The organism is Limnohabitans sp. (genome assembly GCF_030158565.1).
Lineage (GTDB): Bacteria > Pseudomonadota > Gammaproteobacteria > Burkholderiales > Burkholderiaceae_C > Limnohabitans_A.
On record NZ_JAOASQ010000017.1, the window covers coordinates 1 to 56,230 of the forward strand.

At 61.0% G+C, this 56,230-nt stretch carries 56 protein-coding genes and 1 pseudogene (1 of these 57 cut by a window edge); 17 read left to right on the plus strand and 40 right to left on the minus strand.

Features of this window, described 5'->3' with window-relative positions; genetic code table 11:
- From rplF to glpK, 7 genes are all read right to left on the minus strand, one after another.
- Window positions 1–461: 50S ribosomal protein L6 (gene rplF, locus Q1W40_RS02500; protein ID WP_300708540.1), on the minus strand; the 461-nt coding region annotated here is incomplete at its 3' end.
- Between the two features lie 16 nt (window positions 462–477).
- Window positions 478–873, minus strand: coding sequence for a 30S ribosomal protein S8 (gene rpsH / locus Q1W40_RS02505; protein ID WP_108324090.1), 396 nt, complete (start codon window positions 871–873; stop codon window positions 478–480).
- A gap of 19 nt (window positions 874–892) precedes the next feature.
- Window positions 893–1,198: a 30S ribosomal protein S14 gene (gene rpsN, locus Q1W40_RS02510; RefSeq protein WP_108324089.1), complete on the minus strand. Its 306-nt coding sequence runs from the start codon at window positions 1,196–1,198 to the stop codon at window positions 893–895.
- A gap of 8 nt (window positions 1,199–1,206) precedes the next feature.
- Window positions 1,207–1,746, minus strand: a complete 540-nt coding sequence (gene rplE / locus Q1W40_RS02515) for a 50S ribosomal protein L5 (protein WP_300708546.1) — start codon at window positions 1,744–1,746, stop codon at window positions 1,207–1,209.
- Window positions 1,747–1,748: 2 nt separating this feature from the next.
- Window positions 1,749–2,069 (minus strand): 50S ribosomal protein L24, encoded by a 321-nt coding sequence (gene rplX / locus Q1W40_RS02520; RefSeq protein ID WP_108324088.1) that lies wholly within the window; start codon window positions 2,067–2,069, stop codon window positions 1,749–1,751.
- A 9-nt stretch (window positions 2,070–2,078) separates the two neighbouring features.
- Complete coding sequence (gene rplN / locus Q1W40_RS02525) at window positions 2,079–2,447, minus strand: 50S ribosomal protein L14 (protein ID WP_053172537.1); 369 nt, start codon at window positions 2,445–2,447, stop codon at window positions 2,079–2,081.
- Between the two features lie 269 nt (window positions 2,448–2,716).
- Complete coding sequence (gene glpK / locus Q1W40_RS02530) at window positions 2,717–4,216, minus strand: glycerol kinase GlpK (protein WP_300708551.1); 1,500 nt, start codon at window positions 4,214–4,216, stop codon at window positions 2,717–2,719.
- An 89-nt stretch (window positions 4,217–4,305) separates the two neighbouring features.
- Between glpK and proC the strand changes: the two genes are divergently transcribed.
- Window positions 4,306–5,130 (plus strand): pyrroline-5-carboxylate reductase, encoded by an 825-nt coding sequence (gene proC, locus Q1W40_RS02535; RefSeq protein ID WP_300708553.1) that lies wholly within the window; start codon window positions 4,306–4,308, stop codon window positions 5,128–5,130.
- On the opposite strand, the gene ubiA is transcribed toward proC, so the two are convergent.
- Window positions 5,131–5,982, minus strand: coding sequence for a 4-hydroxybenzoate octaprenyltransferase (gene ubiA / locus Q1W40_RS02540; protein WP_300708555.1), 852 nt, complete (start codon window positions 5,980–5,982; stop codon window positions 5,131–5,133).
- A 77-nt stretch (window positions 5,983–6,059) separates the two neighbouring features.
- A complete protein-coding gene (locus tag Q1W40_RS02545; protein WP_300708557.1) occupies window positions 6,060–7,082 on the minus strand; it encodes a serine/threonine protein kinase in 1,023 nt (340 codons plus the stop codon).
- Window positions 7,083–7,180: 98 nt separating this feature from the next.
- Here Q1W40_RS02545 and Q1W40_RS02550 point away from each other — a divergent pair, with 98 nt between their 5' ends.
- On the plus strand, window positions 7,181–7,609 hold the full coding sequence (locus Q1W40_RS02550; protein WP_300708559.1) for a potassium channel family protein: 429 nt from the start codon (window positions 7,181–7,183) through the stop codon (window positions 7,607–7,609).
- Here Q1W40_RS02550 and Q1W40_RS02555 read toward each other — a convergent pair.
- The 4 genes from Q1W40_RS02555 to Q1W40_RS02570 form a co-directional block, all read right to left on the minus strand.
- Window positions 7,603–8,409, minus strand: a complete 807-nt coding sequence (locus Q1W40_RS02555) for a crotonase/enoyl-CoA hydratase family protein (RefSeq protein ID WP_300708561.1) — start codon at window positions 8,407–8,409, stop codon at window positions 7,603–7,605. The two genes, Q1W40_RS02550 and Q1W40_RS02555, sit on opposite strands and share 7 nt — an antisense overlap.
- 140 nt (window positions 8,410–8,549) lie before the next feature.
- The gene (locus tag Q1W40_RS02560; protein WP_300708563.1) at window positions 8,550–9,398 is read right to left on the minus strand and encodes a 3-hydroxybutyryl-CoA dehydrogenase; all 849 of its coding nucleotides are present in this window, start codon (window positions 9,396–9,398) and stop codon (window positions 8,550–8,552) included.
- Between the two features lie 100 nt (window positions 9,399–9,498).
- A complete protein-coding gene (locus Q1W40_RS02565) occupies window positions 9,499–10,305 on the minus strand; it encodes an ABC transporter permease (protein ID WP_300708565.1) in 807 nt (268 codons plus the stop codon).
- 2 nt (window positions 10,306–10,307) lie between these two features.
- A complete protein-coding gene (locus tag Q1W40_RS02570; protein WP_300708567.1) occupies window positions 10,308–11,237 on the minus strand; it encodes an ATP-binding cassette domain-containing protein in 930 nt (309 codons plus the stop codon).
- 94 nt (window positions 11,238–11,331) lie between these two features.
- Here Q1W40_RS02570 and asd point away from each other — a divergent pair, with 94 nt between their 5' ends.
- The gene (gene asd / locus Q1W40_RS02575) at window positions 11,332–12,198 is read left to right on the plus strand and encodes an archaetidylserine decarboxylase (protein ID WP_300708669.1); all 867 of its coding nucleotides are present in this window, start codon (window positions 11,332–11,334) and stop codon (window positions 12,196–12,198) included.
- A 79-nt stretch (window positions 12,199–12,277) separates the two neighbouring features.
- On the opposite strand, the gene Q1W40_RS02580 is transcribed toward asd, so the two are convergent.
- From Q1W40_RS02580 to Q1W40_RS02625, 10 genes are all read right to left on the minus strand, one after another.
- The gene (locus Q1W40_RS02580) at window positions 12,278–14,146 is read right to left on the minus strand and encodes a potassium transporter Kup (RefSeq protein ID WP_300708672.1); all 1,869 of its coding nucleotides are present in this window, start codon (window positions 14,144–14,146) and stop codon (window positions 12,278–12,280) included.
- Between the two features lie 112 nt (window positions 14,147–14,258).
- Window positions 14,259–15,554 carry a glutamate--cysteine ligase gene (gshA, locus tag Q1W40_RS02585; RefSeq protein ID WP_300708570.1) on the minus strand — a complete coding sequence of 432 codons (1,296 nt, stop codon included), beginning with the start codon at window positions 15,552–15,554 and terminating at the stop codon, window positions 14,259–14,261.
- Window positions 15,555–15,652: 98 nt separating this feature from the next.
- On the minus strand, window positions 15,653–16,933 hold the full coding sequence (locus Q1W40_RS02590) for a glutamate-5-semialdehyde dehydrogenase (protein WP_300708674.1): 1,281 nt from the start codon (window positions 16,931–16,933) through the stop codon (window positions 15,653–15,655).
- A 36-nt stretch (window positions 16,934–16,969) separates the two neighbouring features.
- On the minus strand, window positions 16,970–18,022 hold the full coding sequence (gene holA, locus Q1W40_RS02595) for a DNA polymerase III subunit delta (RefSeq protein WP_300708572.1): 1,053 nt from the start codon (window positions 18,020–18,022) through the stop codon (window positions 16,970–16,972).
- Between the two features lie 10 nt (window positions 18,023–18,032).
- Complete coding sequence (lptE, locus tag Q1W40_RS02600) at window positions 18,033–18,575, minus strand: LPS assembly lipoprotein LptE (protein ID WP_108324067.1); 543 nt, start codon at window positions 18,573–18,575, stop codon at window positions 18,033–18,035.
- 8 nt (window positions 18,576–18,583) lie between these two features.
- Window positions 18,584–21,373, minus strand: a complete 2,790-nt coding sequence (leuS, locus tag Q1W40_RS02605) for a leucine--tRNA ligase (RefSeq protein ID WP_300708576.1) — start codon at window positions 21,371–21,373, stop codon at window positions 18,584–18,586.
- A gap of 182 nt (window positions 21,374–21,555) precedes the next feature.
- Complete coding sequence (locus tag Q1W40_RS02610; protein ID WP_300708578.1) at window positions 21,556–21,984, minus strand: biopolymer transporter ExbD; 429 nt, start codon at window positions 21,982–21,984, stop codon at window positions 21,556–21,558.
- A 3-nt stretch (window positions 21,985–21,987) separates the two neighbouring features.
- Complete coding sequence (locus Q1W40_RS02615; protein ID WP_300708580.1) at window positions 21,988–22,632, minus strand: MotA/TolQ/ExbB proton channel family protein; 645 nt, start codon at window positions 22,630–22,632, stop codon at window positions 21,988–21,990.
- Window positions 22,633–22,647: 15 nt separating this feature from the next.
- Window positions 22,648–23,463 (minus strand): 4-hydroxy-tetrahydrodipicolinate reductase, encoded by an 816-nt coding sequence (gene dapB, locus Q1W40_RS02620; RefSeq protein ID WP_300708582.1) that lies wholly within the window; start codon window positions 23,461–23,463, stop codon window positions 22,648–22,650.
- Window positions 23,464–23,508: 45 nt separating this feature from the next.
- Complete coding sequence (locus Q1W40_RS02625; protein ID WP_300708584.1) at window positions 23,509–24,048, minus strand: outer membrane protein assembly factor BamE; 540 nt, start codon at window positions 24,046–24,048, stop codon at window positions 23,509–23,511.
- Window positions 24,049–24,131: 83 nt separating this feature from the next.
- On the opposite strand from Q1W40_RS02625, the gene fur reads away from it, so the two are divergent.
- Window positions 24,132–24,560, plus strand: a complete 429-nt coding sequence (gene fur / locus Q1W40_RS02630; protein WP_300708586.1) for a ferric iron uptake transcriptional regulator — start codon at window positions 24,132–24,134, stop codon at window positions 24,558–24,560.
- 14 nt (window positions 24,561–24,574) lie between these two features.
- Here fur and hprK read toward each other — a convergent pair whose 3' ends face one another.
- From hprK to Q1W40_RS02650, 4 genes are all read right to left on the minus strand, one after another.
- Window positions 24,575–25,516: an HPr(Ser) kinase/phosphatase gene (gene hprK, locus Q1W40_RS02635; RefSeq protein WP_300708588.1), complete on the minus strand. Its 942-nt coding sequence runs from the start codon at window positions 25,514–25,516 to the stop codon at window positions 24,575–24,577.
- Window positions 25,517–25,542: 26 nt separating this feature from the next.
- Window positions 25,543–26,010, minus strand: coding sequence for a PTS sugar transporter subunit IIA (locus Q1W40_RS02640; protein WP_300708590.1), 468 nt, complete (start codon window positions 26,008–26,010; stop codon window positions 25,543–25,545).
- 156 nt (window positions 26,011–26,166) lie between these two features.
- Complete coding sequence (raiA, locus tag Q1W40_RS02645; RefSeq protein WP_108324058.1) at window positions 26,167–26,496, minus strand: ribosome-associated translation inhibitor RaiA; 330 nt, start codon at window positions 26,494–26,496, stop codon at window positions 26,167–26,169.
- A 208-nt stretch (window positions 26,497–26,704) separates the two neighbouring features.
- Complete coding sequence (locus Q1W40_RS02650; RefSeq protein WP_300708592.1) at window positions 26,705–27,919, minus strand: MFS transporter; 1,215 nt, start codon at window positions 27,917–27,919, stop codon at window positions 26,705–26,707.
- Between the two features lie 261 nt (window positions 27,920–28,180).
- On the opposite strand from Q1W40_RS02650, the gene corA reads away from it, so the two are divergent.
- The gene (corA, locus tag Q1W40_RS02655) at window positions 28,181–29,167 is read left to right on the plus strand and encodes a magnesium/cobalt transporter CorA (protein WP_108324056.1); all 987 of its coding nucleotides are present in this window, start codon (window positions 28,181–28,183) and stop codon (window positions 29,165–29,167) included.
- A gap of 151 nt (window positions 29,168–29,318) precedes the next feature.
- Here the strand turns inward: corA and Q1W40_RS02660 are convergent, their stop codons facing one another.
- The 4 genes from Q1W40_RS02660 to Q1W40_RS02675 form a co-directional block, all read right to left on the minus strand.
- The gene (locus Q1W40_RS02660) at window positions 29,319–30,071 is read right to left on the minus strand and encodes a 5'-methylthioadenosine/adenosylhomocysteine nucleosidase (protein ID WP_300708594.1); all 753 of its coding nucleotides are present in this window, start codon (window positions 30,069–30,071) and stop codon (window positions 29,319–29,321) included.
- Between the two features lie 90 nt (window positions 30,072–30,161).
- Window positions 30,162–31,847 (minus strand): long-chain-fatty-acid--CoA ligase, encoded by a 1,686-nt coding sequence (locus Q1W40_RS02665; protein WP_300708596.1) that lies wholly within the window; start codon window positions 31,845–31,847, stop codon window positions 30,162–30,164.
- Between the two features lie 80 nt (window positions 31,848–31,927).
- Window positions 31,928–33,346 carry a Re/Si-specific NAD(P)(+) transhydrogenase subunit beta gene (gene pntB / locus Q1W40_RS02670; RefSeq protein WP_300708598.1) on the minus strand — a complete coding sequence of 473 codons (1,419 nt, stop codon included), beginning with the start codon at window positions 33,344–33,346 and terminating at the stop codon, window positions 31,928–31,930.
- Window positions 33,347–33,363: 17 nt separating this feature from the next.
- Window positions 33,364–34,935 carry a Re/Si-specific NAD(P)(+) transhydrogenase subunit alpha gene (locus Q1W40_RS02675; RefSeq protein WP_300708600.1) on the minus strand — a complete coding sequence of 524 codons (1,572 nt, stop codon included), beginning with the start codon at window positions 34,933–34,935 and terminating at the stop codon, window positions 33,364–33,366.
- 143 nt (window positions 34,936–35,078) lie between these two features.
- On the opposite strand from Q1W40_RS02675, the gene Q1W40_RS02680 reads away from it, so the two are divergent.
- Together Q1W40_RS02680 and Q1W40_RS02685 are read left to right on the plus strand one after the other, a co-directional pair.
- Entirely contained in the window at window positions 35,079–35,573 is a 495-nt protein-coding gene (locus Q1W40_RS02680; protein WP_300708602.1) for an NUDIX hydrolase, read from the plus strand.
- Window positions 35,573–36,316 carry a sulfite exporter TauE/SafE family protein gene (locus tag Q1W40_RS02685; protein ID WP_300708676.1) on the plus strand — a complete coding sequence of 248 codons (744 nt, stop codon included), beginning with the start codon at window positions 35,573–35,575 and terminating at the stop codon, window positions 36,314–36,316. The genes Q1W40_RS02680 and Q1W40_RS02685 overlap by 1 nt, the downstream gene beginning before the upstream one ends.
- A gap of 12 nt (window positions 36,317–36,328) precedes the next feature.
- Here the strand turns inward: Q1W40_RS02685 and Q1W40_RS02690 are convergent, their stop codons facing one another.
- Window positions 36,329–37,057, minus strand: coding sequence for a lytic transglycosylase domain-containing protein (locus Q1W40_RS02690; RefSeq protein WP_300708604.1), 729 nt, complete (start codon window positions 37,055–37,057; stop codon window positions 36,329–36,331).
- Window positions 37,058–37,119: 62 nt separating this feature from the next.
- On the opposite strand from Q1W40_RS02690, the gene mnmA reads away from it, so the two are divergent.
- On the plus strand, window positions 37,120–38,256 hold the full coding sequence (gene mnmA, locus Q1W40_RS02695) for a tRNA 2-thiouridine(34) synthase MnmA (protein WP_300708606.1): 1,137 nt from the start codon (window positions 37,120–37,122) through the stop codon (window positions 38,254–38,256).
- Between the two features lie 8 nt (window positions 38,257–38,264).
- Here the strand turns inward: mnmA and Q1W40_RS02700 are convergent, their stop codons facing one another.
- From Q1W40_RS02700 to Q1W40_RS02715, 4 genes and pseudogenes are all read right to left on the minus strand, one after another.
- Entirely contained in the window at window positions 38,265–39,596 is a 1,332-nt protein-coding gene (locus Q1W40_RS02700) for a DUF3422 domain-containing protein (protein WP_300708608.1), read from the minus strand.
- Between the two features lie 108 nt (window positions 39,597–39,704).
- A pseudogene (locus Q1W40_RS02705) lies at window positions 39,705–40,763 on the minus strand (C4-dicarboxylate ABC transporter).
- A gap of 14 nt (window positions 40,764–40,777) precedes the next feature.
- On the minus strand, window positions 40,778–41,266 hold the full coding sequence (gene ssb, locus Q1W40_RS02710; protein ID WP_108414497.1) for a single-stranded DNA-binding protein: 489 nt from the start codon (window positions 41,264–41,266) through the stop codon (window positions 40,778–40,780).
- Between the two features lie 36 nt (window positions 41,267–41,302).
- Window positions 41,303–42,490 (minus strand): MFS transporter, encoded by a 1,188-nt coding sequence (locus tag Q1W40_RS02715; RefSeq protein ID WP_300708678.1) that lies wholly within the window; start codon window positions 42,488–42,490, stop codon window positions 41,303–41,305.
- Between the two features lie 202 nt (window positions 42,491–42,692).
- On the opposite strand from Q1W40_RS02715, the gene Q1W40_RS02720 reads away from it, so the two are divergent.
- The 5 genes from Q1W40_RS02720 to Q1W40_RS02740 all read left to right on the plus strand — a co-directional run bounded on the left by Q1W40_RS02720 (window position 42,693) and on the right by Q1W40_RS02740 (window position 48,364).
- The gene (locus Q1W40_RS02720) at window positions 42,693–43,577 is read left to right on the plus strand and encodes a peptidylprolyl isomerase (protein ID WP_300708613.1); all 885 of its coding nucleotides are present in this window, start codon (window positions 42,693–42,695) and stop codon (window positions 43,575–43,577) included.
- 82 nt (window positions 43,578–43,659) lie between these two features.
- The gene (gene uvrA, locus Q1W40_RS02725; RefSeq protein WP_300708615.1) at window positions 43,660–46,560 is read left to right on the plus strand and encodes an excinuclease ABC subunit UvrA; all 2,901 of its coding nucleotides are present in this window, start codon (window positions 43,660–43,662) and stop codon (window positions 46,558–46,560) included.
- Between the two features lie 66 nt (window positions 46,561–46,626).
- On the plus strand, window positions 46,627–47,025 hold the full coding sequence (locus Q1W40_RS02730; protein ID WP_300708617.1) for a glutaredoxin: 399 nt from the start codon (window positions 46,627–46,629) through the stop codon (window positions 47,023–47,025).
- A 152-nt stretch (window positions 47,026–47,177) separates the two neighbouring features.
- On the plus strand, window positions 47,178–47,738 hold the full coding sequence (locus Q1W40_RS02735; protein ID WP_300708619.1) for a cytochrome b: 561 nt from the start codon (window positions 47,178–47,180) through the stop codon (window positions 47,736–47,738).
- An 11-nt stretch (window positions 47,739–47,749) separates the two neighbouring features.
- Window positions 47,750–48,364 carry a CYTH domain-containing protein gene (locus Q1W40_RS02740; protein WP_300708621.1) on the plus strand — a complete coding sequence of 205 codons (615 nt, stop codon included), beginning with the start codon at window positions 47,750–47,752 and terminating at the stop codon, window positions 48,362–48,364.
- 24 nt (window positions 48,365–48,388) lie between these two features.
- Here the strand turns inward: Q1W40_RS02740 and Q1W40_RS02745 are convergent, their stop codons facing one another.
- Both Q1W40_RS02745 and Q1W40_RS02750 read right to left on the minus strand, forming a co-directional pair.
- Window positions 48,389–48,796: a PaaI family thioesterase gene (locus Q1W40_RS02745; RefSeq protein ID WP_108324042.1), complete on the minus strand. Its 408-nt coding sequence runs from the start codon at window positions 48,794–48,796 to the stop codon at window positions 48,389–48,391.
- On the minus strand, window positions 48,793–49,152 hold the full coding sequence (locus tag Q1W40_RS02750) for a MerR family transcriptional regulator (protein ID WP_300708625.1): 360 nt from the start codon (window positions 49,150–49,152) through the stop codon (window positions 48,793–48,795). Before Q1W40_RS02750 ends, Q1W40_RS02745 begins: the two co-directional genes overlap by 4 nt.
- Before the next feature lie 142 nt (window positions 49,153–49,294).
- Here Q1W40_RS02750 and Q1W40_RS02755 point away from each other — a divergent pair, with 142 nt between their 5' ends.
- From Q1W40_RS02755 to Q1W40_RS02765, 3 genes are all read left to right on the plus strand, one after another.
- Entirely contained in the window at window positions 49,295–50,470 is a 1,176-nt protein-coding gene (locus tag Q1W40_RS02755) for a serine hydrolase domain-containing protein (RefSeq protein ID WP_300708627.1), read from the plus strand.
- A gap of 34 nt (window positions 50,471–50,504) precedes the next feature.
- The gene (locus Q1W40_RS02760; protein WP_300708629.1) at window positions 50,505–52,091 is read left to right on the plus strand and encodes a GMC family oxidoreductase N-terminal domain-containing protein; all 1,587 of its coding nucleotides are present in this window, start codon (window positions 50,505–50,507) and stop codon (window positions 52,089–52,091) included.
- A 92-nt stretch (window positions 52,092–52,183) separates the two neighbouring features.
- Window positions 52,184–53,806, plus strand: coding sequence for a long-chain-fatty-acid--CoA ligase (locus Q1W40_RS02765; protein WP_300708631.1), 1,623 nt, complete (start codon window positions 52,184–52,186; stop codon window positions 53,804–53,806).
- 440 nt (window positions 53,807–54,246) lie between these two features.
- Here the strand turns inward: Q1W40_RS02765 and Q1W40_RS02770 are convergent, their stop codons facing one another.
- A complete protein-coding gene (locus Q1W40_RS02770) occupies window positions 54,247–54,867 on the minus strand; it encodes a glutathione S-transferase family protein (RefSeq protein WP_300708633.1) in 621 nt (206 codons plus the stop codon).
- Window positions 54,864–55,574, minus strand: a complete 711-nt coding sequence (locus Q1W40_RS02775; protein WP_300708635.1) for a glutathione binding-like protein — start codon at window positions 55,572–55,574, stop codon at window positions 54,864–54,866. Before Q1W40_RS02775 ends, Q1W40_RS02770 begins: the two co-directional genes overlap by 4 nt.
- A 141-nt stretch (window positions 55,575–55,715) precedes the next feature.
- On the opposite strand from Q1W40_RS02775, the gene Q1W40_RS02780 reads away from it, so the two are divergent.
- Window positions 55,716–56,230: the beginning of an acyl-CoA dehydrogenase family protein gene (locus tag Q1W40_RS02780; RefSeq protein ID WP_300708636.1), read on the plus strand. Its footprint extends 673 nt past the window's final position; 515 of the gene's 1,188 nt are visible here — the first part of the coding sequence; the start codon lies at window positions 55,716–55,718; its stop codon lies beyond the right edge, outside the window.

A 56,230-nucleotide genomic window follows, 5' to 3' on the forward strand; every position in this document is an offset into this window, starting at 1 on the left:
GGAGGACGAACAGCACGGATCTCAGCAGCAATTTGGCCAACACGTTGACGGTCAGCACCCTTGATCACGATTTCAGTCGCGGTCGGTGTGGCCACCGTGATGCCCGCAGGCATGTCGATGTTGACGGGATGGGAGTAACCCACGGCCAGGTTCAGTTTGGCACCAGCGGCTGCCGCTTTGTAACCCACGCCGACCAGGTTCAGCTTCTTCTCGAAGCCCTTGGTCACGCCTGTCACCATGTTGTTCACCAGCTGACGCATGGTGCCGCTCATGGCATTGGCTTCGCGTGAATCATTGGCGGGGGCAAAACTCAGCTTGCCGCCTTCGTTGTTCACTGTGACCAGCATGTTGGCAGAGATGGCCAATTGACCACCCGTACCTTTCACACTGATTTGTGTTGCATTGATGGACACATCCACACCAGCGGGGATGGTCACAGGCATTTTTCCTACTCGGGACATTCAGTCTCTCCTGCCTTTAAGCGACGTAGCACAGCACTTCGCCGCCGACACCGGCTGCGCGCGCTTTGCGGTCGGTCATCACACCTTTGGGCGTGGTGACGATGGCGACGCCCAGGCCGTTTTGGACCTGAGGAATTGCATCGCTGCCTTTGTACACGCGCAGGCCAGGACGGCTCACACGCTCAATGCGCTCGATCACAGGGCGACCGGCGTAGTACTTCAGGGCGATTTCGAGGGTGGCTTTGCCGCCTTCGGTTTTGATTTGGAAGCCGTCAATGTAGCCTTCATCTTTCAGCACTTGGGCAATGGCCACCTTCACTTTGGAAGAAGGAACCAACACCATGGCTTTGGAAACCATTTGTGCGTTGCGGATGCGGGTCAACAGATCGGCAATAGGATCACTCATGCTCATGTTGTATCTCTCCTGCCGATTACCAGCTGGCCTTGGTCACGCCCGGAATGTTGCCTTGGAAGGCAAGTTCACGGATCTTGGCGCGGCCCAGACCAAATTGACGGAATGTGCCACGTGGGCGACCGGTGATTTCGCAACGGTTGCGCTGGCGCGTGGGGTTGGCGTTGCGTGGGAGCTTTTGCAGACCCAGACGGGCAACTGCACGCTCTTCATCGCTGCGCTTGGCATCATTGGCGATGGCTTTCAGTTCCGCGTATTTTTTCGCGTACTTGGCCGCCAGTTTTTCACGCTTGAGCTCACGCTCGATCAAAGCTACTTTAGCCACGTGACACCTCAGTTCTTGAAGGGGAAGCGGAAAGCCGTCAAAAGTGCTTTGCACTCTTCGTCGGACTTGGCCGTTGTGGTGATGCTGATGTTGAGACCGCGCAAGGCATCGACCTTGTCGTACTCAATCTCAGGGAAAATGATCTGCTCTTTGACGCCGATGTTGTAGTTGCCACGACCATCGAAGGCGCGGCCAGAAATACCACGGAAGTCACGAACGCGAGGCAGAGCCACGGTCACGAAACGGTCCAGGAATTCATACATCTGAACGCCGCGCAGAGTGACCATGCAGCCAATAGGCTGTTGTTCACGGATCTTGAAGCCGGCGATCGCTTTCTTGGCCTTGGTCACCACAGGCTTCTGGCCTGCGATTTTGGTCAAGTCGCTCACGGCGTGGTCCATGACTTTTTTGTCAGCCACCGCCTCAGAAACACCCATGTTCAAGGTGATCTTGGTGATGCGAGGAACCTGCATGGGCGACTTGTAGCCAAACTTGGCTGTCAGGTCAGCAGCGATTTTCTCGCGGAAGAGTTGTTGCAAACGTGCCATGCTCATGCCACCTTGATTTCTTCGCCGCTGGACTTGTAAACGCGAACGCGTTTGCCGTCAGCTTGCAGCTTGATGCCCACACGATCAGCCTTGCCAGTTGCGGCGTTGAAAATCGCCACATTGGATTGGTGAATCGGCATGGCCTTTTCGATGATGCCGCCAGTTGTGCCCTTCATGGGGTTTGGCTTGGCGTGCTTTTTGACGAGGTTCACACCTTCAATCACGAGGTGCGAATCGCTGGCGCGCAGTGACACGGTGCCACGCTTGCCTTTGTCACGACCTGTGATGACGATGATTTCGTCGCCTTTGCGAATCTTGTTCATGGCGCGTCCTTACAGTACTTCAGGAGCCAAGGACACGATCTTCATGAACTTCTCGGTACGCAGTTCACGCGTCACGGGGCCGAAGATGCGGGTGCCGATAGGCTCCAACTTTGCGTTCAGCAACACTGCAGCGTTGCCATCAAACTTAACGAGCGAGCCATCGCCACGGCGGATGCCCTTGGCTGTACGAACCACCACTGCACTGTAAACCTCGCCTTTTTTGACGCGGCCACGTGGAGCGGCTTCTTTGATGCTCACCTTGATGATGTCGCCAACACTTGCATAGCGACGCTTGGACCCGCCGAGCACCTTGATGCACAGCACGGACTTGGCGCCGGTGTTGTCGGCCACATCCAACCGAGTTTCTGTCTGGATCATTTCTTTATTCCCAACTTGTATCCCTCACTCAGCAGCCAAAGCCACCAAACAGGAATCAGTCTTGGACCCGTCATCCACACCGCAAACCACTCGCAGCACTTCAGATTGGGCAGATACTTACGCTTTTTGCAAAGCGAAGCCCACGATTCTGTCAGAAAAAAATCGGGGCGTCAACAACTTTCACAAAGAATTTTGGATTGAACCTCATTTAAGTGACTCATTGCGCCTGGAAGGAGCCCTACTTTATTGAATTGAGCGCCATGAATCACTCAAACCGCCCATTTTTTGGCGCGGTTCACCGCCTGACGCCATCGCGCCTGACGCTCACTGCGCTGCGAGGCCGTCCATTGCGGTTCAAACCGCCGCTCTTCTTGCCACTGCGCAGAAATTTCGTCGGCACCCGACCAAAAACCAGTGGCCAGTCCTGCCAAATAAGCAGCGCCCAAAGCCGTGGTTTCACTGACCTGGCTGCGCACCACCGACACACCCAGCACATCGGCCTGTATTTGCATCAACAAATTGTTCCTGCAGGCGCCACCATCCACCCGCAACTCCTGCAGCAGCAAATCGCTGTCGGCACTCATGGCTTGAAAAACATCGGCAGTCTGCAAGGCAATGGCCTCCAGCGCTGCGCGAGCAATGTGGGCACGGGTGGTGCCCCGCGTCATGCCCAGCAAGGTGCCGCGCGCCTGGCCATCCCAATCAGGGGCACCCAAACCTGCAAAAGCGGGCACCAGGAAGACATCCCCCGTGTCCGCCACACTGGCCGCCAAGGCCTCGACCTCGGGCGCACTTTGGATCAGTTGCAAGCCATCGCGCAACCACTGCACCGTTGCGCCCGCCATGAACACCGATCCTTCCAGCGCATACGCTCTGGCATGTTCAGACGAAGCGGGCCCCTGCCAAGCCACCGTGCTGAGCAAGCGATGCCGGCTGACCACGGGCTTGCTGCCCGTGTTCATCAGCATGAAGCAGCCGGTGCCATAGGTGTTCTTGGCCATACCGGGCGCAAAACAAGCTTGGCCAAACAATGCGGCCTGCTGATCGCCCGCCCACCCCGCAATCGACACACTCACGCCCAGCAAAGCGGCCTCGGTTTCTGCCACCACGCCGCACGAGGGCAACACTTGAGGCAAGACCTCTTTCGGGATGCGGAGCATGGCCAGCAGCTCTGGATCCCAGGCGCCTTGTTTCAAATTGAACAACAAGGTCCGCGAAGCATTGCTGGGGTCCGTGGCATGGACGCGCCCCCCCGTGAGCTTCCAGACCAACCAGCTGTCCACAGTGCCAAACGCCAGCTCACCGCGCTCAGCCCTTGCCCGGGCGCCCGGCACATGGTCCAGCAGCCAGGCCAGCTTGGTGCCGGAAAAATACGCATCCAGCACCAAACCCGTCTTGCGGGCGATTTTGTCGGCCAGCCCGGCTGCACGCAGAGCTTCGCAATGCGCCACAGTCCTGCGGTCTTGCCAAACGATGGCTGGTGCGACTGGCTCGCCTGTCTGGCGGTCCCAGAGCACCGTGGTTTCGCGCTGGTTGGTCAGGCCAATCGCACGCAACTGCTTGGCCGAGATGCCCGCCCAAAGCAAGGCTTCTTGCATCACGGCCAGCTGGGTTTGCCAGATCTCATGGGCATCGTGCTCCACCCAGCCGGGCTGCGGGAAATGCTGCGCAAACTCGCGCTGTGCGATCGCCACGGGCTGGCCAGCCCGGTCAAACACCACCGCACGTGAGCTGGTGGTTCCTTGGTCAATTGAAAGGATGTAGTCCATGCCTGCAAGGCTAACGCAAACGCCTTGGCACAAACAGCGACAATTCCCGCATTGCGTTTTCCAAGCAGACACCCTAGGGACACACCGACATGAGCACACCTTCACAACACATCGCATTCATCGGCGGCGGCAACATGGCCAGCGCCATCATCGGCGGCCTGATCCGCCAGGGCATGAAGCCAGCGCAAATCACCGTGGTGGAGCCCTTTGCAGAGACCGCCGCCAAACTGCTCAAGGACTTTGGCATCAGCGCACTGCCCTCGGCCAGCCCGGCACTGGCGCAGGCCGACCTGGTGGTCTGGGCGGTCAAACCGCAGATGTTCAGCGAAGCCGCAGCACCCGTCATGCCCCACACCGGCAAAGCCTTGCACCTGTCGGTGGCCGCTGGCATCCGCACCGACAGCATCAGCCGCTGGGTGGGCACCGAGCGCGTGGTGCGCTGCATGCCCAACACGCCAGCGCTGGTCGGCCAGGGCATCACCGGCCTCTTTCCCTGCCCCAGCGTCACAGCCGCTGACAAAGCACTGGTCGAGCAGGTGATTGGCACCACCGGGCAATACCTCTGGGTCGCGCAGGAGTCGCAACTGGACGCCGTGACCGCTCTCTCGGGCTCGGGCCCGGCTTACGTGTTTTATTTCCTCGAAGCCATGACCGAAGCCGGTGTGGGCATGGGCCTGTCGGCCGAACAGGCCTACCAACTGGCGGTGGCCACGTTCTCGGGGGCCTCCTCTTTGGCGGCGGCATCGACCGAATCGCCCGAAGTGCTGCGCCAGCGCGTCACCTCCAAAGGCGGCACCACCTATGCGGCCCTGACTGCCATGGAGGCGGCTGGCATCAAACCCGCCTTTGTGAAAGCCATGCAAGCGGCCGAGCTGCGCGCCCGCGAGCTGGGCGACGAGTTCGGCAAAGCCTGATCAAAGATCGCGGAGAACCACGCCCACAAACACGCTGAAGCCCAGCCAGTGGTTCAGCCGAAAGGCCTGGAAACAGCCCTCGCGGCTGCGCTGGCGGATCAAGAGGTAGTGCCACACCACCTGAGCTGCTGACACGGCCCAAGCCAGCCAGAAGCCCACGCCTTGCTGCGGGGCATTGAGCAGCCATGCCCAGATCAACAGGTAAGCCACATAAAAACCCATGATGGCGGGCACATCCTGGTCGCCCAAGGTGATGGCCGAGGTTTTCATGCCGATCTTCAAATCATCGTCCCGGTCCACCATGGCGTATTCGGTGTCATAGGCCAGCACCCAAAACAGGTTGCCCAACAACAAAGCCCAGGCCAGCAGCGGCACCTGGCCCTGCACCGCGGCGAAAGCCATCGGGATGCCAAAACTGAACGCCACGCCCAGCACCGCCTGCGGCATCGATACGTAGCGCTTGGCATAGGGATACAGCAAGGTCACCGCCAAAGCGGCAAATGACCACTGGATGGTGGCAGCATTCGTCGTCAGGACCAGGCCAAACGCACCCAGCGCCAGCACAGCGCCCACCAGCAAAGCTTCCTTGGTGCCAATGCGCCCGCTCGTCACCGGGCGGTTGGCCGTGCGCTTGACGTGCTTGTCGAAGTCACGGTCGGCCACATCGTTGATGCAACACCCTGCACTGCGCATGAGGATGGTGCCCAGGGTGAAGACCGCGATCAGGTGCCAACCCGGAAAGCCGTCCGCAGCCACCCACAAAGCCGCCAGCGAAGGCCAGAGCAACAACAACCAGCCTGCGGGCCGGTTCCATCGGATCAAATCGAGGTACAGCTTGAGTTTGTCGGTCATGGGGGAAATTATCTGCGTGAATGCCTTCAGACAGAGACTCACGCCTGGACGCAGCACCCATCTGAAACTCGGCAGACTCACACCACCAAAGACGCTTCCTGCATCTGCTCGATCTGCTCTTGCAGCATCTGCACCTGGCCGCGCCAGTAATCGGGCGTGCCAAACCATGGGAAGTTGACCGGAAAGATCGGGTCTTCCCAACGGCGGGCCAGCCAGGCGCTGTAATGGATCAGGCGCAAAGTGCGCAGCGGCTCGATCAGCTGCAGCTCTGACCGGTCCAAGTCGCGCACCTGTTCGTAGCCCTCGACCAGCGCTGACAACTGTGCGGTGCGTTGACGGCGGTCACCCGACAAAAGCATCCACAGGTCTTGCACCGCTGGGCCCATGCGGGCATCGTCCAGGTCCACAAAGTGCGGGCCACCACCGGGCAAATCGGTCGGCGTCCACAAGATGTTGCCGGGATGGCAGTCGCCATGCAGGCGCAACAGTCGGCGGTGTGCCGCACCTTGCGCCATCTTGTCCTGGATGATGTCCACGGCCTGTGCCAGTGCGGTCTGCCATTCACGCTCGACTTCCAGCGGGATCATCTGGTGGGTTTGCAGCCACTCGGCCGGCTCCAGCGCAAAGGTCTGCACATCCAACGTGGGACGATGCACAAAAGGTCGCGCAGCGCCCACGGTATGGATACGCGCCAGAAAGCGGCCAATCCACTCCAGCACTTCAAAGTCGTCCAGCTCGGGTGTGCGGCCGCCGCGCAAGGGGCTGACCGAAAAGTCGAACCCGGCGCTGTGGTGCAAGGTCTGGCCACCGATGGTCAGGGGCGCGACCATCGGCACTTCACCCGCCACCAGCTCGGCGGCAAAATCATGCTCTTCCTGAATCTGTTCACGGCTCCATCGCCCTGGGCGGTAGAACTTGAGCACCACCGCCTGGTGGCCTTGCTCGGGCTCGTCCAGGTGCACGCGGTACACGCGGTTTTCGTAAGAGCTGAGTGCCAGCAAACGCCCGTCGGGCCACATGCCCAAATCGGTCAAGGCGTCCATCACCCGGTCGGGAGTCAGTTCGGCATAGGGGTGCGGTGCGGCGTTGGTGTCGATCATGCGTCGATTGTGGCGCAGTGGCAGACGACGCTCTCAGGCGGGGTGCCATCCTGACCTGCGTCATGAAATCACCCGATCAAATGGGGGAAAATTCATGCATGCGCCAAAACCCACGCCGACTTCACCGCATCATCCAGCAAGGCCTGATTTACTCACTGCTCTTGGCCGTGGCCATTTTGGGGCTGGGGGGTGTGGGCTTTTGGATGATTGACCCCCACATCCACACCCTGTCTGACGGTCTGTGGCTGGCTTTCACCACAGCAGCCACGGTGGGTTTTGGCGATGTGGTGCCCTCCACCCATGCATCGCGGGCTTTCTCGGTGATTGTGGTGCTCTTGGGGCTGGCGGTGCTGTCGCTGGTCACCGCCTCCCTGTCGGCCATCTTTGTCGAAAAAGAAGTTGAAGCCGAAGAGCGGCAAATTGAAAAAGACCTGATGCACGAAATCCGTCACCTGCGCCACGAGGTGGCGGATCTGCGACGCGACATTCAAGCGCTGTCGTCAAGCGACCCGACCAGCACTCACTGACCGGTAAAACGGGCCGGTCTTTTCTCGACAAACGAACGCACGCCTTCTGCGGCGTCCTCGCTGTTGGACAGCGTTCTTTGCACCGGAATGAAATCGTGCATCGCCACCAGCGGGCCGTGCTCCACCGCCTTGAGCACGTTCTGCCGCGTGGCCACCACCGCCAGCGGCGCTTGCGCGGCGATCTGCCCGGCAATGCGCATGGCCTCAGGCAAAAGGTCCGCCGCTGGCACCACCTTTTGCACAAAGTTCAGGCGCAGGGCTTCGGCGCTGTCAAACACATCGGCCGTGAGCAAGTGCAAGAGCGCGTTGCCCATGCCCGCCCGCTCGGCCATGCGCAGCGTGGCGCCGCCGGTGGCCATGATGCCGCGCTGCACCTCCAGTTGTGAAAACCGGCAGTCATCCGCCGCCACCACAATGTCGGCGGCCAGCATCAGCTCGATGCCCAAGGTGTAAGTGATGCCCTGCACCGCCGCGATCATGGGTTTGGTGCGTCGGCGGTAGCCTTCCATGCCCAGGTTGAGCGGGTCCACCAGGCCCAGCGGCACCGCCTTTTCGCCGCGCTGCATGAGCGGCGCGATGGTGGGCAAGTCCAGCCCGGCCGTGAAATGGTCGCCTGCGGCGCACAGCACGCCCACGCGCAAGGCAGGATCGTCGTCGAGCCGGGTGTAGGCCTCGCCCAGCTCACGGTACATCTTGGGCGTGAAGCCGTTGCGCTTGGCAGGGCGGTTGATGCTGATCTGAAGGACTGCACCGTGTACGGTGCAGTCGATCTGGCCTTCGGGGTGGGATGTGGTGCTCATGGGCGCATGTTAGGCCCAGAGCCAATGCCCGAGATACACCGAAGTGACATATCTTTGTAGGAGCCCCGCCCTCGGGGCGATGGCTCGTGGTCTGCGAGCGCCCCATCGCGGCGGGGGCGCCGCTCCCACAACCAGGCAGTTCAGTATTTGTAAACGCCCTGTCCGGTCTTGCGGCCCAGACGACCGGCCGCCACCATTTCTTTGAGCAGTGGGCAAGGACGGTATTTGCTGTCGCCGAACTCCTTGAGGTAGACCTCCATCACGGCCAGGCACACGTCCAGGCCGATCATGTCAGCCAGCGCCAGCGGGCCGATTGGCTGGTTGCAACCGAGCTTCATGCCCGCGTCGATGTCTTCGGGCGTGGCCAGGCCTTCGGACAGCACAAACAGCGCTTCGTTGATCATGGGCACCAGGATGCGGTTGACCACAAAGCCGGGCGCGTTTTTCACGGTGATCGGGGTCTTGCCGAGCGCCGTGGCCAAGGCGTGCACCGCGTCGTGCGTGGCATCGCTGGTTTGCAGGCCACGGATGATTTCCACCAGCGCCATCATGGGCACGGGGTTGAAAAAATGCATGCCGATGAAGCGGTCGGCGCGCTGCGTGGCGGCGGCCAACTGGGTGATCGAGATCGACGAGGTGTTGGACGCAATGATCACGTCGGCAGGCAGCATGCCGTCGAGCTGCTTCAAGATCTTGACCTTGAGGTCCTGGTTTTCGGTGGCGGCTTCAATCACCAACTGGGTGGCCTTGAGGTCTTCATAAGAAGTGCTGCCCTTGATCAGCGCCAAAGCCTTTGCCTTGTCGGCTTCGCTGATTTTTTCTTTCTTGACCAAACGGTCCAGGCTGCCCGAGACGGTGGCAATGCCTTTGGCCACGGCCGCTTCCGAAATATCAACCATCACCACCGGGATGCCCGACACCGCGCACGCCTGTGCGATGCCATTGCCCATGGTGCCTGCGCCAATGATGCCTACGGTCTGGATGCTCATGCTCAATCCTTGAAAGTGTGTGATGGAAATAAAAGAACGATCTTAGCGGGTGGATGGGGGCGAATTGCTGACACATGCCCCCACAGTGGAGGATGAGGTTTCAGCTTCTGAACCGCTTGCGCGTCAGCGCCAAAGCAATCCAGAACGACACCCCCGCAAACAGCGCCAGCACCAGCACATGGCGCAGTGGCTGGTCTGGCCAGCGGTCCATGAACAGCGGGCGCACCAAATCCACCGCCACCGACAGCGGCAGCCAGTCGGCTATCACGCGCACGAACGCGGGCAGTTGATCACGCGGGAAGAAGATGCCCGAGAGGAACATCATGGGCGTGAGGAACAGGGTGAAGTAGTAGGTGAAGAAGTCGTAGCCCTTTGCCAGCGCGTTGAAGATGAGCGCCATGCAGCTGAAGGTGATGCCCACACCCAGCAGCACGGGCCAGGCCACCAGCAGCTTCCAGCTGTGGCTGATGCCTAGGGCGAGCATCACGCCCAAAATGGCCGTCACGGTGAACAACGCTTTGAAGGCGGCCCAGAGCATTTCGGCCAGCACCACGTCGTCCAGCCGCACCGGGGCGTTCATGATGCCGTCCCAGGTTTTTTGCACATGCATGCGCGAAAACGCAGAATACAGCGCTTCAAAGGTGGCCGCGTTCATGGCGCTCATGCAGATGCTGCCGCTGGCCAGGTACAGGATGTAAGGCACCTTCTCGCCGCCGAGTTCGATCTGCCCAACCAGCGAGCCGAGCCCGTAGCCAAAGGCCACCAGCCACATGAGTGGCTCGGCGATGTTGCCCACCAGGCTGGGGATGGCCAGCTTTTTCCAAACCAGCCAGTTGCGCTGGAACACGGGCCACCAGCGCATGGACAGGCGGGGCACGGCCCAGATGTTGTTTTGAATTTGGCTCATGTTCAACCTTCCTCGCGGATCTGGCGTCCGGTCAATTTCAGGAACAGGTCTTCCAGGTTGGAAGGTCGGTGCAGCGTGCGCAGGGCAGGCCAGGCTTGCAAGGCCGCCATGAGAGCGCGGCTGTCGTGGGTGTAGAAGAAAACGGTTTCGCCGCTGACCTCGACACGCCCAGCCAGCGCCTTGAGGCTGCCCTCTTGCGCCAGCGCTACAGCACCTTGACCAAACACCTCGACCACTTCGGGCTCCAGGTGCTGGGCGATCAGGTCACGCGGCGTGCCTTCAGCGATCTTACGGCCTTGGTCCAGCACCAGCAGGCGCGAGCACAGGCGCTCGGCTTCGTCCATGAAATGGGTGGTGAGCAAGATGGACTTGCCCTCTTGCAGCAGCACCTGCAGCCGCTCCCACATCAGGTGGCGCGCCTGTGGGTCCAGCCCCGTGGTGGGCTCGTCCAGCATCAAGAGTTGCGGGTGGTTGATGAGGGCGCGGGACAAGCTCAGGCGCCGCTTCATGCCACCCGACAACTCACCGGGCTTTGATTTGGCTTTGTGGCTGAGGGCGCCAAACTCCAGCAGTTGCGGAATGCGCTCGCGAATGACCGCGTCGGGCAGACCGAAGTAGCGGCCAAAGACCAAGAGGTTTTCTTCGGCGGTGAAGTCCGGGTCCAGCGTGTCCATCTGCGCCACTACGCCCAAGCGGGCCTTGATGCTCAGCGCGTCACGCGGCATTTGAAGGCCGTCAAAGTAGGCGATGCTGCCACTGTCCGGCTCGGACAAACCCAGGCACATGCGCAGCGTGGTGGTTTTGCCCGCGCCGTTGGGGCCGATCACACCCAAGCATTCGCCGGGCTCAATGTGGAAAGACAGGTCATTGACCACCGTAGCGTCGCCGTAGCGTTTGACCAGGTGTTCGACCGAAAGCAATGGGGTTTTCATGGCTGGATTGTGCCTGTGCCAGCAACGTCGGGCTGCCCGATAAAATCGGTGCCTTCTTCTGAACCGCCTCAGCGGCCACCACATGTCCCCTTCCATTTCTGACCGTCTGGCGGTTTTGCCGCAGTACCTGATTCCCAAACAAGCCCTGACCGCCTTTGCGGGTTGGGTGGCGGGCAGCCAGTGGGGCGGTGTGACCACCGGCATCATCGACCGCTTTGTGCGTCGCTACAACGTCAATATGGCTGAAGCGGCCAACCCGGACACGGCCAGCTACAAGAGCTTCAACGAGTTTTTCACCCGCCCGCTCAAGGCCAGCGCACGGCCACTGGCCGATGCGGCTTATGTGAGCCCGGTGGACGGGGCCATCAGCCAGTGCGGCCCAATTGCGGGCGATCAGGTGTTTCAGGCCAAGGGCCACAGCTACAGCACACGCGCTTTGGTGGGCGGCGACGCGGCGCTGGCGGCGCAGTTTCAGGACGGTGAATTTGCCACGCTCTACCTGAGCCCGCGCGACTACCACCGCATCCACATGCCTTGCGCGGGACGCCTGACGCGCATGATTTACGTGCCGGGGGATCTGTTTTCGGTCAACCCGACCACGGCACGCGGTGTGCCCGGCCTGTTTGCGCGCAACGAGCGGGTGGTCTGCGTGTTTGAAGGCGAGCACGGCCCCTTTGTGATGGTACTGGTGGGCGCGACGATTGTGGGCAGCATGGCCACCGTGTGGCACGGCGTGGTCAACCCACCGCGCCCCGGCCAAGTGCGCGAATGGGCCTACGAGATGGGCAACATCAGCTTGGCACAGGGCGAAGAGATGGGCCGCTTTTTGCTCGGCTCGACCGTGGTGATGCTGTTCCCCCAAGGCGTGATTCAATTCAACGCCGACTGGACACCCACGCGGCCCATTTGCATGGGCGAGGCGATGGGAGCGTTGAAACAATTGGGATCTGACCCCAATTGATTCACGTCACCCCGCACGCGATGCGGGGTCCATGCAGCTCAAGCCCATGGATGCCGGACCCAGTCTGGCATGGCACAGATCAGATCTCGATCTTCGAGCCCAGCTCGACCACCGCGTTGGTGGGCAGGTTCAGGAACTCGGCCGCTGCACTGGCGTTGTGGTGCATCTGGGCAAAGAGCTTTTCGCGCCAGGTGGCCATGCCGCCGCCAATCGTCGGGATCACGATATCGCGTGACAGGAAGTAGCTGGTCATCATCGGATCGAGTTTGTAGCCATCGTCTTCAATGGTGGCCAGTGCCGATGGCAAGTCGGGGTTGTCCTTGAAGCCGTAGTTGACGATGACCTGCCAGCAATCATGCCCCAAGGGCGTGACATCCAGACGCTGGCTCGCGGCCACGCGCGGCAGCTCGTGGCTGCGCACGGTGACAAACAGATTGCGCTCGTGCAAAACCTTGTTGTGCTTGAGGTTGTGCAACAAGGCATTGGGCACGGCCCCTGTCTCGGCCGTCAGGAACACGGCCGTGCCCTCCACCCGCGTGGGCGCAGAGATGAAAACCGCCTCCAGAAAATCCGTCAACTGCAGGGCATCTGTACGCAAGGACTCGTTGAGCAGGCGTCGGCCATCGTGCCAGGTCAGCATGAGGGTGAACACGGCTGCGCCGATCATGAGCGGGAACCAGCCGCCGTCAAACAGCTTGAGCAGGTTGGAGGCCCAGAACGCCAGATCGACCACAAAGAAGAAACCGGTGGCCCCAATGCACAGCGCCAGCGGCAGCTTCCAGGCGTAACGGATCACAAAGAAGGTGAGCACCGTGGTGATCAGCATGTCGGTGCACACCGCAATGCCATAAGCGGCGGCCAAGTTGCTCGACGACTTGAACATGACCACCGCCATCACGATGGCCACAAACAAACCCCAGTTCACAAATGGCATGTAGATCTGCCCAGTGTCGGTCTCGCTGGTGTGCAGCACTTGCAGGCGCGGCAGGTAGCCCAGCTGGATCACCTGTTTGGTCACGCTGAAGGCCCCGGAGATCAGCGCCTGCGAAGCGATCACGGTGGCCATGGTGGCCAGGCCCACCAAAGGCAGCAAGGCCCAGTCGGGCGCCATCATGAAAAACGGATTTTTGACCGCTTCGGGCTCAGACAACAAGAGCGCGCCTTGGCCAAAATAGTTCAGCACCAAGCAAGGCATGACCACGCTGAACCAAGCCAGACGAATGGGCTTTTTGCCAAAGTGCCCCATGTCCGCATACAGCGCTTCACCGCCTGTGACGCACAACACGACCGCGCCCAAAATGATGAAGGTGGTGCCCGGCTCGTTCCACATGAAGCTCAAGGCGTAATGCGGACTGATGGCCAACAAGATCTCTGGGCGCTGAACGATGTGCGACACCCCCAGCACAGCGATGGCGGCAAACCAGACCAAGGTGATCGGGCCAAAGAACTTGCCAATGCCCGCCGTGCCGCGCTTTTGCACCCAAAACAAGCCAAACAAAATCACCAGGGTGAGCGGAATGACCGATTTTTTGAAGGTGGGCGAAATGACTTCAAGGCCCTCGACGGCCGACAGCACCGAAATCGCGGGGGTGATGACGCCGTCGCCATAAAAAAGACAGGTGCCAAAGATGCCAACCACCAGCAAAACTTTGCGCAGTTGGGGTTTGTCTTTGACCGATTGCGAAGCGAGCGCCAACATGGCCACCAAGCCACCTTCGCCATGGTTGTCGGCACGCAACACCAGGACCACGTACTTGACCGACACGATGGTGGTCAAGGTCCAGAAGAAGATGGAAAGGATGCCGTAAACGTTCTCGGGCGTGAAAGGCACATGGCCTGAGCCAAAGACCTCTTTCATGGCATACAGCACGCTGGTGCCGATGTCGCCGTAAACCACGCCAATGGCGCCCAAGGTCAGGGCGGCGAGTGAGGATTTTGTAGAAGACACAAAAAATGGCCTGACCATGGGTCAGGCTTTGAAACTTGAAGTTCGCTATTTTGCGCCCGTTCAAGCGGGCATGTCACCGACTTTGGCGACAATTTGTTGCAGTGCAGCAACTTCAGTCGTAGACCTCGGCCTCGGGGTCGGTCGCTTCCAGCTCGTAACTGGCCGCCAGCATGGCCAGGCGGCCAATCACACCGTACATGTAAAAACGATTGGGCACGCTGGCACCGGGTTTGATGCCTGGCTGGGGCAGGTGCGGTGTGTCAGCGAAGGCCAAAGGCACAAAGCTGGCACCCGGCGCGTTCAGGTTCTCGTCCACACCGCGCTCGGCGTGCACGCGGTAGAAACCACCCACCACATAACGGTCCATCATGTAGACCACGGGCTCGGCCACCGCATCGTTGATGCGCTCGTTGGTCAACACGCCTTCCTGGATGATCACGTCGTTGACGGTCTGACCGTCCTTGATGACGTTCATCTTGTTGCGGGTCTTGCGGTTCAGGGCGTCCAGATCGGACACGTCGCGCACCGTCATGATGCCCATGCCGTAAGTGCCGTTGTCGGCCTTGACGACCACAAACGGCTTTTCGTTGATGCCGTATTCCTTGTACTTGCGCTTGATCTTGGTCAGCAGCGCATCCACATTGCTGCGCAGGCACTCCATGCCCGTGCCTTCGGCAAAGTTCACATCGCCGCACTGGCTGAACATGGGGTTGATCAGCCAGGGGTCGATGCCCAGCAGCTTGCCAAAGCGCTTGGCGACTTCTTCGTAGCTCTGGAAATGCTTGGTCTTGCGGCGCACGCTCCAGCCGGCGTGCAGGGGCGGCAGCAAAAACTGCTCATGCAGTTCTTCCAGGATGCCCGGGGCACCGGCCGACAGGTCGTTGTTGAGCAAGATGGTGCAGGGGTCGAAATCTTTCAGGCCCAGGCGGTGCTTGCTGCGCACCACCGGCTCCAGGGTCACGCTCTCGCCATTGGGCAGCTCGATGGTGGTCGGCTCCTTGATGTCGGGGTTGATCGAGCCAATGCGCACATTCAGACCTGCCATGTGAAAAATGCGCTGCAGCTGCAGCACGTTCGTCAAATAGAAGGTGTTGCGCGTGTGGTTCTCAGGAATGATCAGCAGGTTCTTGGCCTCGGGGCAGATCTTCTCGATGGCCGCCTGCGCCGCCTGCACCGCCAAAGGCAGCATCTCGGGCGTCAGGTTGTTCCAGCCACCGGGGTAGAGGTTGGTGTCGACCGGGGCCAACTTGAAGCCCGCGTTGCGGATGTCCACCGAGGTGTAGAACGGTGGCGTGTGCTCCATCCATTCCAGGCGGAACCAGCGTTCAATGGCGGGCATCGAGTCCAAGATGCGCTGTTCCAGCTCATTGATGGGGCCATTGAGGGCGGTGACGAGATGGGGAACCATGGGTGGGCCTTCGGTGAACGGAAAACTGAGAAATGATATGGGGCCGGTCGGTGCCAATACAAGCACCTACCGGACATGGCCGCACAAACTGCGTGCGCTCAGGTACGGACTTCGCCTTCGCCCAACACCACGTACTTGAGCGAGGTCAGGCCTTCGATGCCCACCGGGCCACGCGCGTGGAACTTGTCGGTCGAGATGCCGATCTCGGCACCGAGTCCGTACTCAAAACCGTCTGCAAAGCGGGTGCTGGCGTTGACCATGACGCTGGACGAGTCCACCTCGCGCAAAAAGCGCTGGGCGTGCATGTGGTCACGCGTCAGGATGGCTTCGGTGTGGTGGCTGCTGTAGTGGTTGATGTGGGCAATCGCCTCATCCAGCCCATCCACCACTTTGACGCTGATGATGGGCGCGAGGTATTCCTCGGACCAGTCCTGCTCGGTGGCGTCTTGCAGCTGGGCCCCGCTGACCTGGCTCAAAATGGTCTTGGACTTGGGGCAGCAGCGCATTTCCACACCCTTGGCCGCATAAATGGCGCCAATCTTGGGCAAGAACTCGGCCGCCACGCCCTTGGCCACCAGCAGACTCTCGCTGGCATTGCAGGGGCTGTACTTCTGCGTTTTGGCGTTGTCGGCCACCCGGACCGCCATGTCGATGTCGCATGGCTCGTCCACATAGGTGTGGCAATTGCCGTCCAGGTGCTTGATGACCGGCACCTTGGCCTCGGCGCTGATGCGCTCGATCAGGCCTTTGCCACCGCGGGGGATGACCACGTCCACAAACTGCGGCATGGTGATCAGCTGGCCTACAGCGGCGCGGTCGGTGGTTTGCACCAATTGCACCGCATCGACCGGCAAACCGCTGTCGGCCAAGGCTTGCTGCACCAGCTTGGCCAAGGCCTTGTTGGAGTCGATCGCCTCGGAGCCACCGCGCAAGATGCAGGCATTGCCGCTTTTGATCGACAAGCTGGCCGCTTCAATGGTCACATTGGGGCGGCTCTCGAAAATCATGCCGAACACGCCAATGGGCACCCGCATCTGGCCCACGCGGATGCCGCTGGGTTGCTGCTTCATGCCCAAAATTTCGCCGATCACATCGGGCATGGCGGCCAATTGCTCGCAGCCTTGGGCACAGGTTTCCAGCACTTTGGGCGTGAGCTTGAGGCGGTCCACCATGGGCTCGGACAGGCCGGTGGCTTGGGCGCGGGCCAAATCCTTGGCATTGTCCAGTTGCAGGGCTTCGGTGTTTTCGCGCAGCAAAGCGGCCAATCGGCGCAGGGCCTGGTTCTTGACGGCGGCAGAGGCCTTGGCCATCAAGGCCGAGGCTTTTTTGGCCTGTTGCCCGAGGGTTTGGACGTGTTCAACGGTGTTCATGGGGCCCATTTTCGCAGATGCCAAGGGGATGGCGCAGCGCTGGAATCAACGCACCATGCACATGCGCGAAAACCGCATGGCCAGGCGACCCAAGGCTTGCCAGGGGTCGGTCGGCCAATCGGGCACCTTCAGGCCTTTGACGATGCCGTCCACTTGGTGGGCCGATTGCAGCAAGCCGTTCAGGCGGGCTTCGGACAAACGGGGCAACACGCGCTCAAACAAACGCTCACGCGGGCCCCAGACACGCTGCTCCCGCAGGGCCATGGGCAAGGGCTTGCCTGCAGCCATGGCGTCTTTGACGCGCTTGAGGGCCCGGATGTCTTCGGCCAGGGTGTAGTGCACCAGCACAGCGGCTTCGCCCTCGGCCTGCAGGCCGTCCAGCATGCGCTGCACACGCGAGACCTGCCCGGACAAGACCGACTCGGACAGCTTGAACACGTCGTAACGCGCGACATTGAGCACCGCCGCTTCGACCTGGTCCTGGCTGAGTTCGCCCGCGGGGTGGAGCAAACCGAGTTTCTGGATCTCTTGGTGCGCTGCCAGCAGGTTGCCTTCCACGCGGTCGGCAAAAAACTGCAAAGTGCGCTGCCCTTCTTCGCCTGCGGCCACGCTTTGGCCCTGACGCTGCAAGCGCTGGGCGATCCACTGCGGCAAAGCGTTGCGGTCCACCGGATCGATCTGGAGGGTCACGCCCGCGCCTTCCAGCGCACCAAACCAGGCCCCTTTGCGGGTGGCCGCGTCCAGTCGGGGCAACAAGAACAAGGTCAGCGTGCTGTCGTTGCCCTGCGCCGATTCGGCCAATTGCTGGATGGCCGGGCTGCCCTCTTTGCCGGGCTTGCCCGAGGGGATGCGCACTTCCACAATTTGTTTGTCGGCAAACAAGCTCATGGAGCCGCCTGCGGCCAGCACTTCGCTCCAGTCAAAGTGTGCACCCGCCACGGTGTGCACCGTGCGTTCGGTGTAGCCCTGCGCACGGGCCGCCGCACGGATGGCATCGGCGGCCTCCTGGATGAGCAGGGCTTCGTCACCGTGCAAGGTGTAGAGACTGCGCAAGCCTTTTTGCAGGTGCGCAGCAAGCTGAGGTAAGGCCAGTTGCATTGCTCAGGCGTCAGGGTTTGGCCGGCGCTGCAGGCATGATTTTTCGGGGCTTGACAAGTGACAAGCGGCGCATGATCTGCTGCACGATGTCTGTTTGCATGTCACGGTACATCATGCCCATCTCGATTTCCTTGGACAAGGCCGCCGTTTCCGTGAAACTCAAGTCGCGCTGTTGGTAGAGCTCCACCGGCTCAATCCACTCCTCGCCTTGCGGCGTGCGCAGCCGGAAGCTCACACGCAAGCGCAACTGCATTTCGCGCACCTGACCGGAGGCATTCATGCCCACCACCACCTGCTGGCGCACTTCGCTCAGGATGTCGAGGATGGCATCGGTGTCCGGCATTTTCTTGGGGTCGGTCACCAAGTCGATGCGCCCCGAACCCAGCAAGTTGCGGCGCAGCTCCACGCCCAGGGGAGAGCTTTCCGAGAAGTTGCCGTACAGGGTCTTGAACGGGAAATCCTGCGTCTGGCGCAGCGCAAAGCCACAAGCCGTCAGGGCCACCGCCGGAGCAATGGCCAAAGCAGTCAAGATGCGGCGGCGCGAAGCGTTCATGCGGACTCTCAGACGACGATGTTGACCAGGCGGCCAGGCACCACGATGACCTTCTTGGGCGCAGCGCCAGCGGCCTGCTTGACAAAGGCCTCGTTGGCCAAGGCAGCGGCCTCAATCTGCGCTTTGTCGGCCGACGCAGGCACCAGGATGGACCCGCGCAGCTTGCCGTTGATTTGCAGCATCAGCTCGATCTGGTCGCGCTCCAAAGCCGACTCGTCCACGGTGGGCCAAGGCGCATCGAGCAACTCGCCTGCAGCTTGGGCAAAACCCAGTTGCTGCCAAACTTCGTCGGTGATGTGCGGGCAGGCGGGGTAAAGCATGCGCATCAAGAGGGAGACGCCTTCGCACAGGGCGGCGGTATCGCCTGCACTGCCATCGGGCTTGAAATCTTCCAACGCGTTGAGCAGCTTCATGCAGCCGGACACCACGGTGTTGTACTGCATGCGCTCGTAGTCGTAACCGACTTGCTTGAGCACCAGGTGCATCTCGCGGCGCAAGGCTTTGGCCGCATCGCCCAAGGCGGCTTGGCTCAGGTCTTGGCTTGTGGCCGAACGCAGCAATTCGTTGTGCTTGAAAGCGAAGTTCCAAACGCGGCGCAAAAAGCGGTAGCTGCCTTCCACGGCAGAGTCGTTCCACTCCAGCGTCACCTCAGGCGGTGCGGTGAACATGGTGTACAGGCGCGCCGTGTCGGCACCGTAGCGCTCGATCAGGTCTTGCGGGTCCACGCCGTTGTTCTTGGACTTGGACATGGTGCCCACGCCCTCGTAGTCGATGGCGGTGCCCACGGGCAAGCGGCCATCGCCGCTGTCGGCTTCGTTCTTGAGCTTGGCGCCGATCACCTTGCCGGTCTCGTCGAGCACATGCTCCACGTCGTGCGGCCAGAAGTAGTCCTTGCCGCCCTTGGCGGTGCGGCGCGAATAGATGTGGTTGAGCACCATGCCCTGCGTGAGCAGCTTGCTGAAGGGCTCATCGACCTTGACCAGGCCCAAGTCGCGCATGACCTTGGTCCAGAAGCGGGCGTAGAGCAAATGCAGGATGGCGTGCTCGATGCCGCCGATGTATTGGTCCATGCCGCTGCCGCCAGTGGCGTTGTTCTGGTCCCGCATCCAATAGTCCGCACCCTCTGCCACCATCTTCTCGGTGTTGGTCGGGTCGCAATAGCGCATGAAGTACCAGGACGAATCCACAAAGGTGTCCATGGTGTCGGTCTCGCGGCGCGCGGGTTTGCCACACACCGGGCAAGTCACGCCCGCGTGGAAACCTTCGTGCTTGTGCAGCGGGTTGCCCGAACCGTCAGGGATGCAGTCTTGCGGCAACACCACAGGCAGGTCTTTTTCGGGCACGGGCACGGCGCCGTGTTCATCGCAATGGATGATCGGGATCGGTGTGCCCCAGTAGCGCTGGCGGCTCACGCCCCAGTCGCGCAGACGCCAGGTGGTTTTCTTCTCGCCCAGGCCTTTGGCAGCCAGCAGTTCGGCCACTTTGGTGACGGCGGCTTTGAAGCCCAAGCCATCGAGTTCGCCGGAGTTGACGCACACGCCATCTTTGGTGCCGTACCACTCTGACCAAGTTGTCACATCAAAAGAGGCCTTGGCGTTGCCTGCGACGGGCAACGATGTGGAGCCTGCGTCTGAGGCGCCCGGCGCAGGCGACGACAAAGCCGCCCCACGCTGAGCCACGACTTGCTTGATCGGCAAGGCGTATTTCAAAGCAAATGCAAAGTCGCGCTCGTCGTGCGCAGGCACGCCCATCACGGCGCCATCGCCGTAGCTCATGAGCACGTAATTGCCCACCCAGACCTCGACTTGCACGCCCGTCAAGGGATGCGTGACGAACAGGCCGGTAGCCATGCCCTTCTTTTCTTGCGTGGCCAACTCGGCTTCGGTCGTGCCGCCGCTCTTGCACTCTTCCAGGAAAGCGGCCAAGGCAGGATTGGAAGCCGCAGCGTGCAGCGCCAGCGGGTGCTCAGCAGCCACCGCGCAAAAAGTCACACCCATGATGGTGTCGGCACGGGTGGTGAAGACGTACATCTTGCCGTCGCCGATCAGAGCGCCGTCCGCACCTGCAATGCTGTGCGGGAAGGCGAAGCGCACGCCCTCAGACTTGCCGATCCAGTTTTCCTGCATCAGGCGCACTTTGTCAGGCCAGCCGTTGAGCGTGGCCTTGTCGTTGCCCAGCTGCACGTGGTCGAGCAACTCTTGCGCGTACTGCGTGATGTTCAGGTAATAGCCAGGGATCTCGCGCTTTTCGACCAATGCGCCGGTGCGCCAGCCGCGACCGTCAATCACCTGCTCGTTGGCCAGCACGGTCTGGTCCACCGGATCCCAGTTGACGATCTGGGTCTTGCGGTAGGCGATGCCTTTTTCCAGCATCTTGAGAAACAGCCATTGGTTCCACTTGTAATAAGTGGGGTCGCAGGTGGCGACTTCGCGCGACCAGTCGATGGCCAAGCCCATCGCCTGCATCTGCTTTTTCATGTAAGCGATGTTTTCGTAGGTCCACTTGGCCGGTGGCACACCGTTTTTGAGCGCGGCGTTTTCAGCGGGCAGACCGAAGGCGTCCCAGCCCATGGGCATGAGGACGTTGTAGCCCTTCATGCGCAGGCTGCGCGTGAGCATGTCGTTGATGGTGTAGTTGCGCACATGGCCCATGTGCAGCTTGCCGCTGGGGTAGGGCAGCATGGAGCAGGCGTAGAACTTCTTTTTGCTGGCGTCTTCGGTGACGCGGTAGGCATCGCGGGCCGTCCAGCGGGCCTGGGCTGCGGGTTCGACTTCGAGGTGGTTGTACTTGTCTTGCATAGGGGTCGATTGTAGAGGGCGCTGGGTCTGGGGATCGCTGGTTGGAGGTGCGTTGGGGCCCGCAGGGAGGCAGGCCCGGGCGCCTCAGACGCAGGCTCAACATCGTTGCCCGGGCCTGCCTCCCTTCGGGCTCATGCGCTCAAGGTATTCACGCCCAGCTTTGCACTTGGGCAGGAGATGGCTCAGCGCTTGGGGGTAGAGGGGGTCTGGGCGACGAAGCCGATGCGGGACAGGCCCGCTTTTTGGGCCAGGCCCATGGTTTCGACCACGCGGCCGTAGGGCACGGACTCGTCGGCACGCAGTTCCAGCTCGGTGTTGGGGTTGCGTTTCGCGGCTTCGGCCAAGCGCAGGCGCAAAGCTTCGGGCGTGATGGGCTTGTCGGCCAAGTAAACGGTGCCTTGGGCGTCCACCACCAAGGAGACCGCCTGGGGGGAGGCACCGGGCTCGCCGCCCTCAGACTGGGGCAGGTCCAAGCGGATGGCGCTGGTCATCAGGGGAGCGGTGAGGATGAAGATCACCAGCAAGACCAGCATCACGTCCACCATGGGCGTGACGTTGATCTCGCTCATGGGCGCATCGGCTTTGGAGGACGCCAGGCGACCGAAGGCCATGGTTCAGTCCTGCGGATCGGCCAGCAGGCCGCGCACATCGTGGGCAAAGCCTTCAAGTTCGGCTTCGATCCAGGCGATCCGGCGCCCCAGCAGGTTGTAGCCCAGCACGGCCGGAATGGCCACGGCCAGACCGGCGGCGGTCATGACCAAGGCTTCGCCCACGGGCCCTGCGACCTTGTCGATGGTCAGTTGCCCCGCCTCAGCCATGCCGGTCAGGGCATTGAAAATGCCCCAGACGGTGCCGAGCAATCCCACAAAGGGCGAGATCGAACCAGCCGTGGCCAGCAGCAATTGGCCCCATTGCAAACGGCGCACCACGCCCTGCAAGGCGTCGCGCAAAACACGGGTCAACTGGTTCTGGCGGTCACCGGCCGAGGCCAAGGTGCCGCCCACGGGCAACAAGGTCGCGTCCAGCAAGGGCGCAACGCAGGCATCTCGATCAAACTGGGCCACGCCTTGTCGGGCAGCGTCAAATCCAGGGGCCTGCCAGAATGCGGCCACACTGCGGCGCACGTCGCGCTGAACACGGGCCAACAAACGCCATTTCCAGACAATCACCACCCAGCTGCTGACCGACAAGGCCAACAGCAAGACCGCCAGCACACGGCTGACAAGATCGCTGTGGAGCAAAAAGTCACTCAAACTCATGGTGACCGCTCAGGCTCAGCGCAAATTCAACACATCGAACATGTCGAACAAGCCGCGCTGCTGGCCGGCCAGGTAGCGCACCGCACGCAGGCTGCCTTGCGCATAAGTCGAGCGGCTGGAGGACTTGTGGGTCACTTCGATGCGCTCACCAATGCCCGCAAACAGCACGGTGTGGTCGCCCACGATGTCGCCGCCGCGGATGGTCGAAAAACCGATGGTCGAGGGATCGCGTTCGCCGGTGTGCCCATAACGTTCGTACACGGCGCACTCTTTCAAATCGCGGCCAATGGCGTCGGCGATCACTTCGCCCATCTTGAGCGCGGTGCCCGAGGGCGCATCCACCTTGTGACGGTGATGGGCTTCGATGATTTCGATGTCGTACCCGGTGGACAGGGCTTGCGCCGCCATTTGCAGCAGCTTCAACGTCACATTCACGCCCACGCTCATGTTGGGCGCCATGACGATGGCGATGTCTTTGGCGATCTCGGCGATCTCGGCTTTTTGTTCTTCGGTGAACCCGGTCGTGCCGATCACGGCTTTGACGCCCAGCTCACGGCAAACCTTCAGATGGGCCAAAGTGCCTTCGGGACGGGTGAAGTCGATCAGGAAGCCCGAATCCTTCAAACCGGCTTTCACATCTGACTGCACCGCAACGCCGCTGGCCTGGCCCAAAAAGGCGGAGGCGTCCTGGCCCAGTGCGGGACTGGAGGCGATATCCAAAGCGCCGGACAAGCGGCAATCATCGGTAGCCAAAATGGCTTCAATCAGCATGTTTCCCATGCGGCCAGTGGCGCCGGCCACGGCAATGGGCAAAGTGTTCGAGGAGGTCATGGGATTTTCAGGGCTGGTGAAGGGGGCACGTGGCCCCTTTCTGGTTCAACGGGCCGCAGGCTCCAGTGGAGGGTAGCTGCTGGGCAAAGGGGCCAAGGCCGGCCGAGGTGCTTCGGCCTCCTGCGGCTTTTTCGCAGTGAAACGTTTCAAATCTTCCTCTGTGGCTTCCAGTTTCGGGGGCTGACCTGTCGCACGTGGGCGCACCAAGCGTCCTGCAAACTCGGACTCGCTGGGCAAGAGGTCACTTTCGATTTGATCGAGCACATCCCCCTTGAAAACGACCATGAGACGGAAACTCTGTGCAGGCACCCCTTGGCGCTTGATGCTGAAGACATAGTCCCACCGATCGGCATGGAACAAGCTGGAGACCAGGGGTGTGCCCAAGATGTCGCGCACCTGCGCTTTGACCATGCCCGGACGAAGCGCCTGACGCTGTTCCTTCGAGACAAAGTTGCCCTGCACCACTTCAGGAACGTAGGGCTTGAAAGTGTCCTGGTGGACACTGCCGCAGCCCGCCAGGCCAGCGCTCAAAACGAGACCAACAAGCCAGGCGCTCGGGAAGCGGAAAATCAGGGAAGCTGTCATGTTTGAAGAGGGCCGATATGATCGGGGCATTGTAGCGGCTGTAAGCAATTTTGTTCCGTCTGCCTTACCTCTGAGCAAACCCCATGAGTCAAATCGACGAACTGAAAAACAACGGCCTCAAAGCCACCTTGCCCCGACTGAAAATCCTGGAGGTTTTTCAAAGTGGCGCACAACGGCACATGACGGCCGAAGACGTTTTTCGTCACCTGCTGCTTGAGAACACCGACATCGGTCTGGCCACGGTTTACCGGGTGTTGACCCAGTTCGAGCAAGCGGGGATTTTGAGCCGAAACCATTTTGAAAGTGGCAAAGCGGTTTATGAGCTCAATGAAGGCCAGCACCACGACCATGTGGTGTGCCTGGACTGCGGTCGGGTGGAAGAGTTCTACGATCCTGAAATCGAGTCTCGGCAACAGGCCGTTGCACAGGCCAAGGGCTTTGTGATCGCCGACCATGCCCTGAGCTTGTACGCACACTGCACGCGCACCCCCTGCCCTCACCGCCAGCGCTGAGCGCGCAGCGGCCCTTATTCCATGGCGCGGCGCTGGCGCTCGATGAAGTCCTGGTAGGTGTCGATGCCCCGCATCTGCAAGATGGTGTTGCGCACGGCCGCCTCCACCAACACCGAGATGTTGCGCCCGGCCACCACCTGGATCACCACCTTGCGCACCGGGATGCCCAGCACGTCTTGCGTGAGCGGCTCCGAAGGCATGCGTTCGTAATCGCGGTCAAAAGTTTCGCGGCGCACCAGGTGCACGATCAACTTCAGGCGCATCTTGCGGCGCACCGCTGTCTCGCCAAAAATGGCCCGGATATCGAGCAAGCCAATACCGCGCACTTCGAGCAGGTTCTGCAGCAAATCGGGGCAACGCCCCTCGATGGTGGTCTGGTTGATGCGGTACAGGTCCACGGCATCGTCGGCCACCAGACCGTTGCCACGGGAAATCAGCTCCAGCCCCAACTCGCTTTTGCCCAAACCCGATTCGCCGGTGATCAGTACACCCATGCCCAGAATGTCCATGAAGACCCCGTGCATGGTGGTGCGGTCGGCAAAGTGTTTGGACAGATAGGCCCGCAACACGTCGATCACGAAAGCCGAAGATTGCTCGGTGGCAAACATCGGGATTTGTGCCCGCTCACACATGGACAGCAAGGCGTCCGGAGCCACTTGACCATCGGCCAGCACCAACACGGGCGGCTCCAGGGTCACGATGCGCGCAATGCGACGGGCACAGTCTTCTGGCGTGGAATTGCTCAGGTAGGCCACTTCGCGAGGCCCCAGAATCTGAACACGGTAGGGATGGATGTAGTTGAGATAGCCGACCAGATCGGCGCCTGAGCGGGCTTCGCGCACGGCGACTTCATCGAACCGGCGCTCAGAAGCGCCAAGGCCCGCCACCCACTGCCACTTGAGCTTGCCGCGGTGGTCCTCAAACAGGACGTCGGCACTGATCACGGAAGGCTTCATCGCAGCAGCTCAGGACGGGTCTGTGCTCAGACCGTTTGGGCGGACTGCCATTGGGCAATCAGTTGGTGCAAGCCCTCTTGGCTGTCACTGCCCTTGATGTTTTCCCGCAATTGGCTATCGCTCAGCAACTCGGCGATTTCCGACAAGATTTCCAGGTGCTTTTGGGTCGCCGCTTCGGGCACCAGCAAGAAAATCAGCAAATTGACCGGCTGCTCATCCGGCGCATCAAAACCAATCGGCTGCGCCAACTGGAAAACGGCGGCCATTGGCGCTTTCAGGCCCTTGATGCGGCCATGCGGAATCGCGACGCCGTGCCCCAAGCCTGTAGAACCCAAGCGCTCACGGGCGAAGAGACTGTCCGTGACCAACGCACGCGATAAGCCATGCAGATTCTCAAAGAGAAGTCCGGCTTCTTCAAATGCACGTTTCTTGCTGGTGGCTTCCACCCCGACAAGAACTTGGGCAACAGGCAATATGGATGAGAGACGATTCATGTTCGAGGCGGATTATGCACCTGTCGCAGCCCGAACGTTCGGCAGCGGCTGTCGCACCAGGAACTGCCCTGCAGCCCTAGGGGCAGCGTGGCCCTTTTGCCGGAATGAAAAAGGGCCGCTGCGAGCGGCCCTGACTTGCAGTGATCGCGCAGAGGATCACATCATGCGTTTAGGCGCACTGTGATGGTGGTCCGTGATGCGGTCCTTGTGCTTGACCACCTGCCGGTCCAGTTTGTCGACCAAGTCGTCCACAGCAGCATACAAGTCCTCATGCGCGCTCTCGGCGAACATGTCGTTGCCTTTGACATGGATGTTGCATTCAGCGCGTTGGCGTTTTTCCTTTTCCTTCTGCTTTTCCACGGTCAGCAGCACTTTCACATCGACCACCTGATCGAAATGTCGGGTAATGCGGTCCAGTTTGCCCGTCACATACTCGCGCAAGGCAGGGGTAACTTCCAGATGGTGTCCGCTGATTGTCAAATTCATAAGCTTGGCCTCCATAGATTCCGGGTAGGAAAAGCCCCTCAGAAGGGGGCAACAAACCACTTTGGGGTGTGGTTCGCCCCCACTATGCGCCCGCCTTTTGGGAAAAGCAATGCGGCCTATGGAATGCACCTAGACACCCGGGAAATTGGGCCCGAAGGGCCATTTCGGTGTTATCGTGCTGGATGAATCGGTGAGGCCCAAACGCGCTTTACGCCTGCGGTGCCCCATGCAAGCGCACCCGCCCAGCCAGCCAGACCGACACCAAGCTGGCCGCCACACCGATCACCCCTGCCACCCAGTAATTCGTCAATTGCCCATGGGCATCACGGCCAATGATGGCCCCTCCCACCATGGCTGCCAGCCCCATGGCTGCAGACTGCACGGCCGAATTGAGGGTCATGAAAGTGCCGCGCAAACGCGGCTCCACCGCAGATGAAATCAGGGCCATGCCAGGAATCATGCGACCACTCATCATGGTGAAAAATGCCGTCGAGATCAGCAGCAAGCCCGCCAAAGGCAAGCCTGCCGACAAAGTGGTGGCCATCAAAGGCAGCGCGACAGCCACCGCCAGGCGCTTGAAAATTTTGACTTTGCCTACACGGTCAGTCAGCCGACCAAACAAGCGCGCCGTCAGCAAGGTGGCCGTGCCGCCGAGCAAATACACCCAAGGCACCTGCTCGGGCTGCATGCCCGCATTCGACTGCAAATAGATGGTGATGTAAGGGATGACCGTGAAGCCCGCAAACATCATCGCGGCCGACAAGGCAAAAGCTTTCAGATGGTTGGCCTCGATCAGGACTTGGCCAATGCTGCGCCAGACGCTGGCGCGATCGGGGTGGTGCAAATGGGCATCCAACCGCGGCAAGGTTTGCCAAGCGCCGATCACCAGCACGCCCACCATGGCCGCAATGGCCATGAAGGGCGCGTGCCAGCTCAAGTGCGCAGCCAAAAACAGGCCCAGCGGCACGCCCGCCACAGTAGAGACTGAAAACGAGGTCATGACCACCCCCATGGCCCTGCCGCGCCGCTCGAACGGAATCACATCGGCCACGATGGTCTGCGACAAAGCCGACAAGACACCACCAAACACACCGGCAGCCACTCGGGCGACCATCAACCAGCCATAGGTCGGCGCCAACCCGCACGCCAGCGTTGCCAAACCAAAGAGGGTGTACATGGTCAGCAGCAAGCGCTTGCGGCTGAACCGGTCCACATAGGTGGCCGCCAGCAAACCCGATGCGCCGGCCGACAAGGTGTAGGCCGAGACCAGCACGCCGAATTCAGCGTTGCTGATGTCAAACAAGCGGGTGAACTGAGGCCCCAAGGGCATCATGATCATGAAGTCGAGAATATGGGTGAACTGGATGCCTGCAAGCGTCAGCAGCAGCCAGCGTTCTCTTCGAGGGGACAAGGAAGCGGTCATGAAGGGGTCAGAGTGAATCCATTGAATCTAACACCCCGGCCTCGGCCGCTTATTTCACAGCGCGAATTCACAGCAGTGACACACAAACGCTCAGGGCCAATGCGATAATCCGCCCATTCATTTTTTGGAGTCACTGTCGTGGACGCTACCCCGAGTCGGTAGCTTTCGGACGCCTTGAGCATTGCGCCCATCGTTCGAAAGCTGCATCCCCCTTCGCCGCCCCTTTGAACTTTTGGCAACTGGCCTTTTTTTGGATTCGCCATGCTCAACATCTTCACCCTTGCCAACGGCCGTCTCTTTCAAGAAGAGATCGAGTCACTGGAAGAACTCTCTCGCTTTCAACCCATTTGGGTTGACCTGGAATCACCCACGGTCGACGAAAAGCGCTGGATCAAACAGTATTACGGCCTGTCCATCCCTGAAGACGCGATGGACGAGGACATCGAGGAATCCGCCCGCTTCTACGAAGAAGACAATGGCGAGTTGCACATCCGCTCAGACTTTTTGATCGCCGACGAGGACGAGCCACGCACCGTGCGTTGCGCCTTCATCCTGAACCAGCACAATGCCGACCTGAAGAGCCGTGGCGTGCTGTTTTCAATCCACGACGAAGACGTACCGGTGTTCCGCTTGCTGCGCCTGCGTGCGCGCCGCGCACCGGGCCTGCTGGAAGATGCCAAGGAAGTGCTGCTCAAGCTCTTTGATGCCGACGCCGAATACTCCGCCGACACGCTGGAAGGCATTTACGACAAGCTCGAAACCGCTGGCAAAAAGGTTTTGTCAGGCGACGTGACCGATGCCATGGCCGGTGAAGTGCTGGGCGCGATTGCCCGCCAGGAAGACTTGAATGGGCGCATCCGCCGCAACGTGATGGACACCCGCCGCGCCGTGAGCTTCATGATGCGCTCGAAGATGCTCAACGCCGAGCAGTTTGAAGAAGCGCGCCAGATCCTGCGCGACATCGACTCGCTGGACTCGCACACGGCGTTTTTGTTCGACAAGATCAACTTCTTGATGGACGCCACCGTGGGTTTCATCAACATCAACCAGAACAAGATCATCAAGATTTTCTCGGTGGCCAGCGTCGCCTTGCTGCCCCCCACACTGATTGCCAGCCTGTACGGCATGAACTTTCAGTACATGCCCGAGCTGTCACAAAAGTGGGGCTACCCGTATGCACTGGCCTTGATGGCCGCCAGCGCCGTGGTGCCCATGTGGTACTTCCGTCGTCGGGGCTGGTTGAAGTAAGACGCCTTCGGTGGGGGCGTTTGTTGCAGCAGTCTGGGGGCGGGCTCCTCAGACGCAAGCTCAACGTCGTCGCCCGCCCCCAGACTGCTGCAACAAACTTTAGGCTGATCTGACGTTTTGAATGCGTCCCCGAATGCACGCTTTTCTGGCTTTACCTGTGCATCAACCACTGCGACAAGATGGCCAAGCTGTAGCGGCTGGCCACGTCGCGTATGAAGCGGTTGAAGTCAATGTGTGCATCGTCGTCTGCGCGGTCTGAAACCGTGCGGACCGCCGCAAACGGCATGCCGTAGTCCAGACACACTTGTGCCACTGCGGCCCCCTCCATCTCAACCGCCAAAGCCTCGGGCAAACTGCGCCGCAAAACCTGACTTTCGGCTGTGGTCGACACAAAGCGGTCACCACTGACGATCAGGCCCTGGTGCACCCGTGGCGCGTGCAGATGGAAATCGGCGATGGCTTGTGCGCCCAGATGTCGCGCAGGGTCTGACAACACCTGCGCGGCCGCTGCCGCCAAAGCGTGTGACAAGGCGGGGTCGGTGTCAAAGCGCGACCGTCCATACAAAGGCACCTCGTGCTTGGGGAACAAGGGCGAAGCATCCATGTCGTGTTGCAAAAAGCCACTGGCCACAACCACATCACCCACTTGTGCCTCAGCGGACAATCCGCCGGCGGCACCGGTGAACACCAGCGCATCCATCTTGAAGCGCTCCAGCAAGACCGTCGCCGTGGTGGCAGCCGCCACTTTGCCAATCCGTGACAACACCGCCACCACCTCGTGACCCTGCCAGTGGCCCACCCAGAAATCGCGGCCTGCCACGCGCACGCATTGCTCATCAGGCATGACCGCCAGCACAGCAGCCAACTCCTCGTGCATGGCGCTCATGATGCCGATCACTGCCATGGGTTCTCCATTGTCAAAATTCAAATCGCATGAAAAAAGCGGCCCATCTTGAGCCGCTTTCCAGTGTACCGGTGCTGACGCACCGCCCATTCAAGTTGACGGGCTGCGCAGCTCGCGGCGCAATATCTTGCCCACGGGTGTTTTGGGCAACTCGTCGCGGAACTCAACGATGCGAGGCTGCTTGTAGGCGGTCATGTTGGCGCGGCAATAAGCCAGAACCTGCGCCTCGGTCAACGAGGGGTCTTTGCGAACCACCACCAACTTGACAGCTTCGCCGGTTTTTTCGTCGGCCACACCAATGGCCGCGCACTCCAAAACGCCGGGGCAAGCCGATGCGACTTCCTCCACCTCATTGGGATAAACGTTGAAGCCACTGACCAAAATCATGTCTTTTTTGCGGTCCACGATTTTGAAAAAACCCCGAGCATCCACAATGCCCACATCACCCGATTTGAAATACCCATCGGCCATCATCACCTTGGCCGTCTCATCGGGCCGCTGCCAATAACCCGCCATGACTTGCGGGCCTTTGATCGCGATCTCGCCGGGCTTGCCCACCTCGGTCACATCTTGCCCCTCGTCATCAACGAGCTTCATCCAAGTGCTGGGAATCGGCACACCGATGGTGCCTGTGAATTCGGTGCTGGAGGGCGGATTGCAACTGGCCGACGGACTGGTTTCGGACAAGCCGTAGCCTTCGCAAATCGGGCAACCGGTTTTCTCCAGCCAAAGTTTGGCCACATTGGGCGTCACCGCCATGCCCCCGCCCACCGAAACCTTGAGGTTCGACCAGTTGACTTTGTTGAAATCAGGATGGTTGGCCAAACCATTGAACAAGGTGTTCACCGCAGGGAAACTGTGAAAGGTGTGCTTGGACAGCTCTTTGAGCACGGCAGGCAAATCGCGGGGATTGGGGATCAAAATGGTTTTGCCCCCGGTCCGCATGGACAACATCATGTTCACCGTGAACGCGAAGATGTGGTACAGCGGCAAAGCACACACCGAAGTGGGCTGCTCGCTCGCCGGTACACGTTTCATGACTGGGTCGTTCCAGGCCTCGGACTGCAAGACATTGGCGATCACATTGCGATGCAGAAGAACCGCCCCTTTGGACACACCGGTGGTGCCGCCGGTGTACTGCAACACGGCAATGTCATCGGGCCCAATTTCGGGCTTGCGCCAAGGCATCTTGCGCCCCTGCGAGAGGGCCTGATTGAAAGCAACCGCTTGGGGCAAGGCAAACTCAGGCACCAGCTTTTTGACTTTGCGCACCACGTGGTTGACCAGCGCGCCTTTGATCAAACCCAGGCGATCCCCCATCGAGGCCAACACCACATGCTGCACAGGCGTTTGGGCAATGCACTTTTCAAGGGTCGACGCGAAATTTTCAATGATGAAGATCGCGCGCGCACCCGAGTCCTTCAGTTGATGCTCCAACTCCCGTGGGGTGTACAGCGGGTTCACGTTCACGACCACAAAACCCGCACGCAAAATCGCTGCGACAGCAACGGGGTATTGCGGCACATTGGGCATCATGATGGCGACACGGTCACCTTTGTCCAGCCCCAGCGATTGCAGGTAAGCGGCCAGCGCTTGGCTTTCTGTATCGGTCTGGGCGTAGCCGATGCTCTTGCCCATGAAGCTGTAAGCCGTGCGATCGGCGTAGCGTGAAAAGCTCTCCTCCATCAGCCCCACCAGGGAGCTGTATTGGCTGGGGTCAATGTCTGAAGGAACGCCTTCGGGATAACTGCTCAACCAAATGCGGTCAGTGGTCATTTTTGCTTCTCCTTGAAGGGTCAGTCTATCTCACAACTGACAGCAAACTGACTCACAAAACTACTGGATTTCCCGAAGGCTCAAGCCTTCAAGGCCCCCAACACCTCGTCCAGCATTTTCTTGGCATCGCCAAACAACATGCGGTTGTTGTCTTTGTAGAAGAGCGGGTTGTCCACACCAGCGTAGCCACTGGCCATGGAACGCTTCATGACGATGCTGGTGCGGGCCTTCCAGACTTCGAGCACCGGCATGCCGGCGATCGGGCTGGTCGGATCGTCTTGCGCGGCCGGGTTCACGATGTCGTTGGCACCGATCACGATGGCCACGTCCGTGTCCGGGAAGTCGTCGTTGAGCTCGTCCATCTCGAACACGATGTCGTAGGGCACTTTGGCCTCGGCCAACAAAACGTTCATGTGGCCCGGCATGCGACCCGCCACGGGGTGAATGCCAAAGCGCACGTTCACGCCTTTGTCGCGCAGTGTCTTGGTGATTTCAAACACCGTGTGCTGGGCCTGCGCCACAGCCATGCCGTAGCCAGGCACGATGATCACGTTCTTGGCGTCGCGCAACATTTCTGCGGTCTCGGCAGCCAAGATGGGGCTGACTTCACCTTGCGGCTCGGCCGCTTCGCCCGTGGGCTTGGGCGCTGCTGCCGTGGTGCCAAAGCCACCGGCAATCACGCTGATGAAGCTGCGGTTCATGGCGTTGCACATGATGTACGACAAAATCGCGCCACTGGAGCCAACCAAGGCACCGATCACGATCAACAAGTCATTGGAGAGCATGAAGCCCGTGGCCGCTGCGGCCCAACCGGAATAGCTGTTGAGCATAGACACCACCACAGGCATGTCCGCACCACCAATGGCCATGACCATGTGGATGCCGAACAGCAAGGCGATGGCGGTCATGATGAACAAGGGCACCATGCCCTCTTCCACCGTCTGGGCGTTCATGAACTCACGACCGAAGTAAATCACCGCGATCAAACCCACCAGGTTGAGCCAGTGGCGAGCGGGCAGCAACAAGGGGCTGCCGCCGATGCGACCGGACAGCTTGCCAAACGCCGCCACAGAGCCTGAGAAAGTCACGGCACCGATGAAGATACCGATGTAGATTTCACCCGCGTGGATGGCGTGCGCTGCGCCTTCCAAATTCTTGGAAGCTTCGGGGTCCACGTAAGTGGCATAACCCACCAGCGCCGCAGCCATGCCGACCATGCTGTGCATGAGCGCCACCAACTCGGGCATTTGCGTCATCTGCACTTTGCGCGCTGCGTACAAACCGATGAGCGCGCCCACCAACACCGAGCCCACGATCATGGGGATGCCCTCGGCCGTGACTTGCGGGCCAAAGATGGTGGCCAACACGGCCAGGCTCATGCCGATCATGCCGTAGAGGTTGCCGCGCCGGGCGGTTTCCTGGTTGGACAAACCGCCCAGGCTGAGGATGAAGAGAATGGTTGCGCCGATGTAGGCGACCGTGGATAAGCTTGCGGACATTCAGGGTCTCCTTGTTCTTATTTTCGGAACATCGCCAGCATGCGCTGGGTGACGGCAAAGCCGCCAAACATGTTGATGGCCGTCAGCACCAAGGCCAAAGCTGCCAAGATGCCGATCAGCGTGTTGGGGCGTCCGGCTGCGGCCATGGGCGAAATCTGCACCAGCGCACCGATGGCGATGATGGAGCTGATCGCGTTGGTCACGCTCATGAGCGGGGTGTGCAAAGCGGGCTTGACGTTCCAGACCACCATGTAGCCCACAAAACAGGCCAACACAAACACCGTGAAGTGCGACAGGAACGCGGCCGGCGCATAGGTCCCGACCAGCACCAGCAGCACAGCAGCGACCGCCGACACGATGAGCAACTGGCCGACCGGCATGGGGCCGGATGGCTCGCCGTGGCCGTGGCCTTTTTTGGCGGCAGGCGCTGCGGCGGGTTTGGGTGCGGGCTTGGGGGCCACCACCAAAGGCGGTGCAGGCCAGGTGATTTCGCCGTCCTTGATGACCGTGAGGCCCCGAATGGCGTCGTCTTGCATGTTGACGTTGATCACGCCGTCCTTGGTCTTGCACAGCTCTTCGGTCAAGCGGAACAAGTTGGTGCCATACAGCGTGGACGACTGGCGCGCCATGCGCGAAGCCAGGTCGGTGTAGCCGACGATGGTCACACCGTGCTTGACCACCGCCTTGCCGGGTTCGGTCAGTTCGCAGTTGCCGCCTTGCTCAGCGGCCATGTCCACGATCACGCTGCCAGGCTTCATGCTTTGCACCATCTCGGCGGTGATCAGCTTGGGCGCGGGTTTGCCGGGGATCAACGCGGTGGTGATGATGATGTCGCACTCTTGGGCTTGCTTGGCGTACATCTCGCGCTGCGCGGCCTGGAAGCCTTCGCTCATGACCTTGGCATATCCGCCGCCGCCCGAGCCTTCTTCTTCGTAGTCCACCTTGACGAACTCACCGCCCAGCGAGACCACCTGGTCGGCCACTTCGGCGCGGGTGTCGTTGGCACGCACGATGGCGCCCAAGCTGGCGGCTGCGCCAATGGCGGCCAAACCGGCCACACCGGCACCGGCGATGAACACCTTGGCGGGGGGCACTTTGCCCGCGGCCGTGATTTGGCCGTTGAAGAAGCGACCAAAGGCGTTGGCAGCTTCGACCACGGCGCGGTAGCCACTGACGCCAGCCATGGAGGTCAACGCGTCCATCTTCTGGGCGCGGCTCAATGTGCGGGGCAAGGCGTCGATCGACAGCGCCGTGACCTTTTTGGCCGCGAGCTGCTGCATCAAATCGGGGTTTTGGGCGGGCCACAAGAAGCCAATCAGCGTCTGGCCTTCGTGCATCAGCGCGACCTCGTCGTGGGTGGGGGCACGCACCTTGAAGACGATGTCGCTGCCGCTCCACAGCGCCGCAGCGTTGGGGGCAATCGTGGCACCGGCATCGACGTAAGCCGCATCTGACAAGTCTGCCAACTCGCCCGCACCCTGCTCCACAACCACCTCAAAGCCGAGTTTGACCAGCTTGGTCACCACATCGGGGACGGTGGCCACCCGTTTTTCACCGGGATATATCTCTTTGGGCACGCCTATGCGCATGGTTGTTCTCCAAATATTTGTGAAATCGTGGGACTGGGGGCTTGCCGCGCCAATCGATGCTTGAATATAAACTGTAACTTACATACCCTTGATCGGGTTTATCCCCCCGTACGACGTGGCACGGCCCCGCCGATAATGAGCGCATGGATACACGCTGGAAACCCAATGTCACCGTGGCCGCCATCATCGAGAAAGATGGCCGCTACCTTTTGGTGGAAGAACAGACGCGCGATGGCTTGCGCTTGAACAACCCCGCCGGTCACCTCGACCCTTGCGAATCGCCTGCCGAGGGCTGCGCCCGAGAAGCGCTCGAAGAAACGGCCCACCCCTTCAAACCCACCGCCTTGGTCGGCGTGTATTTGTCCCGGTTTCAGCGCCCCGCCACGCAAGAAGACATCACTTATTTGCGCATGGCGTTTTGCGGCGAGATCGGTGAGCCGCAAGCAGACCGGTCTTTGGACGAAGGGATTGTGCGCACGGTCTGGATGACGCTCGACGAAGTGCGCGCCAGCGCAGAGCGTCACCGCAGCCCACTGGTTCTGCGCTGCATCGAAGACCACCTGGCCGGGCAACGCTTTCCGCTGAACATGATTTACACCGACGCCGCTGTGGCCTCTTTGCCCCCCCTCGCGGCGTGATGGACGGTGTGTGGCTTGTCACAGGCGCCGCCGCCTTTGGCGCGGGGGTCCTGAACGCCATTGCAGGGGGCGGCAGCTTTTTGACTTTTCCGGCGCTGGTTTTTGCAGGTGCCCCCCCCTTGGCGGCCAACGCCACCAGCGCTGCGGCAGTCAGCCCGGGCTATTTAGGCAGCACCTTGGGCTTCAAGGCCGAACTCCAAGCCATCCCGGGCACCACCCTGCAACGCGAGGTGGTCATCGCGGCTGTCGGCGGTCTGATCGGCGCCACCTTGTTGCTGGTCACGCCGGCCCGCTTGTTTTCGGGGCTGGTGCCTTGGCTTTTGTTGCTGGCCACAGCGCTGTTTGCACTCGGGCCGGTGATCGCGTCGCGCGGTGCGGGCCTGGGCCATCCGCGGTGGCGTTTGCCAGGGCTCCTGCTGGTGGCCATTTACGGCGGGTACTTCAACGGCGGCCTGGGCATTTTGCTGATGGCGCTGTACACCTTGACGGGTGAGTCACGCCTGAACACGGTCAACGCCCTGAAGAACCTCAATTCATTTGTATTGTCCTGGCTGTCGGTAGCCGCTTTCGCTTGGGCGGGTGCCATTGTCTGGGATCAAGCCTTGTGGATGATGGCCTTGGCCACCGCTGGGGGCTGGTCAGGTGCGCGGCTGGCCAAGCGCCTGCCTGCACGCTGGGTGCGCTGGCTGGTGATCACCACCGGACTGGTGATGAGTGCGGTTTTTTTCAGCCGTTTGGGCTGAGCTGACCCGACTTCACTGGAAGGGCACGCGCTCCCCAGCAGCCACCTGTTCGAGCCGAGCCTGCTCGGTACGGACTTTGGCAACGTACCCACCCTCTTCAAACACGGCATCACCACCCAGATAAAACTTCAAACCATCCTCGACCGAACCACCCTTGAGCTTGATGGCGTCGGCCAAAACAGCTACGCCCACACGCATGTTGGTGAGCGGATCAAATGCCGTCAGGTTGCCACCATAGGCTTGGTACCGTTTGGTGTGGATGCCGGTCATGACCTGCATCAACCCCTGTGCGCCCACCTGGCTTTGAATATATGGGTGGAAGTTCGACTCGATGGCCATGACACCCAAAATCAGGTAAGGGGCCAGTTTGTACTGCCGCCCCAGAACCTGCGCTTCCGCCACCAAGGCGGCCACAGGCTCTGGCGCGACTTTGTATTTTCGGGACAACCAACTGGCCACAGCCGCTTGGCTGGCCGGCAAATCCCGCAAGTTCATAGCGGTGGCGCGCTCGGCCGCATTTTCTGGCAACCAGGACACCAGCACCTGCCTCTCCCGCAGCCAGTTGAACAGCTTTTCTTCCGATGCCTGGAGCCACTCGGTGTTCAGCCACAAAGCCATCACACATGCAGCCACGCCCAAACCCACCATGGCCAAACCACTGTGAGTGACAAGGAACAGTCCTTGGGCAATATCGCCCAGGACGGCTCGAAGGATGGCGCACCAGGCGCAGGGTTTGGACATCGGATAAATGAAGAAAAAGGATTATAAATTTCCCGTCACCGCAGGCGCGGGATAATCCAAGCATGTCACAACTTCCTCGTGTGGTCGTCGGTTTGTCCGGCGGCGTCGATTCAGCCGTCAGCGCCTACCTGCTCAAACAGCAGGGGTACGAAGTCATCGGTATCTTCATGAAAAATTGGGAAGATGACGATGACAGCGCGTATTGCTCATCCAACATCGACTTCGTCGATGCCGCCGCCGTGGCCGATGTGCTGGGCATCGAGATCGAGCACGTCAATTTTGCAGCCGAGTACAAAGACCGGGTGTTTTCCGAGTTTTTGCGCGAATACCAGGCCGGGCGCACCCCCAACCCCGACATCCTGTGCAACGCCGAAATCAAGTTCAAATCCTTTCTGGACCACGCCATGCGCCTGGGCGCCGAGAAGATCGCCACCGGCCACTACTGCCGCGTGCGCTTGAATGAACACACGGGCCGCCACGAACTGCTCAAAGGCCTGGACCCGTCCAAGGACCAAAGCTACTTTTTGCACCGCCTGAACCAGTCCCAGCTGTCCAAAACCTTGTTCCCGGTGGGCGAGCTGCACAAGACCGAGGTGCGCCGCATCGCCGAAGAAATCGGCCTGCCCAACGCCAAGAAGAAAGACTCCACGGGCATCTGCTTCATCGGCGAGCGACCCTTCCGCGAGTTCCTCAACCGCTACATCAGCAAAGAGCCCGGCCCCATCAAAGACCCGACAGGTCGCACCATCGGCCAGCACGTGGGTCTGAGCTTTTACACTCTGGGTCAACGCCAGGGCCTGGGCATTGGCGGCATCAAGGCCAAAGGCGCGCAACGTGGTGGGGGCGAACACACGCCCTGGTTTGTGGCGCGCAAAGACATCGAAAAAAACACCCTGTGGGTGGTGCAAGGCCACGACCACCCCTGGCTGCTGTCCGAAGGCCTGACGGCCACAGACGCCAGCTGGTGTGCCGATCGACCTCCAACGCCTGGCCAGTACGCTGCCAAGACGCGCTATCGCCAGGCCGATGCGCCTTGCGAACTGCACGCAGCCGCCAACGGCGCCACAGCGCCGGCATTCGAGATGCATTTCCCGCAAGCCCAATGGGCCGTCACGCCCGGTCAAAGCGCTGTGTTGTACGACGGCGATGTCTGCCTGGGTGGCGGCGTGATCGATGCGGCAACAACGGCCCGAGGCTGATCAACCCATCAAAGCGTGGCGTGTAATTTGGCATGGATGCGGCGCGTGACCGTCCAAACCAGCCAAAGCACCAAGGGGATCATCAAGCCTGCAGCCAACTCAGGCTGAATGGGCACACCCGCCAATTTGAGTGCCTTGGCAAGGTACAACAACAAACTCACCACGTAATACGAGATCGCGGCGATCGACAAGCCCTCAACCGTCGATTGCAGCTTCAGTTGCAAACCCTGCCCCCGGGTGAGTTTTTCAAGCAACTGCTGGTTCTGGGTCTCAGTGGCGATGTCAACCCGCGTGCGCAACAAGGCACTGGTGCGGGAAATCCGCTCTGACAAAGCCGCCAACCGTTGTGCCGTGGCCGCGACCGTGGCCATGGCTGGCGACAAACGCCGCTGCATGAACTCGCCCACGGTCTGTGTGCCGTGCAACGGTCGTTCGCGCAACTCGGCAATGCGCTCGCGCACCAGGACGTCATAAGCGCGGGTGGCCGAGAATCTGTACCCGTGCTCAGCGGTCGCGCGCTCCACTTTGGCGGCCAAGCTCACCAACGCGTCCAGCAAATCCTGATCGGCAGTTTCCTTGCGCTCCAAACGGGCGGTGATGTCGGCCAATTGCGCTTCGGCTTGCGCCAGCACAGGCGACAGCTGCTTGGCCACCGGCAAACCACGCAGCGCCATCAGGCGATAGGTTTCGAGTTCAAGCACACGCTGGGAAATTCGACCTGCTCGACCTTCAGGCGTGTCAGCGGGGGCCAGCACCAACATGCGCTCAAAACCGTCGTTGCCAATGCGCCAATGTGTGAGCAAGCACGAATGCGATTGCCCATCCGAGGTATTGCCCATGCGCGAGCCAATGATGGTGCCTTCCCCCAACCAGGCTTGCGCCTTGGGCAGCCAATCGGCCGCATCCATGCCCTCGGGCAACATGGCCAAATGGATCGCCGCCACCGTCCGGCCCGGAATGCCGCGCAACCAATCCACACCGGTGGCCACATGGGGTGCCAAATCAGGCAAGACATGCCCCCACGAGGCTTGCTCAGGCAACGGCTGCACGATCGAATAGCGGGTGAACTCGGTGTGCCGCTCCCATTTGACGGTGAAGCCATCACAGCGCAAACGCAGAAAATTGCCGTTCAGCTGCTCGGGCTCCAGGTCCGCGTGCCCAGGCAAGCTGCGCAGGTGCGCCCATTCCTCCTCCCGGGTGATGCCTGCGTTGAGCACCGCCACATAAACGATCAGGGCCGGCAAGCGCACGCGAGCCGATGGGCGGGCATGGACCTCGTTGTGCAGCTGCCTACGCTGCGCATCGTCCACAGGCAAATAACGCGAATTGATTTCGTTCATGGCCCTATTTTGATCTGCGGCAAAGATGGGCGGTCAATCCAGATCAAACGAAACAGTTTCAACCCACACCAACATAAACCAGCGCACGCTTGGGCGCAGCCCGTGCACTCAAGCAGAGGGTGACGGTGCCGCGCCGGGCTCAGGCAGCAGCAAGCGGCCTTGCAGCAGCCCCCAGGCGGTGGCCAGCAACAAGCCTGCAATCACCGCCGTGGCCCAAGCCAGCCAGGCGAGTGCCAACAGCTGCGCGACGCCATGCGCAGGTGCCAAGTGCAAAGACAAGGCAGCCGAAGCTGCTAAAGGAAAAGACATGCCCCAAAACGACATGCCAAAGGGCTGCGACAGGCTGCGCTTGAACACCGTCATGGACACCCCCGTGAACAACAAGGCCACGCCCCAGAGCATGTGCACCAGCACATCGGGTGCCCCCAGCTGCGCCCCGGACAAGGCCAGCACCTACGGCGGCGCGATGGTGATGAAGGTGGCGGGCAGCATGCGTTGCGGCCACAGCCCCACTTTGCCAATGCGCACCAGCACCAAAGTCAGCGCCACAGGCCAGAGCACAGCGGCAATGCCGTACTGCGCGGCCGCCCATACCGGGTGACCCAAGCCCACACCGGCCAAAGCGGGCAACACATTGCCCACCACCGGGATGAACAAGGCCGGCGTCATGGCGGGCCAAAACTGTGCGGCCACCAGGCCAGGCTGAAACCAGCGCTGCACCACGCCCGTGGTCACCAGCAACAAGGCGGCCGAGCCCAGCATCCACGCCGCGTCCGTCCAAAAGCCGTCAGACCCATGCACGAAGGCCACCGTCGCGATCAAAACCAAGGACGATGGCAAGGCGGCCACAAACACCTGCCGCAGAGGATCACGCACATCGGCCAGCACCGCCGCCGGATGCCGAAGCACCCGCCACACCGTGGCCAACAGCAAGGCCAGCAACAACCAGGCCGCCAGCACCCCGACCCCCATGGAAACCTGCGCTGCGCCCGCCCAATGGGGCACGGCCCGCATCCAGGCCAAGGACAGACCACACAGCCCCATGACCATCGCAAACCAGGCGAAGTTCAGATGTTCGATCGATGAAACAGGGCACATGTCAGTCATGGTCAGCGGCTGTCCTGAGAGGGCATAAAAAAACCCGTGGGACTGGCCACGGGTTTTCATCCAGATCCACCCGATCAGAAGGGGATGTCGTCGTCCATGTCGTCGAAGCTGCTGGGCGCGGGCTTGGCCGCAGGTGCAGGACGAGCAGCAGGAGCTGCTGCTGGACGGGCAGCCGGTGCTTGACGGGGGGCGTAGCCGCCGCCGTCGTCCGATGGGCCGCCCATGCCTTGGCGACCACCCAGCATTTGCATGGTTTCACCACGGATTTCGGTGGCAAATTTCTCGATGCCATCTTTGTCGGTGTACTTGCGGGTGCGCAGGCTGCCTTCGACATAGACTTGCGAGCCTTTTTTCAGGTACTGCCCAGCGATCTCGGCCAATTTGCCAAAAAAGCTGATGCGGTGCCACTCGGTGGCTTCCTTCATTTCGCCGGTCGCTTTGTCTTTGTAGCGGTCGGTGGTGGCCACGTTGATGTTGCTCACAGCGTCGCCAGAAGGCAGATAGCGGGTTTCGGGATCGCGGCCCAAATTGCCGACGATGATGACTTTGTTGACGGATGCCATGAAAAACTCCTCGAATAGGTGTGAATTATGCGGCCATTAAGCGGTCTGGCGAACAGGCGCTGAGCGCGCCGGTGCCTGCATGGGCAAGGCCACCAGCCACCACACCAGCATGGCGCCCGCACAGCTGAGGAAAAGCGCCTGACTGCCCCAGGTCTTGACCAGGTAACCGCCCAGCCAACCGCCCACAAAAAAGCCCAGCGACTGCAAGGTGTTGTACACCCCCATGGCCGTGCCGCGCACCGCGCTGGGGGCCAGGCGCGAGGCCAGGCTGGGCTGCGTGGCTTCCAGCACGTTGAAGCCGCAGAAAAACACGAACAGCAAACCCGCCAGCGTGCCCAGACGCGGCGTGCCCGAGGCCTGCAGCAAAAAGCCCAGCTGCACCACCGTGATCAAGGCAATGGCCACCAGAAACACTTTCTTGAGGTGCCCGCGCCGCTCCATGGCAAAGGTGCCGCCCATCACGACAAATGAGCCCAACACCGCCGGCAGGTAAACCTGCCAATGGTGGTCCTTGCTCAGGCCCGCCTGCACCAGCAAGGCCGGCACCGCCACCCACATGGCCAGCTGCACCGCATGCAGCACAAACACGCCCAGGTTCAGGCGCAACAAACCGGCGTGGCTCAAAACATCTTTCAAGCGCCCACGCGCAGGCCCGGCCACCATGGGCGGCGCAGGGGGCGCACCCCAGACCACCACCGTCACGCCCAGCAAAGCCAGCAGGCCGGTCACCACAAACAGGCCCGACAAGCCAATGGCCGACGCCATCAAAGGCGCCAGAACCAAAGACAGTGCGAACATCAAACCGATGCTGGCGCCCACCAAGGCCATGGCTTTGGTGCGCACTTCGTCACGAGTCAGGTCGGCCAGCAAGGCGGTCACGGCAGCCGACACGGCGCCTGCCCCCTGAATGCTGCGACCGATCAAAAGACCGGTCAGATCGGTGGCCGCGGCCGCCCAGAAACTGCCCAGCGCAAAAATCAGCAAGCCCAGCACAATCACGCGCTTGCGGCCAAAGCGGTCCGACGCCATGCCAAACGGCAGCTGCAGCAAGCCCTGCGTCAGGCCATAAATGCCCATGGCCAGGCCCAGCAAGGCCGGGTCGTCACCGCCGGGGTACTTGCGCGCTTCCAGCGCAAACACCGGCAGCACCAGAAACAAGCCCAGCATGCGCAGGGCAAAGATCGAAGCCAGCGATGCACTGGCACGACGCTCCAGGGGCGTCATGGCCGTAGCGGCCAGCGGGGCCGCATCAGAAGCAGGATTGGAAAGGGTCACGCGAACAAGCCAAGCGGGTCGAAAAATGCCATTGTCCCTGATTAAGGCCGCCTTGCTGCCCACACGGGGTGGCCGCTGCGCCACTGGGCAACAAAAGACACATCACAGAAGACCTAAAATACACATTTTAAAAATTCCGAGAATCCTAACGATGTCACGAATTGGGTCATACACCGTTGCTGCCGGGGCATTGCTCCTGGGACTGCTGGGTTGCGGCGGCGGGGGCTGGAGCGGTGGCGACCCGATCACGGGCATCACCGCGACGAATTTCAAATACGGTCAATTGGCCACGCTGACGCTGACGGGCAATGCCCTGGACAACATCATCAAACTGTCCAGCGACAAATGCCTCTCGGTCACATTGGGCGCCATCGAGTCCTCATCCGTGCGGCATGCCACCTGCATCGTGGCCGCCACCGGCCCGATTGAATTCACCGTCAAAAGCAATGCGGATTACACGGTTTACAGCACATCGCTGACCGCCCCCGAGCCGGTTACGGGCATCAGCGCCAGCAATTTGAAATACGGCCAAACAGCCGTTCTCACGTTATCGGGCGATCCTCAAAACGGCTCGATCAAAGTGTCTTCCGACAAATGCACAGGCATGACACTGGATGCGGTCAGCTCGACGGCCACCCGCACGGCGCGCTGCACCGTGCCAGGCACAGGCGACATGAAACTCACGGTCACCAACACCTCGGGGATCAGCACTTTTTACACACAAACCATCTCAGTGCTCGAGCACCAAGTGACTTTGGTCACGACACTGGGCACCGTAGTGATGGAGCTGAACCCGACGGCCGCACCGATCACGGTCAAGAACTTATTGAGCTATGTGAATCAGAGTACATCGTTTTACAACGGGACCATATTCCACCGGGTTCTCACTGGATCTGTCGCACAAGGAGGTGGTTACGCTGTTTTCGGCAAAGTCATCTCGGGCTTGAATTTGATCATTCAAATCAGCAACCTTACCGCGACGTCAGAGAAACCCAATACAGAGGTCGTCATCACCTCCGCCACACAAACCCAGTAAACCCCAAGCCCATCGGGCCCAGGCAAGCCATACACAACCCACCATCCTTGATAATGGTGGGTTTTGTTTTTGTGGCTCCACCTTGAACTCTGATCGCCAAGACACCTATCTGGCTGCGGCCTTGCGGCAAACGCACATCAGTGTGCGGGGTGCGCGCACGCACAACCTGAAGAACATCGACCTCGACATCCCGCGCAACCAGCTGGTGGTGATCACCGGGCTGTCGGGCTCGGGCAAGTCGAGTCTGGCCTTTGACACGCTGTACGCCGAAGGCCAGCGCCGCTATGTGGAAAGCCTGTCGGCCTATGCGCGGCAGTTTTTGCAGCTGATGGACAAGCCCGATGTGGACCTGATCGAGGGCCTGTCGCCCGCCATCAGCATCGAGCAAAAAGCCACCAGCCACAACCCACGCTCCACTGTGGGCACGGTCACCGAGATCCACGACTACCTGCGCCTGCTGTACGCACGCGCTGGCACGCCCTACTGCCCCGACCACAACTTGCCCCTGCAGGCGCAGACCGTGAGCCAGATGGTGGACGCCGTGCTGGCCCTGCCCGAAGACACCAAGCTGATGATCCTCGCGCCGATTGCGCGTGAGAAAAAAGGCGAGTTCGAGAAGGTGTTTGAGCAAATGCAGGCGCTGGGCTATGTGCGCTTTCGCATCAATGGCCAGACCTTCGAGGTGGAAGACCTGCCCACGCTCAAGAAGACCGAAAAGCACAACATCGACGTGGTGGTGGACCGGCTGAAGGTGCGGTCCGAGGCGGATGCCAAAGCCCGCGACGCCCTGCGCCAGCGCCTGGCCGAGAGCTTTGAGGCCGCGCTGCAACTGGCCGAGCACCGCGCCGTGGCGCTGGAGATGGACACGGGGAAAGAACACCTGTTCAACGCCAAATTCTCCTGCCCGGTGTGCAGCTATTCCATCAGCGAGCTGGAGCCGAGGTTGTTCTCGTTCAACTCGCCCATGGGCGCCTGCCCCACTTGCGACGGCATTGGCACCATGGCGTTTTTCGATCCCGAGCGGGTGGTGGCCTTTCCGTCGCTCAGCCTGGCCAGTGGGGCCATCAAGGGCTGGGACCGGCGCAACGGTTTTTACTTCAGCATGCTCGAAAGCCTGGCCAAGCATTACCAGTTCGACATCGAAACCCCGTTTGAAAAGCTGCCCGCCAGTGCACAACAAGTGCTGTTACACGGCTCAGGCGAGGAAGAAATCAAGTTCAGCTATGTGATGGAATCCGGTGCCTCGCAGGGCAAGAAGGTCAGCAAGAAGCACCCGTTTGAAGGCATCATCCCCAACATGACGCGGCGCTACCGCGAGACCGACTCGGCGGTGGTGCGCGAAGACCTGGCGCGTTACCGCAACACGCAGGCCTGCACCGATTGCCAAGGCACGCGCTTCCGGCGCGAAGCCCGCCATGTGCGCATTGGCGAAGGCGATCAGGCCCGCGCCATTTACGAGATCAGCCACATCACGCTGGGCGAGTCGCAGCAGTATTTTCAGGGCCTGACCATGCACGGGGCCAAGGCCGAGATTGCCGACAAGGTGGTGCGCGAGATCGCGCTGCGTTTGAAGTTCTTGAACGACGTGGGCCTGAATTACTTGAGCCTGGACCGCAGCGCCGACACGCTGTCGGGCGGTGAATCGCAGCGCATCCGCCTGGCCAGCCAGATCGGCTCGGGACTGACAGGCGTGATGTATGTGCTGGATGAGCCCAGCATCGGCCTGCACCAGCGCGACAACGACCGCCTGATCGGCACGCTGCAACACCTGCGCGACATCGGCAACAGCGTGCTGGTGGTCGAGCACGACGAAGACATGATCCGCGTGGCCGACCATGTGATCGACATGGGGCCGGGTGCAGGTGTGCACGGTGGGCGCGTGATGGCACAAGGCACTTGCGCCGACATCCTGGCCGCGCCCGACTCGGTCACCGGCCAGTACATGTCGGGCCGTAAAAAAATCGAAATCCCCAAACGCCACAAAGCGGGCAAGGACTTCATCGAGATCGTAGGCGCCAAAGGCAACAACCTGAAAAACGTGAACGTGAAGTTCCCCGTGGGCTTGCTCACCTGCGTGACGGGTGTCTCGGGCTCGGGCAAATCCACTTTGGTCAACGACACGCTGTACACCGCAGCCGCCCACCAGATCCACCGGGCCCACGACGAAGCGGCCGCACACGAAGAGATCAAAGGACTGGAGCACTTCGACAAGGTCATCAACGTCGACCAGTCCCCCATTGGCCGCACGCCCCGCAGCAACCCCGCCACCTACACGGGCCTGTTCACCCACATCCGCGAGCTGATGGCCGAAGTACCCGCGGCCCGTGAGCGCGGCTACGGCCCCGGACGCTTCAGCTTCAACGTGACCGGTGGCCGCTGCGAAGCCTGCCAAGGCGACGGCATGGTCAAAGTGGAGATGCACTTTTTGCCCGATGTGTACGTGCCCTGCGACGTGTGCCACGGCATGCGCTACAACCGCGAAACGCTCGAAGTGCAATACAAGGGCCAGAACATCGCGCAGATCCTGAACATGACGGTGGAAGCAGCGCACCAGTTCTTCAGCGCTGTGCCCAACATCGCACGCAAATTGCAAACCCTGCTCGACGTGGGCTTGACCTACATCCGCCTGGGCCAGAGTGCGACGACTCTTTCGGGCGGCGAAGCGCAACGCGTCAAGCTCGCGCTGGAGCTGTCCAAGCGCGACACGGGCCGCACGCTGTACATCCTGGACGAGCCCACCACGGGTCTGCACTTTGCCGACATCGATTTGCTGCTCAAAGTGCTGCACCAGCTGCGCGACGCGGGCAACACCATCGTCATCATCGAACACAACCTCGACGTCATCAAAACCGCCGATTGGTTGATCGACATGGGGCCTGAGGGTGGTGCGGGCGGCGGCACGGTGCTGGGTGAGGGCACGCCCGAGCAGCTGGCCAAAAACAAGGCGAGCTTCACGGGCCACTATTTGGCGCGTTTGCTTTAAACGCGCTGCGCCCACGATATCTTCCTCTTCCTCTTCATTCATCTCATTTTGGAATTTCAAGCCTCCATGAAAACCGTCATCCGTGCTTTCTTCCGAACCCTGCGCATCGTGCTGGGCCCCGTCATGCTGCTCAAGGAGCGACTGACCCAGCCCAAAGGCGTGCTGCGCGAAGCAGCGGCGCAAGCCAGCGTGGACCAGCAATGCCAAAGCCTGGCGCTGTACCAGTTCAGCACCTGCCCGTTTTGCATCAAGGTGCGCCAGGAAATGCGTCGCCTGTCGCTGCCCATTGAAAAGCGGGACGCGCAACACCACACCGCCAACCGCGACGCTTTGTTGCAAGGCACAGGCGCGACCCAAGTGCCGTGCCTGCGGATCACCGAAGCCGATGGTCAAACCCGTTGGCTGAAGGATTCGGCCGCCATCGTGGCTTATTTGCGCGAGCGTTTTGCAGCACCTGCCGCATAAGGAACGGCACCCCTTGTGCATGCGGACCAGCCACAGTGGCGGGTCTGGCGTCATCAGAAATACCATCACTTGATGCGCGTCAACAAACGCCCATGCGCACTTCGCTTGGCGTTCATATTTCCCTTGCACAATGGCGTTTTCAGGGAACAAAAATGACCACGCCACGCACCCATTACGACGCTTTCAGCCGCACACTCCATTGGCTCACGGCGACTGCGGTCATCGCTGCCTTCGTGCTCGGGCCAGAACACTTTGGCCGCGAAATGCGCCAAGGTTTGGACCCGGCCACACGTTGGGACATCGTGATGCACGAATCGCTGGGCGTGTTGGTGATGACGCTGACCTTGCTGCGCCTGCTGTGGGTGGCGGTGCGCCCCACCCAACCCCAATTTGACATGCCCGGCTGGATGCACAAGACCGCAAAAGCCACGCACGGCTTGCTGTGGCTCATGCTGCTGGCCGTGCCGGTGAGCGCATTTCTGGCCTTGGGCAGCGCAGGCCATCCCCTGACCTTGTTGGGCGGTGTTCGCATCAGCGAATGGCCAGCAATGCTGCAATCGCAGCTTGTCCAATCGATCGACTGGGGTGACGTTCATGGCGCCTTGGGCGGCATGATCTTGTGGCTCTCAGGCCTGCACGCCGTGGCGGCCATTTACCACCACATCGTGCTCAAAGACGGTGTGCTGCGGTCCATGCTGCGTCCGAGCCGCTGAGCCCAACCTCCATGGAAACCGAACTCAAGCTCAGCCTTCAAGCCCAAGACCTGCCACGCCTGCTGGCCCATCCGCTGCTGTTGGCATCCGGCAGCAGGCAACGCCTGCTCAACACCTATTTCGACACGCCCGAGCTGGCCCTGCAACAAGCCCGCATGGCTGTGCGCGAGCGCCTGGCAGGCGCGCAATGGCTGCTGACCGTCAAGACCGCTGGACAAAGCACAGGCGGCTTGTCACGCCGCCAGGAATGGGAAGGCCCGACCACCCCCGGCGCGCTGCAGTTCGATCAGCTGCTGGATGACACAGCGCTCAGCCAAACGATGATGGCCTTGCGCCCCCGACTGCAAGCCATGTTCTGCACCGACTTTGAACGCCAGCGCTGGGTGATCGCCCATGGTGATGCGCAGATCGAAGTGGCGCTGGACCAAGGGCGCATCCATGTGCCTGGTACCGAGCGGAGCGAACCGATTTTGGAGTTGGAGCTTGAACTGCTCAGCGGCCCGGAATCGGCGCTGATGGCCCTGGCCGATGTGCTGTGCCAAACCCCGCAAGGTCCAGTTCAGCTCACGCCCAGCGATGCAAGCAAAGCGCAGCGGGGGCAGGCGCTATGGGCGCGCGGTCACTGATAGGCCTTTGCCGCGCTGAACCGGTTACGCGGCGATCACCGTCAGCAAAGTCTGACCGTTGGCCACCAGCTTTTCGCCTTCGGCATCCACCGCAAACAAATCACAGCTGGTGAACACCTGTGCTTTGCCGGGTTTAACCACCCGCGCACGGGCAATGAACTTTTGACCCACGGCAGGACGCAGGCAGTTGACCGAAAAGTTGGCGGCCAACAAATTCGGCCCCGCCACGGTGCCAGCTGCAAATCCGCAGGCGGTGTCAATGAGTGTGCCGATCAAACCCGCATGCAAGTAGCCTGAATACTGCCCCACCTCTGGACGCCAGGGCATCTGGATTTCCACAAAGCCGGGTTCGGCCACCGTCACCTCAATGCCGCACCAGCGGTTGAACTCGGCCATGGCATTGATTTTTTTGAGCATGTCCAGTGGGCTCATTTCGATTTCCTTTGCTTGGTTTCAAACCAACCGATGTGGTCGATCAGCTTCTTGCGAAGTGCTTTGTGTTCAGCAATGACTTTGTCGATGTCGGCCACACGCTGGTGGATGGCTCCGATCATTTCGTAGGGCGACAACTTGCCCGCTTTGAAGCGCGGCAAATACTCGGCAATGAAGGGCAGCGAAAAACCCATCTCCCGAGACATGGCGATGAAGATGACGTGCTTGACTGTTTTCTCGCCGTACTCGCGGTAGCCGTTGGGCAGTCGCTGGCTTTCAATGAGGCCGTCGGCCTCGTACCGCCGCAAGCGGTGTACCGACACACGGGTCTTGGCAGAGAGTTCTGAAATGCGCATAGATTCAGTCTAGCAACGCTCGCACTGCGCGAGGGTTATGGCCTTTGACGCATGGGCGACAAGCCAAAGCGACCGCTGCGCCGCAGGTGATACCCCATGCCCCAAGGCTGGTGTACAAAACACCCTTCAACCGGAGCCCCCGATGACTGCACACAAAGCTTTGTCCCACGCCCAACCCACCGATGTGGGCCTGTGCCCCAAGCGCACGCAGCGCCTGATGGACGTGCTGCGCCGCGAAGTGGCCAGCGGCCGGTTGCCCGGTGCGGTGGCCATGGTCGCCCGGCGCGGTCAGATCGGCTTGTTCGAGGCTGTGGGCCAGCAAGACCCCGGCACGGGCGTGCCGATGAAGACCGACAGCATCTTCCGTATTTATTCGATGACCAAGCCGGTGGTGTCGGTGGCGGTGATGATGCTGGTGGAACGTGGGCAGTTGCTCTTGAGCGACCCGGTCAGCCGCTGGTTGCCCGAATATGCGAACCAGCAGGTGGCCACAGCCAATGGCCTGGAGCCGGTGCGGCAAGAAGCCACGGTGCAAGACCTGCTGCGCCACACGGCGGGGCTGACCTATGAATTTTTGGGCGACTCGGCCGTGCAGCGCCAATACGGGGCGGTGAAGATCGCCTCACGCGAGCGGACCAATGCCGAGTTCTCGCAAACGCTGGCGGGCGTGCCGTTGCAATTCCAACCCGGCACCGTGTGGGCCTACAGCCGCGCGACCGATGTGTTGGGGCGGCTGGTCGAGGTGGTCAGCGGGCAAGGTTTGGGCACATTTTTGCAGGCCGAAATCTTTCACCCGCTGGGCATGGTGGACACCGGCTTTGCCGTGCCGCCCGAGCAGCAGCACCGCATTGCCGAGCCCTTTGCGCACGACCCCGATGGCGGTGTGCCGATGAAGGTGCTGGAGCCCCGCCAAGTGCCTGCCATGGAAGGCGGCGGCGGTGGCCTGATGTCCACCGCCATGGACTACACCCGCTTTTTGCAATGCCTGCGCAACCGGGGCGAGCTCCATGGTGTGCGCCTGCTCGGCCCCCACACGGTGGACTACATGACGGCCGACCACCTGGGCGGCATGCCGTCCAATGGCACCTTGCTGCCACCCGGCCACGGCTTTGGTCTGGGCTTTGCGGTCCGCACGCACCTCGGTGTATCGCCTGTGCCGGGATCGGTGGGCTTGTATTACTGGGGCGGCATCGCGGGCACCACGTTTTTTGTGGACCCGGCACTGGACATGTACGCCATGCTGATGATCCAGGCACCCAACCAACGCGACTATTACAGACCGCTTTTCCGCGATCTGGTCTACGCGGCTTTGGTGTGAAGGTCTGGTAACAAAAAATCAAAGGAAGATTGGCATGACCCATGAAGTGGACTACCTCGTCATCGGTGGAGGCTCGGGTGGCAGCGTGATAGCGGGCCGACTGAGCGAAGACGCCAATGTGCAGGTGATGCTGCTGGAGGCCGGCGGCCAAGGTGACAGCTGGCTGGTCAACACGCCCGCAGCGGCGGTGGCGATGCTGCCAACCCGCCTCAACAATTACGCATTTGAAACCGTCCCGCAAGCAGGTTTGAACGGCCGCAAGGGATACCAGCCGCGCGGCAAAGGTCTGGGGGGCTCATCCGCCATCAATGCCATGGTCTACACGCGCGGACACCGCGCTGACTACGACCACTGGTCTGACTTGGGCAATGCGGGCTGGTCCTACGACGAGCTGTTGCCCTACTTCAAACGCAGCGAAAACAACCATCGCATCCACGACGGGTTTCATGGCAGCGATGGCCCCATGCATGTGTCTGACCTGCAGACCCACAACCCCTTCCAGCAGATCTACCTGAACGCCGCGCGTGAAGCGGCTTTCCCGATCAACGACGACTTCAACGGCGCCACGCAAGAAGGCCTGGGCATCTACCAGGTGACGCAACGCAACGGTGAGCGCTGGAGCGCCGCGCGAGGCTACCTGCACCCACACATGGGCAAGCGTCAAAACTTGCATGTGGAGACCGGCGTTCAGGTCACCCGCATCGTGTTTGAAGGCCGACGCGCCGTGGGTGTCGAATGCCTGCAGTCGGGCAGCAAACGCGTGATCCGGGCACGCCGGGAAGTGATTTTGTGCGCGGGCGCCTTCCAGTCGCCGCAGTTGCTGATGGTCTCTGGCGTTGGGCCAGGGGCGCATTTGCAGCAACACGGCATCAAGGTGCTGCACGACTTGCCAGGCGTCGGCCAAAACCTGCAAGACCATCCGGACTTCATCTTTGGCTACGCCGCCAAGAGCCTGGATTTGATGGGCATCTCGCTGGGCGGCACAGTCCACATGGCCAAAGAGACATTGAAGTACATCCGCACACGGCAAGGCTTCATGGGCACCAACTACGCCGAAGCGGGCGGCTTCTTGAAAACAGACCCCTCGCTGGCGGCACCCGATGTGCAGCTGCATTTTGTGGTGGGGCTGGTGGAAAACCATGCACGCCAACTGCACGCAGCGCACGGCTATTCCTGCCACGTGTGTGTACTGCGCCCCAAGAGCCGTGGACAGGTCACACTGGCCCATGCCGATGCACGCCAAGCACCGCTGATTGATCCAGCCTTTCTGGCGCATGAAGACGATCTGGAAACCCTGCTCAAGGGCTACAAACTCACACAGCGATTGATGAACGCCCCCGCATTGGCCAGCGTTCGGCACAAGGATGTATTCACTGCGGGCGTGCAAACGGATGACGAGATTCGCCAACTGTTGCGTGATCGATCAGACACCGTGTACCACCCAGTGGGCACCTGCAAAATGGGCACCGATGCCATGGCGGTCGTTGACCCACAGCTCAAGGTCCACGGCCTCGAAAGCCTGCGTGTGGTGGACGCCTCTGTCATGCCCACGCTGATTGGCGCCAACACCAATGCCACCGTGATGGCGATCGCAGAAAAGGCCATCGATTTGATCCGCTGAATTCACCCACCTCGGGTCGATATGATGGCGATCACGATCTTGCTCCTTGCGGCAAACCAATCATCCACAACACCAGACAACGAGAGACAAACATGCCCACATCCGGCCTCATGATGAACCGCCCCCTGCTCATTTCGGGCATCCTCGAACACGGCGCTGCCCAATTCGGCGACCAGGAAATCGTCTCGCGCGAGACGCACGGCCCGCTGCACCGCACCACCTATGCCGAGACCGCCAAACGCTCGCGCCAGCTGGCCAATGCCTTGGCCAAAATGGGCCTCAAGGCGGGCAGCGCGGTCGGCTCCATTGCATGGAACAACCACCGCCACCTGGAAGCCTATTACGCCGTCTCGGGCAGCGGCATGGTCATGCACACCTGCAACCCGCGCCTGCACCCGCAACAGCTGATCTATGTGATCAACCACGCCGAAGACGAGGTGGTGCTGTTTGACGCCACTTTTGCACCGCTGGTCAAAGGCATTGCCGCGCACTGCCCCAGGGTGCGTGCCTGGGTGTGCCTGGCCGATGCGGCCAACACGCCCGCCATCGAAGGCGTGGCGAACGTGATGAATTACGAAGGCCTGATCACCGGGCACAGCGACAGCTTCGACTGGCCCGAGCTCGACGAACAAACCGGCGCAGCGCTGTGCTACACCTCGGGCACCACTGGCAACCCCAAAGGCGTGCTCTACACGCAACGCGCCATCGTGATGAACGCGACCACCGCCTGCCTGCCCGATGTGCTGAGCCTGTCCACGCAAGAGACCATCTTGCCCGTGGTGCCCATGTTCCACATCAACGCCTGGTGCATCCCCTATGCCGCGCTGGTGGCGGGCACCAAGCTGGTCTTGCCCGGCCCCAGGCTCGATGGCCCCAGTTTGTACGAATTGATGGACACCGAGCAGGTCACCATCAGCGCGGGCGTGCCGACCATCTGGATGGGCTTGATCCAGCACGTGGAGCAAAACAATTTGCGCTTTGCCCACATGAAGCGCACTGCGGTTGGCGGCTCGGCCATGCCCATGGCGCTGATCGCCAAGTTCATGGACAACTACGGCGTGGAAGTGCGCCACGGCTGGGGCATGACAGAGACCACCGCGGTGGCCACCATGAGCAACCTGGGCCGCGCCGACCGCCTGCGCCCCGCTGCCGAGCAACACGCCATCGTGGCCAAGCAGGGCAAAACCGTCTCAGGCATCGAGATCAAGATCATCGATGAAAACGGGCACGATTTGCCCCGCGACGGCACTTCGCAAGGCGAGCTGATGGTGCGCGGCCAGTGGATCGTGGAGCGTTATTACAAGGCCGAAAAAACCGCATTGGTGGACGGCTGGTTCCCCACGGGCGACATCGCCACCATCGACGCGCAAGGCACCATGCAGATCCGCGACCGCACCAAGGACGTGATCAAAACCGGTGGCGAGTGGATCAGCTCCATCGACCTGGAAAACGCCGCCATCGGCCACCCCGCCGTGGCCATGGCCGCCGTGATCGGCGTCAAGCACCCCAAGTGGGACGAGCGCCCATTGCTGTTCATCGTGCGCAAGCCGGGCCAAACGGTTGAGAAACAGGAGATCCTCGACTTCCTGGCCACGAAAGTGGCCAAGTGGTGGGTGCCCGACGATGTGGTCTTCCTCGAGTCGCTGCCCGTTGGCGGCACCGGCAAGGTTCAGAAGAACGACCTGCGCAAGGAATACGGCGGCGTGTTCAGCTGAACCTCCGCCTGCCGGAAACAGCGCCCAGCCTACCCACTTGCCATGCCGGACCTGCTCCGGCATCCATCGTTCACGAGACCTGCCCTTGGCTTTGTCATGCCGGACCTGCTCCGGCATCCATGGTTGAACAGACATGGACCCCGGATCAAGTCCGGGGTGACAGATGGGGAACGCGGAGTGAGAGATAGGGAATGCTAGGTGACAAATGGGGACGTGCGGTGTGACGCATGACCTGCCCCTGGCTTTGTCATGCCGGACCTGATCCGGTATCCATCGTTCACGAGACTTGCACTTGACTTTGTCATGCCGGACTTGATCCGGCATCCATGGTTAAACAGGCATGGGCCCCGGATCAAGTCCGGGGTGACAGATGGGGAACGCTGGGTGACAGATGAGGAACGCGAGGTGACAGATGGGGAATGCGGAGTGACAGCATTGCCTCAAGCCTTGGCGCTGGGCCGATCGTTCATGCGGTCGCGCCAAGCCTGCAAGGCGTGCATGCCCTCGTCACCGGGCACGAACTTCATCAGGCCGCGTGCAAACTCCATGGCGCAAAAGGCGGTGATGTCGGCAATCGTCAAGCGCTCGCCCGCGATCCAGGGCTGGCTTTGCAGGCTTTGGTCAAACCAGCGGGCGACGTCGCGCACCTTCTCGGCCTGCGAACGGCCAAACTCGGGGAACTGCGGTTTTTCCAGCGCGGCCAGGCCCGGGTGACTGTGGCGGATCGCGTTGGCAATGCCGCCCAGCAAATACAGCTCCACGCGGCGGTCGGCCATCTCGATGAAACCCCGCTCGTCACCGTCCACACCCATCAAGTTCGGCTCAGGGTAACGCCCTTCCAGCAAGGTGCAAATCGCCCGCGTCTCGGTGATCACGCGGCCATCGTCCAGCTCCAGCGCGGGCACTTTGGCCAGCGGGCTTTTGGCCAAATATTCAGGCTGACGGTGCTCGCCGCCGTTCAGGTCCATGTTGACCATCTCGATGTTGGTGATGTTTTTCTCGACCAAAAACATCAGCACCCGGCGGGGGCTGGGGGCGCGGTGGGCGGTGTAAAGCTTCATGGCTTGTCCTTATTGGCTTGACCCATCTCGACCATCTTGCGGGCCTCTTCAGAGAACTTCTTGGCGGCCTCATCACCGTCTTTGCTGAGGTTGATGCGCGACGGTGGCACTTCGATGCCGCGCAGCACTGCGGGGCGCTGGCGGATCGCATCAAGCCAGCGCTTGAGGTGCGACAAGTCATCCACCTCCACGCCCGACCAGCGGTGCGTCCGCACCCAAGCCCAGTTGGCGATGTCGGCAATCGAATAATCGCCCGCCAGGTATTCGTGGTCTTTCAGGTGGCCATCGAGCACCTTGAACAGGCGGCGGCTCTCGCCCTGGTAGCGGTCAATTGCGGGCTGGATCTTTTCCGGAAAGTAGCGGAAGAACACATTGGCCTGCCCCATCATTGGCCCGATGCCGCCCATCTGGAACATCAGCCACTGCAGCACGCGCGAGCGGCCCTTGGCATCCGTGGGCATGAGCTGGCCGGTTTTTTCTGCCAGGTAAATCAGGCAAGCGCCCGACTCGAACACCGCAAAGTCATCGGCACTGCGGTCCACGATGGCAGGGATGCGGCCATTGGGGCAGATCGCCAAAAAGTCAGGCTGCTTTTGCTCGCCCTTGGACAGGTCCAGCACCTTGAGCGTGTAGGGCAGCGCCAATTCTTCAAGCACGATGGAAACTTTGTGCCCGTTGGGCGTGGCGGCGGTGTAGAGGTCGATCATGGGCGCAGGCTATCAGCCGTGTGCAGGCGGGGCTGGCGCGCAGATGACAGCCAGTCTCGCGGCGGACAGCGCTGGGCCATCGCTGCCTTTCCAATAGAGACATGACAGACTGCTGCACCATTTTTCAAAGACACTCAGCCCATGAACTTTGACATCCCCCCAGAGATCGCGGCGCTGCGTGAGCGCACCCGCAAATTCATCGCCGAGCAAGTGATCCCCCTCGAAGGCGACCCACGCCATGGCCCGCACGGCCCCTCCGAGGACTTGCGCCAAGAGCTGATCGGCCGGGCACGCGCTGCGGGTTTGCTCACGCCCCACGCCTCGGTCGCGATGGGCGGACTGGGCCTGAGCCACATCGCCAAAGCGGTGGTGTTTGAAGAAGCCGGTTACTCCAACCTGGGGCCGACCGCGCTCAACATCCACGCGCCCGACGAAGGCAACATCCACCTCATGGAAGAAGTGGCCACCCCGGCGCAAAAAGAGCGCTGGCTGCGGCCTCAAGTGGCGGGACTGACGCGCTCGTGCTTTGCCATGACCGAACCCGCGCCCGGCGCAGGGGCCGATCCGTCCATGCTGATGACCACCGCCGTGCGCGACGGCGACGATTACCTGATCAATGGCATGAAGTGGTTCATCACCGGGGCTGAAGGCGCGCA

Bases quoted from the DNA above. Each gene is read 5' to 3' on its own strand.
- Q1W40_RS02770 (WP_300708633.1), bottom strand. From the start codon at position 54,867: ATGAAGCTTTACACCGCCCACCGCGCCCCCAGCCCCCGCCGGGTGCTG.
- Q1W40_RS02615 (WP_300708580.1), bottom strand. From the start codon at position 22,632: ATGAGTTTGAGTGACTTTTTGCTCCACAGCGATCTTGTCAGCCGTGTG.
- Q1W40_RS02665 (WP_300708596.1), bottom strand. From the start codon at position 31,847: ATGACCACTGACCGCATTTGGTTGAGCAGTTATCCCGAAGGCGTTCCT.
- rpsH (WP_108324090.1), bottom strand. From the start codon at position 873: ATGAGCATGAGTGATCCTATTGCCGATCTGTTGACCCGCATCCGCAAC.
- Q1W40_RS02745 (WP_108324042.1), bottom strand. From the start codon at position 48,796: ATGAGCCCACTGGACATGCTCAAAAAAATCAATGCCATGGCCGAGTTC.
- Q1W40_RS02570 (WP_300708567.1), bottom strand. From the start codon at position 11,237: ATGAAAACCCCATTGCTTTCGGTCGAACACCTGGTCAAACGCTACGGC.
- Q1W40_RS02545 (WP_300708557.1), bottom strand. From the start codon at position 7,082: ATGATCGACACCAACGCCGCACCGCACCCCTATGCCGAACTGACTCCC.
- Q1W40_RS02675 (WP_300708600.1), bottom strand. From the start codon at position 34,935: ATGCGCATAGGCGTGCCCAAAGAGATATATCCCGGTGAAAAACGGGTG.
- Q1W40_RS02765 (WP_300708631.1), top strand. From the start codon at position 52,184: ATGCCCACATCCGGCCTCATGATGAACCGCCCCCTGCTCATTTCGGGC.
- mnmA (WP_300708606.1), top strand. From the start codon at position 37,120: ATGTCACAACTTCCTCGTGTGGTCGTCGGTTTGTCCGGCGGCGTCGAT.
- Q1W40_RS02550 (WP_300708559.1), top strand. From the start codon at position 7,181: ATGCGCCAAAACCCACGCCGACTTCACCGCATCATCCAGCAAGGCCTG.
- Q1W40_RS02690 (WP_300708604.1), bottom strand. From the start codon at position 37,057: ATGTCCAAACCCTGCGCCTGGTGCGCCATCCTTCGAGCCGTCCTGGGC.
- Q1W40_RS02650 (WP_300708592.1), bottom strand. From the start codon at position 27,919: ATGACCGCTTCCTTGTCCCCTCGAAGAGAACGCTGGCTGCTGCTGACG.
- proC (WP_300708553.1), top strand. From the start codon at position 4,306: ATGAGCACACCTTCACAACACATCGCATTCATCGGCGGCGGCAACATG.
- corA (WP_108324056.1), top strand. From the start codon at position 28,181: ATGCTCAACATCTTCACCCTTGCCAACGGCCGTCTCTTTCAAGAAGAG.
- Q1W40_RS02715 (WP_300708678.1), bottom strand. From the start codon at position 42,490: ATGACGCCCCTGGAGCGTCGTGCCAGTGCATCGCTGGCTTCGATCTTT.
- ubiA (WP_300708555.1), bottom strand. From the start codon at position 5,982: ATGACCGACAAACTCAAGCTGTACCTCGATTTGATCCGATGGAACCGG.
- Q1W40_RS02720 (WP_300708613.1), top strand. From the start codon at position 42,693: ATGTCACGAATTGGGTCATACACCGTTGCTGCCGGGGCATTGCTCCTG.
- glpK (WP_300708551.1), bottom strand. From the start codon at position 4,216: ATGGACTACATCCTTTCAATTGACCAAGGAACCACCAGCTCACGTGCG.
- Q1W40_RS02735 (WP_300708619.1), top strand. From the start codon at position 47,178: ATGACCACGCCACGCACCCATTACGACGCTTTCAGCCGCACACTCCAT.
- Q1W40_RS02755 (WP_300708627.1), top strand. From the start codon at position 49,295: ATGACTGCACACAAAGCTTTGTCCCACGCCCAACCCACCGATGTGGGC.
- raiA (WP_108324058.1), bottom strand. From the start codon at position 26,496: ATGAATTTGACAATCAGCGGACACCATCTGGAAGTTACCCCTGCCTTG.
- Q1W40_RS02750 (WP_300708625.1), bottom strand. From the start codon at position 49,152: ATGCGCATTTCAGAACTCTCTGCCAAGACCCGTGTGTCGGTACACCGC.
- pntB (WP_300708598.1), bottom strand. From the start codon at position 33,346: ATGTCCGCAAGCTTATCCACGGTCGCCTACATCGGCGCAACCATTCTC.
- Q1W40_RS02680 (WP_300708602.1), top strand. From the start codon at position 35,079: ATGGATACACGCTGGAAACCCAATGTCACCGTGGCCGCCATCATCGAG.
- Q1W40_RS02775 (WP_300708635.1), bottom strand. From the start codon at position 55,574: ATGATCGACCTCTACACCGCCGCCACGCCCAACGGGCACAAAGTTTCC.
- gshA (WP_300708570.1), bottom strand. From the start codon at position 15,554: ATGGTTCCCCATCTCGTCACCGCCCTCAATGGCCCCATCAATGAGCTG.
- ssb (WP_108414497.1), bottom strand. From the start codon at position 41,266: ATGGCATCCGTCAACAAAGTCATCATCGTCGGCAATTTGGGCCGCGAT.
- Q1W40_RS02590 (WP_300708674.1), bottom strand. From the start codon at position 16,933: ATGGGCCCCATGAACACCGTTGAACACGTCCAAACCCTCGGGCAACAG.
- Q1W40_RS02740 (WP_300708621.1), top strand. From the start codon at position 47,750: ATGGAAACCGAACTCAAGCTCAGCCTTCAAGCCCAAGACCTGCCACGC.
- Q1W40_RS02660 (WP_300708594.1), bottom strand. From the start codon at position 30,071: ATGGCAGTGATCGGCATCATGAGCGCCATGCACGAGGAGTTGGCTGCT.
- rplE (WP_300708546.1), bottom strand. From the start codon at position 1,746: ATGGCACGTTTGCAACAACTCTTCCGCGAGAAAATCGCTGCTGACCTG.
- leuS (WP_300708576.1), bottom strand. From the start codon at position 21,373: ATGCAAGACAAGTACAACCACCTCGAAGTCGAACCCGCAGCCCAGGCC.
- dapB (WP_300708582.1), bottom strand. From the start codon at position 23,463: ATGACCTCCTCGAACACTTTGCCCATTGCCGTGGCCGGCGCCACTGGC.
- Q1W40_RS02625 (WP_300708584.1), bottom strand. From the start codon at position 24,048: ATGACAGCTTCCCTGATTTTCCGCTTCCCGAGCGCCTGGCTTGTTGGT.
- Q1W40_RS02760 (WP_300708629.1), top strand. From the start codon at position 50,505: ATGACCCATGAAGTGGACTACCTCGTCATCGGTGGAGGCTCGGGTGGC.
- fur (WP_300708586.1), top strand. From the start codon at position 24,132: ATGAGTCAAATCGACGAACTGAAAAACAACGGCCTCAAAGCCACCTTG.
- Q1W40_RS02730 (WP_300708617.1), top strand. From the start codon at position 46,627: ATGAAAACCGTCATCCGTGCTTTCTTCCGAACCCTGCGCATCGTGCTG.
- Q1W40_RS02700 (WP_300708608.1), bottom strand. From the start codon at position 39,596: ATGAACGAAATCAATTCGCGTTATTTGCCTGTGGACGATGCGCAGCGT.
- Q1W40_RS02555 (WP_300708561.1), bottom strand. From the start codon at position 8,409: ATGAGCACCACATCCCACCCCGAAGGCCAGATCGACTGCACCGTACAC.
- lptE (WP_108324067.1), bottom strand. From the start codon at position 18,575: ATGAACGCTTCGCGCCGCCGCATCTTGACTGCTTTGGCCATTGCTCCG.
- hprK (WP_300708588.1), bottom strand. From the start codon at position 25,516: ATGAAGCCTTCCGTGATCAGTGCCGACGTCCTGTTTGAGGACCACCGC.
- Q1W40_RS02610 (WP_300708578.1), bottom strand. From the start codon at position 21,984: ATGGCCTTCGGTCGCCTGGCGTCCTCCAAAGCCGATGCGCCCATGAGC.
- Q1W40_RS02560 (WP_300708563.1), bottom strand. From the start codon at position 9,398: ATGAGCATCCAGACCGTAGGCATCATTGGCGCAGGCACCATGGGCAAT.
- rplN (WP_053172537.1), bottom strand. From the start codon at position 2,447: ATGATCCAGACAGAAACTCGGTTGGATGTGGCCGACAACACCGGCGCC.
- Q1W40_RS02685 (WP_300708676.1), top strand. From the start codon at position 35,573: ATGGACGGTGTGTGGCTTGTCACAGGCGCCGCCGCCTTTGGCGCGGGG.
- Q1W40_RS02640 (WP_300708590.1), bottom strand. From the start codon at position 26,010: ATGAATCGTCTCTCATCCATATTGCCTGTTGCCCAAGTTCTTGTCGGG.
- Q1W40_RS02565 (WP_300708565.1), bottom strand. From the start codon at position 10,305: ATGAGCCAAATTCAAAACAACATCTGGGCCGTGCCCCGCCTGTCCATG.
- rplX (WP_108324088.1), bottom strand. From the start codon at position 2,069: ATGAACAAGATTCGCAAAGGCGACGAAATCATCGTCATCACAGGTCGT.
- holA (WP_300708572.1), bottom strand. From the start codon at position 18,022: ATGCAACTGGCCTTACCTCAGCTTGCTGCGCACCTGCAAAAAGGCTTG.